38 protein-coding genes and 1 tRNA gene (2 of these 39 cut by a window edge) are annotated in these 57,671 nt (G+C 43.8%); 24 read left to right on the forward strand and 15 right to left on the reverse strand.

What is annotated here, in order from left to right:
* On the reverse strand, window positions 1-256 hold the 5' portion of the coding sequence (locus tag V144x_RS11430; protein WP_144985285.1) for a hypothetical protein. The gene continues 224 nt to the left of window position 1, outside the view; the window shows 256 of its 480 coding nt (coding positions 1-256); its start codon is at window positions 254-256; its stop codon lies beyond the left edge, outside the window.
* Window positions 257-487: 231 nt separating this feature from the next.
* Between V144x_RS11430 and V144x_RS11435 the strand changes: the two genes are divergently transcribed.
* On the forward strand, window positions 488-2,599 hold the full coding sequence (locus V144x_RS11435; RefSeq protein ID WP_144985286.1) for an FAD-dependent oxidoreductase: 2,112 nt from the start codon (window positions 488-490) through the stop codon (window positions 2,597-2,599).
* Between the two features lie 37 nt (window positions 2,600-2,636).
* Window positions 2,637-4,091 carry a pectate lyase gene (locus V144x_RS11440; RefSeq protein ID WP_144985287.1) on the forward strand — a complete coding sequence of 485 codons (1,455 nt, stop codon included), beginning with the start codon at window positions 2,637-2,639 and terminating at the stop codon, window positions 4,089-4,091.
* On the opposite strand, the gene V144x_RS11445 is transcribed toward V144x_RS11440, so the two are convergent.
* The 3 genes from V144x_RS11445 to rfbC are packed head-to-tail and all read right to left on the reverse strand — an operon-like array spanning window position 4,088 to window position 6,373.
* Window positions 4,088-4,756 carry a histidine phosphatase family protein gene (locus V144x_RS11445; RefSeq protein ID WP_144985288.1) on the reverse strand — a complete coding sequence of 223 codons (669 nt, stop codon included), beginning with the start codon at window positions 4,754-4,756 and terminating at the stop codon, window positions 4,088-4,090. The two genes, V144x_RS11440 and V144x_RS11445, sit on opposite strands and share 4 nt — an antisense overlap.
* Before the next feature lie 37 nt (window positions 4,757-4,793).
* Window positions 4,794-5,828 (reverse strand): 4-hydroxythreonine-4-phosphate dehydrogenase PdxA, encoded by a 1,035-nt coding sequence (pdxA, locus tag V144x_RS11450; protein ID WP_144985289.1) that lies wholly within the window; start codon window positions 5,826-5,828, stop codon window positions 4,794-4,796.
* The gene (gene rfbC / locus V144x_RS11455) at window positions 5,825-6,373 is read right to left on the reverse strand and encodes a dTDP-4-dehydrorhamnose 3,5-epimerase (protein WP_144985290.1); all 549 of its coding nucleotides are present in this window, start codon (window positions 6,371-6,373) and stop codon (window positions 5,825-5,827) included. Before rfbC ends, pdxA begins: the two co-directional genes overlap by 4 nt.
* A 299-nt stretch (window positions 6,374-6,672) precedes the next feature.
* Between rfbC and V144x_RS11460 the strand changes: the two genes are divergently transcribed.
* Window positions 6,673-7,752 carry a S1C family serine protease gene (locus V144x_RS11460; protein ID WP_144985291.1) on the forward strand — a complete coding sequence of 360 codons (1,080 nt, stop codon included), beginning with the start codon at window positions 6,673-6,675 and terminating at the stop codon, window positions 7,750-7,752.
* A gap of 82 nt (window positions 7,753-7,834) precedes the next feature.
* Complete coding sequence (locus V144x_RS11465) at window positions 7,835-8,926, forward strand: S1C family serine protease (protein ID WP_197998876.1); 1,092 nt, start codon at window positions 7,835-7,837, stop codon at window positions 8,924-8,926.
* On the opposite strand, the gene V144x_RS11470 is transcribed toward V144x_RS11465, so the two are convergent.
* Window positions 8,918-9,667, reverse strand: coding sequence for a (5-formylfuran-3-yl)methyl phosphate synthase (locus V144x_RS11470; protein WP_144985293.1), 750 nt, complete (start codon window positions 9,665-9,667; stop codon window positions 8,918-8,920). The two genes, V144x_RS11465 and V144x_RS11470, sit on opposite strands and share 9 nt — an antisense overlap.
* 21 nt (window positions 9,668-9,688) lie before the next feature.
* A complete protein-coding gene (locus V144x_RS11475) occupies window positions 9,689-11,299 on the reverse strand; it encodes an N-acyl-D-amino-acid deacylase family protein (RefSeq protein ID WP_144985294.1) in 1,611 nt (536 codons plus the stop codon).
* 286 nt (window positions 11,300-11,585) lie between these two features.
* Here V144x_RS11475 and typA point away from each other — a divergent pair, with 286 nt between their 5' ends.
* Complete coding sequence (typA, locus tag V144x_RS11480; protein ID WP_144985295.1) at window positions 11,586-13,409, forward strand: translational GTPase TypA; 1,824 nt, start codon at window positions 11,586-11,588, stop codon at window positions 13,407-13,409.
* A 17-nt stretch (window positions 13,410-13,426) separates the two neighbouring features.
* On the opposite strand, the gene V144x_RS11485 is transcribed toward typA, so the two are convergent.
* The 4 genes from V144x_RS11485 to V144x_RS11500 all read right to left on the reverse strand — a co-directional run bounded on the left by V144x_RS11485 (window position 13,427) and on the right by V144x_RS11500 (window position 22,587).
* Window positions 13,427-19,543: a hypothetical protein gene (locus V144x_RS11485; RefSeq protein WP_144985296.1), complete on the reverse strand. Its 6,117-nt coding sequence runs from the start codon at window positions 19,541-19,543 to the stop codon at window positions 13,427-13,429.
* A 339-nt stretch (window positions 19,544-19,882) separates the two neighbouring features.
* A complete protein-coding gene (locus V144x_RS11490) occupies window positions 19,883-20,695 on the reverse strand; it encodes a hypothetical protein (protein ID WP_144985297.1) in 813 nt (270 codons plus the stop codon).
* A gap of 159 nt (window positions 20,696-20,854) precedes the next feature.
* Window positions 20,855-22,318, reverse strand: coding sequence for a trigger factor (gene tig, locus V144x_RS11495; protein ID WP_144985298.1), 1,464 nt, complete (start codon window positions 22,316-22,318; stop codon window positions 20,855-20,857).
* A 197-nt stretch (window positions 22,319-22,515) separates the two neighbouring features.
* A tRNA-Gly gene (locus tag V144x_RS11500) sits at window positions 22,516-22,587 on the reverse strand.
* 590 nt (window positions 22,588-23,177) lie between these two features.
* On the opposite strand from V144x_RS11500, the gene V144x_RS11505 reads away from it, so the two are divergent.
* Complete coding sequence (locus tag V144x_RS11505; RefSeq protein WP_144985299.1) at window positions 23,178-23,456, forward strand: Flp family type IVb pilin; 279 nt, start codon at window positions 23,178-23,180, stop codon at window positions 23,454-23,456.
* Window positions 23,457-23,595: 139 nt separating this feature from the next.
* The gene (locus tag V144x_RS11510) at window positions 23,596-23,916 is read left to right on the forward strand and encodes a branched-chain amino acid aminotransferase (protein ID WP_144985300.1); all 321 of its coding nucleotides are present in this window, start codon (window positions 23,596-23,598) and stop codon (window positions 23,914-23,916) included.
* 125 nt (window positions 23,917-24,041) lie between these two features.
* On the opposite strand, the gene V144x_RS11515 is transcribed toward V144x_RS11510, so the two are convergent.
* On the reverse strand, window positions 24,042-25,067 hold the full coding sequence (locus V144x_RS11515) for a Gfo/Idh/MocA family protein (RefSeq protein ID WP_144985301.1): 1,026 nt from the start codon (window positions 25,065-25,067) through the stop codon (window positions 24,042-24,044).
* 329 nt (window positions 25,068-25,396) lie between these two features.
* On the opposite strand from V144x_RS11515, the gene V144x_RS11520 reads away from it, so the two are divergent.
* Complete coding sequence (locus V144x_RS11520; RefSeq protein WP_144985302.1) at window positions 25,397-26,257, forward strand: chromo domain-containing protein; 861 nt, start codon at window positions 25,397-25,399, stop codon at window positions 26,255-26,257.
* Between the two features lie 37 nt (window positions 26,258-26,294).
* On the opposite strand, the gene ettA is transcribed toward V144x_RS11520, so the two are convergent.
* Together ettA and V144x_RS11530 are read right to left on the reverse strand one after the other, a co-directional pair.
* Entirely contained in the window at window positions 26,295-27,968 is a 1,674-nt protein-coding gene (ettA, locus tag V144x_RS11525; protein WP_144985303.1) for an energy-dependent translational throttle protein EttA, read from the reverse strand.
* A gap of 267 nt (window positions 27,969-28,235) precedes the next feature.
* Window positions 28,236-30,335 carry a DUF2079 domain-containing protein gene (locus V144x_RS11530; protein WP_144985304.1) on the reverse strand — a complete coding sequence of 700 codons (2,100 nt, stop codon included), beginning with the start codon at window positions 30,333-30,335 and terminating at the stop codon, window positions 28,236-28,238.
* A 199-nt stretch (window positions 30,336-30,534) separates the two neighbouring features.
* Between V144x_RS11530 and V144x_RS11535 the strand changes: the two genes are divergently transcribed.
* From V144x_RS11535 to V144x_RS11560, 6 genes are all read left to right on the forward strand, one after another.
* On the forward strand, window positions 30,535-31,197 hold the full coding sequence (locus tag V144x_RS11535; protein WP_144985305.1) for a nucleoside 2-deoxyribosyltransferase: 663 nt from the start codon (window positions 30,535-30,537) through the stop codon (window positions 31,195-31,197).
* Window positions 31,198-31,232: 35 nt separating this feature from the next.
* Complete coding sequence (locus V144x_RS11540) at window positions 31,233-32,570, forward strand: HD domain-containing protein (RefSeq protein ID WP_144985306.1); 1,338 nt, start codon at window positions 31,233-31,235, stop codon at window positions 32,568-32,570.
* A gap of 102 nt (window positions 32,571-32,672) precedes the next feature.
* Window positions 32,673-33,893, forward strand: a complete 1,221-nt coding sequence (locus V144x_RS11545; RefSeq protein WP_144985307.1) for a formylglycine-generating enzyme family protein — start codon at window positions 32,673-32,675, stop codon at window positions 33,891-33,893.
* Window positions 33,894-34,132: 239 nt separating this feature from the next.
* A complete protein-coding gene (locus V144x_RS11550; RefSeq protein ID WP_144985308.1) occupies window positions 34,133-34,588 on the forward strand; it encodes a MarR family winged helix-turn-helix transcriptional regulator in 456 nt (151 codons plus the stop codon).
* Between the two features lie 60 nt (window positions 34,589-34,648).
* Complete coding sequence (locus V144x_RS11555) at window positions 34,649-35,944, forward strand: efflux RND transporter periplasmic adaptor subunit (protein ID WP_144985309.1); 1,296 nt, start codon at window positions 34,649-34,651, stop codon at window positions 35,942-35,944.
* Window positions 35,945-35,956: 12 nt separating this feature from the next.
* Window positions 35,957-39,517 (forward strand): efflux RND transporter permease subunit, encoded by a 3,561-nt coding sequence (locus tag V144x_RS11560; RefSeq protein ID WP_144985310.1) that lies wholly within the window; start codon window positions 35,957-35,959, stop codon window positions 39,515-39,517.
* 78 nt (window positions 39,518-39,595) lie between these two features.
* Here the strand turns inward: V144x_RS11560 and V144x_RS11565 are convergent, their stop codons facing one another.
* Window positions 39,596-40,288 carry a hypothetical protein gene (locus V144x_RS11565; RefSeq protein ID WP_144985311.1) on the reverse strand — a complete coding sequence of 231 codons (693 nt, stop codon included), beginning with the start codon at window positions 40,286-40,288 and terminating at the stop codon, window positions 39,596-39,598.
* A 602-nt stretch (window positions 40,289-40,890) separates the two neighbouring features.
* Here V144x_RS11565 and V144x_RS11570 point away from each other — a divergent pair.
* Entirely contained in the window at window positions 40,891-42,012 is a 1,122-nt protein-coding gene (locus V144x_RS11570; protein ID WP_197998877.1) for a DUF481 domain-containing protein, read from the forward strand.
* An 18-nt stretch (window positions 42,013-42,030) separates the two neighbouring features.
* Here V144x_RS11570 and V144x_RS11575 read toward each other — a convergent pair whose 3' ends face one another.
* The gene (locus tag V144x_RS11575) at window positions 42,031-44,103 is read right to left on the reverse strand and encodes a M20/M25/M40 family metallo-hydrolase (RefSeq protein ID WP_144985313.1); all 2,073 of its coding nucleotides are present in this window, start codon (window positions 44,101-44,103) and stop codon (window positions 42,031-42,033) included.
* Between the two features lie 310 nt (window positions 44,104-44,413).
* Between V144x_RS11575 and V144x_RS11580 the strand changes: the two genes are divergently transcribed.
* The 9 genes from V144x_RS11580 to V144x_RS11620 form a co-directional block, all read left to right on the forward strand.
* On the forward strand, window positions 44,414-46,462 hold the full coding sequence (locus V144x_RS11580) for an AMP-binding protein (protein ID WP_144985314.1): 2,049 nt from the start codon (window positions 44,414-44,416) through the stop codon (window positions 46,460-46,462).
* Window positions 46,459-47,661 carry an acetyl-CoA C-acetyltransferase gene (locus V144x_RS11585; RefSeq protein ID WP_144985315.1) on the forward strand — a complete coding sequence of 401 codons (1,203 nt, stop codon included), beginning with the start codon at window positions 46,459-46,461 and terminating at the stop codon, window positions 47,659-47,661. The genes V144x_RS11580 and V144x_RS11585 overlap by 4 nt, the downstream gene beginning before the upstream one ends.
* A 29-nt stretch (window positions 47,662-47,690) precedes the next feature.
* Window positions 47,691-48,623 carry a 3-hydroxyacyl-CoA dehydrogenase family protein gene (locus V144x_RS11590; RefSeq protein ID WP_144985316.1) on the forward strand — a complete coding sequence of 311 codons (933 nt, stop codon included), beginning with the start codon at window positions 47,691-47,693 and terminating at the stop codon, window positions 48,621-48,623.
* A 4-nt stretch (window positions 48,624-48,627) separates the two neighbouring features.
* A complete protein-coding gene (locus V144x_RS11595) occupies window positions 48,628-49,395 on the forward strand; it encodes a 3-hydroxybutyrate dehydrogenase (RefSeq protein ID WP_144985317.1) in 768 nt (255 codons plus the stop codon).
* Between the two features lie 164 nt (window positions 49,396-49,559).
* Window positions 49,560-52,811 (forward strand): DUF1549 domain-containing protein, encoded by a 3,252-nt coding sequence (locus V144x_RS11600; protein WP_197998878.1) that lies wholly within the window; start codon window positions 49,560-49,562, stop codon window positions 52,809-52,811.
* Window positions 52,812-52,860: 49 nt separating this feature from the next.
* Window positions 52,861-54,159, forward strand: coding sequence for a DUF1501 domain-containing protein (locus V144x_RS11605; RefSeq protein WP_144985319.1), 1,299 nt, complete (start codon window positions 52,861-52,863; stop codon window positions 54,157-54,159).
* Window positions 54,160-54,398: 239 nt separating this feature from the next.
* A complete protein-coding gene (locus tag V144x_RS11610; protein WP_232102793.1) occupies window positions 54,399-55,739 on the forward strand; it encodes a sulfatase in 1,341 nt (446 codons plus the stop codon).
* 33 nt (window positions 55,740-55,772) lie between these two features.
* Window positions 55,773-57,188, forward strand: coding sequence for a neutral/alkaline non-lysosomal ceramidase N-terminal domain-containing protein (locus tag V144x_RS11615; RefSeq protein WP_144985320.1), 1,416 nt, complete (start codon window positions 55,773-55,775; stop codon window positions 57,186-57,188).
* Between the two features lie 69 nt (window positions 57,189-57,257).
* Window positions 57,258-57,671, forward strand: the 5' portion of a protein-coding gene (locus tag V144x_RS11620) for a 3-keto-disaccharide hydrolase (RefSeq protein ID WP_144985321.1). Its footprint extends 360 nt past the window's final position; the window shows 414 of its 774 coding nt (coding positions 1-414); its start codon is at window positions 57,258-57,260; its stop codon lies off the right edge, out of view.

The raw sequence follows: 57,671 nt of genomic DNA on the forward strand, positions 1-57,671 counted from the left end.
CAACCATGGCAGGGTGAAACGGGTCTCCTGTATGAATCATTTCTGCAACAGGTCCTGCCAGCGCAACCAGAACGGCTTTTTCAAGATAGTTTTTTTGGTCAAATCGCCCCTCTGGCCAAGAGAGTTGTGCATCGCCAAAACGCTCAGGACCATCATCCCAGTCGGGATCGATCGTAACGGAATGAACGCGGGCACCGACATGAACTGCCATCAATACATGGCCTGCTTCGTGATAGGCCGTTAATTCTTCAGTCAATTTGAGTCCATTATGTTTTATAAAGAGTACATGATGAGAAATTGTGGAATTGTTAATATCGACAGCTTAAACGAACACGATTTGATTTGATCCATGAACATTCTTTAATAATTGGGATTCATCAATTCTGACTTTGTATTGAGTTTTCTCTTCTGTAGAATGAAAGGTCGATTTTGATAATGTGAAGTCATTGAGAAAGAGTTCGAAAATCATCTTGGAGAAATACAACACATGAATTTGATTCGTCAATTTATCACATTGTGTCTGTTCGCGACAGTCTCAACTCAAGCTGTGCAGGCAGAGGTATACGATGTGGTGATCTATGGAGGAACTTCAGCCGCGGTGACAGCTGCCGTTCAAGCAAAACGCATGGGCAAGTCAGTTGTCATTGTTTGCCCTGATCAACATCTTGGTGGATTGTCCAGTGGGGGGTTAGGTTGGACTGATACCGGCAATAAAGCAGTCATAGGTGGACTGGCACGCGAGTTTTATCATCGGATCTGGAAGTATTATCAGGCTCCAGAAACATGGAAGTGGCAAAAACGAGAATTGTATGGTGACAAAGGGCAGGGTACTCCTGCCATTGACGGGAAACAAAGGACAATGTGGATCTTTGAGCCACACGTCGCTGAACAGGTTTTCGAAGACTTTGTTCGAGAATACAAGATTCCCGTACATCGCAATGAATGGTTGGATCGTCAGCAGGGAGTGAATATGTTAGGTAAAAACATTACCTCCATTACGATGCTCAATGGTAATATTTATTCTGGCCTCATGTTTATTGATGCGACCTATGAAGGTGACCTCATGGCGGCAGCCGATGTTAGTTATCACGTTGGAAGAGAGTCCAATAGTGTATACGGTGAGAAATGGAATGGAGTACAAATTGGTGTATTACATCACAAGCACCATTTTGGTTCTCGAGCCGTCAAACAAAAGATAAGTCCCTATCGTATTCCCGGAGATCCTTCCAGTGGTTTGCTGCCTCGTATCAGCGGTGCGAATCCAGGGAAGTATGGTGCCGGTGATGACAAGATTCAGGCATACTGTTTCAGGATGTGCTTAACCAAACATGCCGAAAATCGTATCCCTTTTCCTAAGCCCGAAGGCTATGATCCGAGCCAGTACGAATTGTTATTGAGAATTTATCAGGCGGGTTGGAGAGAAACCTTCGCAAAATTTGATCCTATTCCCAATTATAAAACGGATACGAACAATCACGGTCCAATGAGTACTGATAACATTGGCTATAATTACGATTATCCCGAAGCTTCATACAAACGCAGAAAGGAGATCATCAAAGAGCACGAGACCTATCAAAAAGGCTGGCTCTATTTTATTGCCAATGATCCGCGCGTTCCAAGTGAAGTACAAAAAAAGATGCGGGAATGGGGGCTCGCCAAGGATGAGTTTACTGATAATGGAAACTGGCCACATCAACTTTACATTCGTGAAGCACGGCGGATGATCGGACAGTTTGTGATGACAGAGAATGAACTGTTGAAAAAACGCCCCACACCCAATTCAGTTGGTATGGGATCTTACACGATGGACTCTCATAACGTGCAGCGATATGTCACACCTGAAGGGTACGTTCAAAATGAGGGAGACATCGGTGTTTCAACCCATGGTCCCTATCAAATTGCCTATGGTAGTCTGGTTCCTAAAAAAGGAGAGTGTGGAAATCTGCTCGTACCTGTGTGTGTTTCCAGTTCACATATTGCCTTCGGTTCGATTCGAATGGAACCAGTTTTTATGATTTTAGGACATTCGGCGGCAACAGCAGCTGGCATTGCCATTGATCAAAAATTGGATGTGCAAGATGTACCCTATGCTGTTCTCAAAGAAAAACTAGTCAAAGAAGGACAAATTCTGGAAGCGCCTCCCGAAGCAAAATTTGGTCGAAATGGTGTGGATCCAGCGAAGTTGAAGGGCATTGTACTCGACGATTCACAGGCCGATCTAACAGGATCATGGGAATTCAGCAGATCATCTAAAAAATATATCGGTTCAGGTTATAGCCACGAATCAAACTCACAGGATGGAAAAGCAGTCGCCCGATTCGAAACGAAAGTGCCTAAAGCGGGACGCTATGAAGTACGCTATGCGTATACTCCTCATGGTAATCGTAGCTCGAAAGTCAAAGTGGCAGTCAAACATGCGAACGGTAAAGCACTTCGCACCATTAATCAGAAGAAGCTGCCGTCACTGGATGGTATTTTTGTTTCGTTAGGAGAATACGACTTTGTAATAGACCAGGCAGCGGTAGTCGAAGTTACAAACGAGGATTCAGACGGTTATGTGATCATTGATGCCGTTCAGTGGCTACCAGTTTCGAAGTAAAAAGGATTCAATTCAAGTCTAGAAAGAGGAGTCAGCGATGCCCAATAAGAAAGTTATTTTGACTTTGCTGTTATGTTACATTCTGATTTCGATTGAGGGACTTGCCGAATCTTCAGCACTCGCGGCTGAGCAAGTTACGAAACAAAATATTGTTCACACGATGCGTAAGGCGAGTGAGTATTACCGTGACAAACTTGCCGTACATGGAGGTTATGTTTATTACTATAGTCTCGATCTGCAACAACGCTGGGGAGAAGGTAAAGCAGGGCCGAACCAGATTTGGGTACAACCACCGGGAACTCCTACGGTTGGGTTAGCGTATCTGAGTGCCTGGCAGGCAACGGGAGATCAATTTTATCTCGACGCAGCGACCGATGCCGCACTCTCCCTCGTATACGGGCAGTTGAAATCCGGTGGCTGGACAAATTCGGTCGATTTTAATCCCAAGAGTAAATTGACCGCTGACTACCGTAATGGGAAAGGGAGAGGTAAAAATAATTCTACACTTGATGATGGGATTACACAGTCAGCAATTCAGTTATTAATCCACGTTGATAAAGCGCACCAGTTCCAGCATCAAAAGATTCATCAAGCAGCAATGATCGCTTTGAACGCGTTACTCGAAGCACAATTTCCGGTGGGCGCATTTCCGCAGGTATGGACAGGACCCGTTAAAAAGATTCCCGCAAAAGCAGCTAACTTTCCCAAGTATGATTGGCGCACGGAAGGACGCATCAAGAATTACTGGGATTACTATACACTAAATGATGGATTGGCAGGCTATGTGTCAACAGTCCTGATAGATGCCTATGAAATCTATCAGGATGAGCGTTATCAGCAGGCAGTATTGAAGCTGGGAGATTTTTTGATTGAAGCTCAGCTACCTGATCCGCAACCTGCCTGGGCTCAACAATACAATTATGAAATGCAGCCTATATGGGCTCGTAAATTTGAACCACCAGCTGTAACCGGCGGAGAATCGCAGGATGCCATCGAAACTTTGATGAAAATATATCGCTTCAGTGGAGACAAAAAATATTTGAAACCGATTCCGAAAGCACTTGCTTATCTGAGGAAATCCCAATTACCGAATGGACAATTAGCCCGATACTATGCGTTGCAGACGAATCGACCACTCTACATGAATAGGAATGGAAAGAAATACAGCCTGACCTATGATGACTCGAATTTACCACGGCATTATGGCTGGAAAATCGATTCACAATTGGCGGAACTCCAACGCGAATTCAATATAGTGAAATCTGGTAAACAGAAACAGGCTTCTCACTTAAACAGGCGTAAATTAATGCCACAGGTCAAAACAATTCTGAATACATTGGATGATCAGGCACGCTGGATTAGCATCAGTACTGGACAACGCCTTGTGGGACAACCAAAGTTTCCAGTCAACAGTCATTTTATTTCCAGTGAAGTCTTCAGTCAGAATTTGGAAACTTTAAGCGCTTATTTACTGACATTAAAATCAGATTAGTGTGGGATACCATTCAGGTGAAAAATGGCGTTCATCGTGACCACTTTGGTTTCATTTGGTTTATGCCTGATAATATTAATACCAGTATTGTTTTGTGTGATCTCTTTTGCTCTTTTGATTTCGAGCCCCATTAGCTTTGCCAGATAGACTCGATTCACAACATTATGAGCAATAACGGCAATGGTTTCACCCAAATGTTGCTCTAGCAGATTCTGCATTGCTGGTTCTGAGCGGTTTAGAACATCGCCGTACGACTCGCCTCCCTCGTACTGATTTTCCGCAGGGTTATCCATGAAAGCCCGATACGCTTTGGGAGATTCCTGCATAATAATATCCCAGGATTTTCCTTCCCATTGCCCGACATCACATTCATGGATTTCTGCAATCTCCCGAGGCTCCAGACCAAAAGGTTGGCAGACAGCCATCGCTGTTTCTTTGGCGCGTGTCATGGGGCTGCAATACACATGGTTAATCGCACTGTTCTTGGATAAGAACTCAGACAAAGCATCAACTTGTTTTTGACCCGATTCACTCAGGCTCGGATTGATTCCACAACCTTGCAGTATATAAGGGCGTTGTTCATTTGGTGGTGTGGCGCCATGCCTGATGAGAATCAGATTGGTGACATTGGGCTCAGGCCGGGGAATGAATTCTCTATTTGCCATTATTATAAAGTCCAGTGAGATAACTCTAGATAGATGACTAAGACTGCTTTTTATGTTGAGCCAGCTTCACAGCCGCTTTAATTGCTTCCATGATTCCGTTAGTGTCGGGAACTATCTCTGTCCAGGCAATATCAAAGGCAGTTCCATGGCTGGGACTGGTTCTTACGATAGGCAACCCCAGCGTAATATTGACTGCCTGATCAAATCCGAGAAGTTTAAATGGGATATGCCCCTGATCATGGTACATCGCAACAACAGCATCAAACTCGCCACTTACTGCTCTCCGGATGAGTGTATCCGCAGGGAAAGGCCCCGTGATATCTAGTCCCAATTGTGCAGCTTGTTCGACTGCCGGAGCGATGATACGCGCTTCTTCGTCGCCAAAGAGACCATGTTCTCCCGCATGAGGATTAAGTGCGCAGACAGCAACACGCGGGACAGCTGCGCCCATAATTTCCATTAAATTGCAAATCAGATGAATCTTCTCATAGATCTCTTGAGTCTTAAGTAAACCTGGTACACTGGCAATGGATGTATGTAACGTAGTATGCACAATGCCCAGTCCCGACGGTGGTTTAATGACATTATTATGGGGTAGATAAAGCATCATTCCAAACTCGTCGACCTGACAGCGGTCTGCCAGAATCTCGGTATGACCAGGATAATTGATGTTGGCGAGATGTAACGCTTCTTTATTCAGCGGCGCAGTAGTGATGGCGTCTACTTGTCCTGACAGACAATCATCTATTGCACTCACCAGATAATCGTAAGCACCCTGACCAGATCGAGCATCAATCTGACAGGGAGCCGCGTCAATAACATCGGCTTTTCCACGATCAATGCAGAAAGCCGTTTTTACTTTGAATTCAAGTTTGTCCGAAACACCGTCAATCGAAACGATTTGCAGTTCACTACCAGATTGCTGGGCAGCACGACTCAAGATGTGGGCATTACCATAAATGATCGGGTGACAGATTTCAAAGAGTTCAGATCGGCAGCAGAGCGCATCGAGAAGCTGAGGGCCAATGCCTGAAACGTCACCCATGGTTAATGCAATATATGGCAGTTTCATAGCGTTTCGAAATATTCGCATTCGTTTAGCGGAAGGCCGTTTCGATCTTTTTCAGAGAGAATCGGCTCGGAATTGATTGGCCAATCAATTTCTAAGGCCGGATCATTCCAGAGTAGTGTTTTTTCATTTTCCGGAAAATAATAATCGCTGCACTTGTACATAAAATCTGCATGTGGACTGAGAACATAAAATCCATGCGCAAACCCGGCTGGCACGAATAGCTGCTGGTGATTTTCTGCTGTTAATGTAATTGAGAATGATTTACCGAAAGTGGGCGAATTTTTTCTCAGATCAACACAGACATCAAAAATTTCACCTTGGACAACAAAAACAAGTTTTGCCTGAGGGCGTTTGATTTGAAAATGTAACCCTCGCAAAATGCCAGCCGAAGAGCGAGAGGAATTGTCTTGAACAAATGTTTCGTTGACTCCCACTTTTTGATAGCGTTCTTGCTGATATGTTTCTTTGAAAAACCCACGTTCATCTGCAAACACTCGAGGGGTAATGACTAATAAACCGGGAAAATCCGTTTGTTGTACGTCCATTATTCGATAGCTGTTTCGATTTCAGGTTAGATTGAAGCTGTCGTAAATCCGTTTTCTTCAATAAATCATAGCGGATTTTCTGTTGTATGAAAGCAACGTAAGAGTCTGATCTAGTAGAGTTGAGTATCTTTTTAAACGTTTTGATATGCCACAAGTCTAATTTTCAAAAGAATTTAGAATAACGAGTAACCACGTGGTTTTTTGTCTTTTTTCTTGAAAACGGTACCCTATATCGCGTATCCTATAGTCAACATTTCTTACCTAAGAAGTAGATCCTCTTTTTTCGTTGCAGATGATTTATGAAGTTGAGCCATTTATTGAATAAGAATGTAGCAGCTAATGCATTACTTAGACACGTTTTAAGTAGCGTGTTGGGATGCGCGCTCGTTCTCATGATTTCAGAAGTCACAGCTGAGGAAGTGAAAGTTAGGAAACCGGTTTCTCCGGTTGTCAAGACAAAGCTTTCTGAAGTCTTTTTTAAGACAGTGCCTGACTCACTGGAAGATCTGCAAGAGATTGAGAAACAAGTGACTTCTCTCACGAAATCCTCAATTCACAGTACTGTTTCAGTTCGTGTGGGAGACGCTCAGGGAAGTGGTGTTATTATCGACAATAAATCTGGATATATCCTCACAGCAGCTCATGTAATTGGGTTAGCACAAAAAAATGCGACCATCATTTTACATGATGGCCGAACTCTTAAAGGGAAAACGATGGGTTTAAATCGGGGAATGGATGCCGGATTGATCAAACTCGTTGATGAAGACAAGACAAAAATTAGTAAACTCCCTGTGGTAAAGATGGGAGATAATTCCAAAGTGGAGCCGGGAGACTGGGTGATTGCCACTGGACACCCCAATGGATATCAGGCAGGGCGTCCTCCTGTTGTACGCTTAGGTAGAATTGTTTCCCAAAAGAAGCATCTTATTCAAACGGATTGCACTCTAATCGGTGGAGATTCCGGCGGACCTCTCTTTAATATGAGCGGGGATGTGATAGGCATTCACAGTCGGATCGGACCTTCAACAAGTTGGAACTTTCACATTCCGGCTTCAGCGTTTCAGAACGATTGGGAAAAGCTTGTCTCCGGCGATATGTGGGGGGCAAAACCTTTAGGGCAAAATGCTGTTTTAGGAGTGAATGGAGTTAACACGGATCAAGGCTGCAAAGTCGTGGGCGTGACACGAGGCTTCCCAGCACAGATCGCAGGAATCAAAGAAAATGATGTCATTATTCAATTAAATAACCAGAGAATTACAGGAATTGAACAACTGGCTGAGGTCGTTCAGCGTTATAAGCCTGGGCAAACCATTCAGATTAAGTTGATTCGTGACAAGAAAACAATGACGTTCGAAGTGCAATTGGCAGCCAGAGACTAATGAAATGCCAGGACAGGCTGAGATGTTTGATTCTATTTTGAATTTAAGATCACAGTCCGAATTATGTATTAAGGAGAAACTCTTGAACCAGGATCAAAAAAATAAAGGTACCGAATCGAGTCGTCGATTTTTGGCGATGCTTTTGATCGTTCCGCTGTTCATGGGAAGTCTTACTTCATATGGCTATGCCTGGGATCAATTACAACCAAGTCAATTGACAGGGGGCTCTCAGATCCGAAAAGCTTTTCGTGCAGTGGTCTCCACACCTCGATCATGGACGGTGCGAGTACGCTCGAACGGAAAAGAAGCGTCTCTGGGCGCCATTGTTGGCTCAGACGGCTGGATTTTAACTAAGGCCAGCCAACTTCAAGGTAAGATCACCTGTGAGTTATCAACGGCCGAACGCTTTGAAGCAGAAATCATCGGAGTAGACGGAAAGCTGGATTTGGCTTTGATTAAGATTGATGCACATAATCTTCCTACAGTCAGGTGGCGTTCTGCCTCAGATCCCAAGGTTGGACAATGGCTGGCAACACCTGGTTTAAGTATGTCACCTGTGAGTGTAGGCGTACTCAGTGTTTCAAGACGTTCCGTCAAGCCCGCCCCTGGTGTTCTGGGAGTACAAATCGGTGATGCTGAAGGTGGGGCATTAGTGAAATCAGTGCTTCGGGAAAGTGGCGCGGAGCAGGCAGGGTTGAAAGCCGGTGATGTGATTTTAAACGTCGCCGGTGTCGAGATCGAAGATGCGAATGCGCTCTCAAGTTTTGTTCGCAAATTTTTGCCTGGCGACCGGGTTCTTTTGAAGGTTTTAAGAGAAAAGGAAGAACTCACAGCCGAAGTCATCCTCACTGACCCCCAAATGCTGATTTATGATCGTTTACGCGAAATGCAAAAGAAGATGGGAGGCGCCTTAAGCCGCCGTAAAACTGGCTTTACAGAAGTTTTTCAACATGATGCTGTACTACGACCAGAAGATTGTGGTGGAGTCATTGTGGACCTTAAAGGGCAGGCCGTAGGTTTGAATATTGCGCGTGCTGGTAGAACAAAGTCATTTGCAATCCCGGCTAACCATGTGATTCCAATGATTGAAAAGTTGAAACTGAAAAAGTATGCTCCCTACAATCCACTGAAGGATACTAAGGAACAGACGGTATCGACTGGGATGTCATCCTGATTCCATGAACGTATATTGGCGGTCAAGTTCTTTTCGAAATGTCTTCACTGCCAGTTTTTGGACTTGGTTCGTTCTTTGGCTTCCAACACAAGCGGCACCTCGAATCCCGATGATGTCGGGCGAAATATCCGACAGCAACTCGAGGTGATCAGACGTAATCGAGCCTGCTAAGGCGATCTTTAAATTATATTTTTGTGCTCGATCAATGAGTCGCTGAATCTCTTCAAGGCGCATACAGCTTAACAGGCTTTGACCTTGTTTGTCGTAGGTGTCAATTAATAGACCCGCACACCGACTTTTGATGGCTGCGGTAAGAACATCTTCTGGTGGAATGGAACGAGCCTGTTTCCAGTCTGCGTAAGCTACTGCGATCCACTGAAATGTCGCTTTATTAGTTACTTCAATTCGCTGTCTCCAGTTTAACCAATCTGAGTACCAGTTGTCTGATTGTTTCGTTTCTGATAGTCCCATTTTCAAGTAGGTAACTTCTGAAGGGATGGTCGGAGTAATGCGTTTTTCTTTCTGCTCTACCAGTTCTCCCAGTGCCAGACTTAAGGGGACATTTACCGGTTGCTTGAAAAAGTAGTCGCTTATTGAATGGAGTATTTCTTCATCGACCATTCCCAGAGCGCCGTTTAAAGGTTCTTTAAGGTCGAGAATGTCACAACCACCATTTAGCGCAGGTAGTACTTCGTCTCGGTTCCTGATACTGACGAGAAGCTGTACACGATGTGGATTCAATGCAGAACCTTCCTGGAGCCTCTAACGGCTGTTCTTTTCTGATGACTTTTCAGTCGGTTTGTGACGTAAGGCTTTGCCTGCCAAACTGCCGGTTGGAGATCCTGCAGTGATCGCTGGCTTTCCATTTACGAAGAGGTATCGAATGCCTTTTGAATACTGATGCGGATCATCAAATGTAGCCAGATCGATTAATGACTGTGGGTCAAACACAACAATATCTGCAAATGCTCCTTTACGAAGGTAACCCCTCTCTTTTAAACCAAGAATATCAGCAGGCAGCCCGGTTGCACTTCGAACTGCATGTTCTAATGGAATTACTTGTTCCCGGATGGCATAATATCCCAGCTTTCTGGGAAATGTACCGTATTGCCTCGGATGCGGACGATCTGAGCCTGGCAGGTAGGCACGTCCGTCTGAAGCAGTCGCAACCCAGTCGATTTTCATAATTTGTCGAACATCTTCTTCATTCATACTGAAATTCACAACTGAGGCACCTCCATGCCGAGTGATCTCCAACACAATTTCTAGCACACTTTTTTTTTCGTTATCTGCGATTTGTTCTAGATTTTTTCCTACCCATTCCGGCTTTTTTGAATAGCGGGCAATCCGTATTGCTTGACCTCCATCTCGCTTTTCAATGTTACTTTCAATCTTTTTGATGATTTTCGGAGCAGTTTCTGGAGACTCCAAACGTTTGATCAACTCTTTATTCCCCCCGGCTCTGGCCCAGGCAGGAATTAAAGTGGCTCCCAGTGATGTGCTCGATGCGATATAAGGATATTGATCTGCGGTTACAATTTGTCCCTGTTTACGTGCATCATCTATCATTTGAGCTGCTCTGATAACTAATCCCCAGGCATCCCGACCACTGGATTTGAAGTGTGAAATATGAACTGGTAATTTTGCCTGTTGGCCAATTTTGAGGGCTTCATTCACAGCTGAGAGTAGTTCTGTACTTTCATTGCGGATATGGCTGGCATAGATCCCCTTAAATTGTGATACGATTTTTGCCAGTTCAATGAGTTCATCTGTCTGGGCATAAGAACTGGGAACATAGATTAACCCGGTCGACATTCCCCAGGCACCATCCTGCATAGCTTTACGCGCCAGATGTTTCATCGTTTTGAGTTCTGTAGGTGTTGGCTTTCGTTGACCTGATCCCATGACTTGATTACGGAGAGAACCTTGCGGGATGAGGTGCATTACATTCGTCCCGCTTCCCGAAGTATCAATTTTTTGATAATAGGCCTTGGTATTAACAGGGCCACTGCCACAATTCCCCGTTACGATTGTAGTACATCCCTGGGTGACATAGTTCATATTCGCGCGAGTTAACGGGGAGACAATCTGTCGATCGCTATGGTTGTGTAAATCGATGAATCCGGGAGCGATTATCAGGCCGCGACATTCAATAGTTTGATCGGCCGGGGTGTTGATTTCTGGGGCGATTAATACTATACGCTCGTCCCTAATAGCGACGTCTCCTTGGAATCCTGGTTTTCCAGTGCCATCAATCAGCATGCCACCCTTCAGAAGCAGATCAAATGGTTCCGATTCTTGAGCGATTACTGAGAAAGCTGGTGTAAAGGTTGTCAGCAGAAACAGACAAAGTAAGAAGAGAAGCTGTTTCATGCGATGTAACTCCTTTGTAGGCTAGAGATTTAAGTTGCTATCTCGTAATTTATGAAGTTTTGACGTAGGAATAGTCAAAGTATCGCTAAAACCGGACAGAACTGCCAGTAAGAATATCTATTTCTGGGCTTTGCTTTGTTAATCTATTGTTGATATATTTCGCCCCTTATATAGTTGCCTGATGCGCTTTTAGGCGGTTTTAGATAAGACCCTCTGTTCCCTGTACGGAACGTTTAAATATCGAGATGGTCTGCTCCGGGATTCATAGTGGGAAGAGTTGAGAGTCATGAAACGAGAAGATGTGCGGAACATAGCAATCATTGCGCACGTAGATCATGGGAAGACGACACTGGTCGATGCATTACTGCATCAAAGTGGCCAATTTCGTGATTCTCAATTGAAAGGTGACTGTATTCTGGATTCGAACGATCTGGAACGGGAACGTGGTATCACTATTTTGGCCAAAAACATTGCATTGATGTATAAAGGGGTCAAAGTCAATATCATCGATACGCCGGGACACGCGGATTTTGGTGGTGAGGTGGAACGTGTATTACGAATGGCTGATGGCGTTTTAATCTTGGTCGATGCATTTGAAGGTCCCAGGCCACAAACACGTTTCGTCTTGAAAAAGGCACTGGAATGCCACTTAAAGCCTGTGGTGGTTATCAACAAAATTGACCGCCCTGATTGTCGTCCTGATCATGTACTGAGTGAGATGTTCGATTTATTTGTTGAGTTAGATGCAGATGATGAAACACTCGATTTCCCATATATCTATGCCAGTGCTCGTGAAGGTTTTGCGACGCACGATCTTGAAAACTTCGGCAATAGTATTCACCCGTTACTCGACATGGTATTGGAAAACGTACCCGCTCCCGATGTGAATCAGGATGCACCACTAACAATGATGGTAACAACCTTGGAGTGGTCCGAATATGTTGGTCGAGTAGCGACAGGTCGAATTAGTAGTGGAAGAGTCCGCCCGGGAGAAAAGGTAACGCTCATCAAAAGAAGTGGAGAGCATGTAAAGACCACAGTTGATTCGGTTGAGCTATTCAATAACCTTGGAAGAGCACCCGTTGATGAAGCATCTGCCGGCGATATTGTGGCATTAGTCGGACTGGATAGTCCGGAAATTGGTGATACGGTTGCCTGTGCTGAGAAGCCCGAAGCGCTCACACGAATTGATGTCGATGAACCCACATTGTCGATGCTGTTCACGATCAATAGTTCTCCGTTAGCAGGTCAGGATGGAAAGTATGTGACCAGTCGTAATCTGCGCGAACGGCTAATGCGTGAATTGGAATCAAATGTGGCATTACGTGTTACCGAACGAGAGGATAAGGATTCATTTTCCGTTTCCGGGCGGGGCATTTTACATTTGTCCGTTTTAATCGAGCAGATGCGCCGAGAAGGTTATGAGCTCTCCGTAGGAAAACCTGAAGTAATTCGTAAGAAAATTGATGGCAAATGGCACGAGCCTTTTGAGTCGATGGAAGTCGATGTTCCATCGGAAGTCGTTGGATCTGTAATGGAACTGGTCTGTGCCCGTCGTGGTCAAATGATTGATATGACGTCTGGTGAGACGGGAATGTCGCATCTGAAATTTTCGATACCTGCTCGTGGATTGATTGGTCTGAGGACGCGATTGTTGAATGCAACAAAAGGCGAAGCCATTATTAATCATCGTTTTGAAGCATACAAGCTGAGTGAAGGGGAAGTACCCCGACGTGCGAATGGTGTGTTAATTTCACAGGATAACGGTCAGGCTGTTGGGTATGCCTTGTGGAAACTGCGGGACCGTGCGGAATTCTTTATTGGACCAGGAGAAGATGTTTATGAAGGCATGATTGTCGGAGAAAATGCTCGGAACAATGACTTGGTCGTCAACCCGATTCGTGGCAAAAAATTGACCAATGTGCGTGCTTCCGGGTCAGATGAAAACATGGTTCTCAAACCACCTCGTGAAATGAGTCTCGAAGCGGCTTTAGAGTACATCGAGTATGATGAATATGTAGAGATCACGCCTAAGATCATTCGTTTGCGAAAAATCTATCTGACTGAGAATGAACGAAAACGGCAACATCGTACTTCGACTGGTGAGTAACTCGTTTCGAACTCCGACTAACGATCCCATGCTTTTAGTTTATCAACAAGCTCTAACATTTCGTTTCGTCGTTTCTCAAATGTACCAAACAGAATCAAGATACAGATTCCAAGGCCGATTCCAAATGCCCACCATGGCCAAATGTGACCAAGTGACTGTGATGCATGCCAGATCATACTGACGATCGAGAGTGCGAGAAACGAGGCTCCTACATAAAGAAAGGCGCGAACTCGAAGCAGCATGCCTGCAAACATGCCTGCAACTGAGAGGCAGCATAGAATGACTGGGAGCCATAAGTTGTCGGCAACACCAGCGATAAACATATCGCCCGTAGAGCTAACGTAGATCGTGATTGTCGAGAAGTAACGAATGGCTGCGATCTGTTTGGCACTTAATTTCTCTCGATTTAAGTGAGTGGCAATGAGTACTGAGAGGGCCGGAGGAATCAACCAGAGTTGAGGATGTTGAGTAAAGACCTGTCCTTGTTCTACCCAGAACGCCCAAAGTGCTCCATTACCGGCTAACGCAGCCAGAGTGGTATAGACAAAGGATTTTCTCCACAAGCTCATCACAACATATACGATACCAATCAACAGGAGGATCATCGAATAATCGCCCACTACAGGAGATTGTTGTGAAGAAGCATGAATCCAAAAACTAAGTGCAGGCAATAAAGGTAAAAAAGCTCCTGTTCTTTGTAGGGGTTCTGACAGCACGTTCAACCCAATACGCTGGAAGAACTCTCCTACACCGGCACCAGTAAACGCGATGGCAATCACAATGTACGGCCAGTAGGGAAGTAGGTAGCCACGGAAGAGTTCTGGCATTGTCAGGTAGATGTGCAGGAACAACAGAGCCAAAACAATTTCAGATGCATAGACATAAAACATGCGTTGTTTAAGGGAAAACTGGAATGGATCATATTGGGGAAGTGCCGCCATCAAAATTAACGCAGCCGAAAGTGCAACCAGAGTCGCGGAAACTACCGCAATCTGTGCTTTTGAAACCACTAGGGGAATTTCAGCAATCAAAAAACCGGTTTCTGAGATCAGAATAGACAACAGCGAAATCCCAGCTGCGATCAAATAAGTGCGTGAATTCTTTCGGAATGCTTCGGACCAATCCTCGTTCAGGGACGGCCATTTCACGAGAATGATAGTCGTCACCAGACTTAATACGGAGAGTACTTCTAACAATCGAATTAAATGGTCGAGCCAATAGAAGTTACCCTGAACGGGAAGCAATACCCAGCCAAAATAGATGAAACCCATTCCCGCTGCAAATAGCGCACGTTTCTTAAACTGCTGAGAGAGCTCACTATAATTACTAAAAGCGTATAAAGCAGGGCTTGTGATGGCTACTCCCACAACGGACCACCATCGCATTGTCTGATCTTCGAAGCGCAAAACGCTATGCAACAATGCGAGCACGACATAAACGGAAAGCCAGCTTACTGCCTGAGGCAGCCAGTTCAAGGTTTGCTTTTGAAGTAACTCGAGATTGGGTAGCTTTACTTTAGTTGCATTTGACAATATTGCACTACGCAGACTCCAGAACCCTCCGAGCAGGCAAGTGTAGCAGGCCATGGCCAAACCAGAATGTTGAACAAGTAGACGTAGTTTGGTTTCATTACTTAGGTACGTAACAACTCCACAGATTCCTAATGTGAACAGAGCTGGAAGACAATAGCGACTTTTCTGATCCCATAGCATCCCTAAAAGCAAAAGTGATACAGCGCTTAAAGTGATCCAACCGGCAAGGTCTTTAATGACTGGTACGTTTACCGAGATCAAAGACGAACGCGAGACAGTAATCAGCAGTGTGTAAAATAAGACAAGACAAGTGAGGACTCTGGCGAGTATCTGTTGAATCGCCGGTTTTTCGTTTGCGGTAATCCTGTTGCCGCGTACTTGTCGGTAAAGATCGACAATCAACCAGCAACCCGATAAAGTAGCCGCTGTAGTGACTAACCACTTCAGGAGATCCATCCAATCTTGAGCTTCTAGATAAACACCTGGGGTAGTCCATTGAGCGGTGACCAAAAAAGTGGTTCCCAGTAGAGCAGTGGCTAACGATGTATAAGCAAGGCGTTCTTTGCGAAGGCAAATTCCCAGAGTCAGATACATGGCTGTTAACGAAGTGGTTATCAATAGTGCTGGTAGAGGCCTGAGTGGATCAGACCAGCCTCCTCGGAAAGCGAATGCTAACAAAATCAGCGCAGTCGATTGGCACCAATAGTAATGTCGGTTACTGTTAGCTTGATGTAGGGGCTCATGATGTAATTGCTGCCACTCCAGTACGAATCGAAGTGTGTGGAACGCACCGATCAAGATCAGACCAATTTCCATAAACAGATTGATTTTCCAGGCATCCCATTCTGTGAATTGCCAGCTTGCGACTGTGACTAAGCCAATTAAAGCTAAACTTAAAAAAGAGAACCCATTCGTTTTGAAGCTGCTGGTGTATCTACGCGAAAAAAATGTGATACAGACAGCTGCCATGGCAAAAGTGATAACCACGGCAGGTAGCATCTTGGGAAAATGTGATAACCATTCGTGTTCAGGGTTGTTCAGATTCATTGTGAACGGGAGCAAGTAGGGGGCTGCCACCAGACAAAGCATCATCGTGAGGTGCACACGAATCAATGGCCAGGAAACGGGAGTGAGAGTTTGATGTTCTACATAGTCTGGATTGACTTTCTTTTCGATGGCCAGCCAAAAAAGGCCATAGAATGCAAACGAAAGACCGGTATAGATGGAAATTCGAATCAGGTCATCCAGCTGGAATAAGTTTAAAGGTTCTGAAATCGTGATGATCGTACCTGCGATCACCATCGATGCGAGAAAATGGGAGCCGATGAACATCCAACTGTTTGAACGGAAGTGAATCGAGTAAAAAACAGAGGCAACCATCAGTATCAAAATGGGAATGCAGAATGTGAGCAGGGAGACGATCAGATCGGAAAGCATTAAATGCTCCAGAGGTTGATCAATATTCAGCCAGTTACCATAGATTTGATAGATTGTCAAAACCAGTAATGGTAAACCGGCGCCTAGAATACTAAGGTTGCGCCACGTCGGTTTGTCTTCCAATAGTCGAGGCAAATAGCGTAATCGTATTTGTTTTGAACGCAGATATTGTATAAGAGATTTTGATTTCAAAACGAGAATCATTAGAGCCAACGCATAAATCCCCAACCCCCACCGCAGGGCATCTGCAACACGGTGTTGTTCGATAAAATAACCCGCACACAGGAAAGGAATGAGGTAGACAATGAAGTGCATCCCCTGTGATGTGATTTGTTGAAATCGACTGTTGAGATAAGGCAAGCAGGCAACTGACAATAATATCAAGCATCCCCAACTCCAGACACTGAAGGCTTCCTTTGAATCGGGGGGCATGAATCCAATCGTACTTAGGGAAAGATTAAAATATGGTATGCTGACCATGCCTCCCGAGATTACTACAGCGAGTAGTACAGCTAAATGCGTCGAAACATCATCCTTTTTTGATTTAATCATATTGAAACCAACCAGACAGGTTAGATAAGCAAAGAGCATGATTAGTGGAAGTGTCGTGAAATGCTGGACCTGATCCATTTTAAACGCTGCATCAAAATCAACAGCGATAGCGGGTATGATTGACAAAAAGAGAACAAATCCTGTTGAGACGATGGACACAGCTAAGAGTGCAGGCTGTAAATTCCATCGAGAATTTCGAGATAACGCACCGAGTTGATTTTGGGAATATTTTTTAGAATGAAGAGCGGACCCCAATAAGATCCAGATTGCCACTGCGAAGATATGGATTAACCAGAACTTGGGATTCATCCAACCAGGGTTGTCCCAAAGTGCATATGATTCACCGATGGCTGTCGCGGCATAGAGACTGCCTGCCGTACCAGCAAGTTGTGAAAGCATGAACCAGATATCAGATTTTTTGATCAGAGCACTGCTGATCCAGATTAACATGATCCAAAATAAGTATGAAGTATGTAATTCCGGTGAGATTTTGCCAAAGAGTGCATAGGGGATAAGCACAGAAGACGTCAGTAATGAACCATTTACGATGGGCAGTGTAAAAGGATTTGATTTTAAGGGAATGATTGACCAGTGTTCGCCCATACGAAGATGTGATTGAGACCAGTGCTGTAGAGTGATCAAAAAACATATTCCACCAGTAGCATGGACAAGGCTGGCCCAAACAAAGGGAACGTCCGGCAGAAGATCTATTTGAGAAAGCCACGACCGAATTGTGGGATTGATTCCAATAGCGTGTTGTAGAGTCAAAAACCACAGGCCAGAGGCGATGGCTGATATCAATTGCTTTCGAATGTGCCAGTTTGCAATCAGACAAATGATGGCGTTTATGAGTAAAGACAGAGTGGCCCACATGCCATCTGTTTTTGTGATAAAGCCTGCGTAAATGGCAATCAGACTTGAAAGAACTGAGAAGCATCCCGCGGTATAAAAATAATAGCGCGCATCTTCACTTTTTTGGGCACGTTTTAAAAGAACGCCGACGATTGAAGCAAAGATTGCAAAGGTAATCAAAACCGCTGCACTACGTCCCAGTAAAAGGGATTCAATCAAGGTATTCTGTGAAGTTCCCAGTAATTCAATGGTATTTGTAAAGACATGAAAGCCCAGTAAACCGGCAATCGCTCCAGAAACCAGGGCTGGGATATGACAGAGGGCAAAACGTGCTTTGGTAGCCAGCAATGTCAAACTAATACAATTGACGATTCCCAACACAATCATGATTTCAACACGCGGCCAGGCTATGACGAAATTCACAAGCATCATTAATGCAGAAAAGATCGCGATTGATGAGCCGGCCAATGACCAGTGCGGAGAGTGATCGTTTTCTTTTCTATGATGCAGTACCAGCCCCATTCCCATCAGGATGATTTCCATGATAGAGAGTAGCGGAGTGAGATAGGCGAATGTTTCAAGGCGAATGGTCGAGCTCCAGATCAACAGCCAGCAGGGAGCGAGAACTGCAAAGACTGAAAGTCCACCGATGGTCACTAACTCGCGAGATTGCGAATCCGAGAACTCATTCCAACGAAACGTATATTGGAGAATACTTGACATTGCCACAATAAAGCAGCCGATCGGAAGCAACGCCAGAAGAATGGTTTGTAGAAAAGACGGATCGTCCAAACTCATTCGGGAGATCATAATTTGACCAGCCGATGAACCTAGTACAGTGGTTAATAATTGCCAGCGTCCGAAACTAACAAGGATACGGCTGGCGGAATACACCATCCATCCAAACGCTGCAAAGCCAATACTAAGAGCGAGGATGAAAAGAGGGTCGGTGATCGGCCGATGGTCGGAAAGTCGAATCGCAGCCAAAAAGTTAAGTGGAACTAACAAAACGGTAATCAATAACAGTCCACGGCTCGTTGATTCCAATTTCCAGCGTTTAAATGTATAGATACCTGAACCGTGAATGGCTGCTGTTGCCAGTAAAAACAGCAGGGCGGGGAAATAGGGGATCTGATTTTTCAGTGTAGACCAGAGACTGATAACCAGACCGATTGCGCTACCAACAATGAGCAGGCCGCTAATCAATTCACCCCAACGAATATTTTTGTCTTCCATGAAGGCATTCAGAATAGCCCCGAAGGGGGTTTTCTCTTTGGGCGCCTCATCGAACTCAGAGAGCATTGTTGCCTTTGATGAATTAGAAGCGATAGAGACAGGACTTTTCTGAATCGTTGGTTCTTCAAGAAAATCGTCGTCATCGAGAAAGTCAGCGATTTCTGATGCAAATGCCGTTTCTTTGTATTTGGTTTTTTTTTGAGAAGGTTGAACCTCTTGGATTGGTTTTTCAGTTTTTAGTACATCTTTTATAGAAGGTGACTCAGTGGCTTCTTCAGTCAATTTGATGAGTTTCAGGAATTCCTGCTCAGGAAGTTTACCTTCATAATATAACCGCCTGATGAACCGTTGTGTGATCAACCGGTCTTCATCTTTTTTGTGGTTCTCCTGAGGAGAGGCTAATTCAGGAGACTCATGTCGAAATAGTAAAGAGAATAAAAATGAAACCAGTAACCAGAGGCCGTGACCCATTACTGTGATTATCGCTAATCCGACCAGAATTCCGAAGATCACTTCAATGTCCATCTTGTATGTTCCTGATGTAGGGTTTCATTGATGCAAAAGTGTCAGATGACCTTCTGAATTAAAGGCGTCTTTTTTTCAATTTGATCACTCCGAATTTTAAAAAATGTCTAAATTAGCGACGATAAAAATGTTGTATGTCTCTATTTATGCTGAGATTATGACATTTTAGCTCAAATTTGGACGTAATGAAACTTTCATAACAGATGTCGAAAAAATAGATCGACCTGTTAGATCGCACAAAGTGGAATATGTACAACGTCCAATGTTTGAGTTCCCAGAAGTACCTAAAGTTTTACTGTATGCTTGATATATCTGAGGTGAGATACTAAATGAGCAAACTTAAAATACAGAAATGCGAGTTCCATCATCTAAAATTTGCGTTGGTTGCGGCGAATGATAGGTTTTGCCCCATTGTCGTTTGAGTGCTGGTTGCAAGTAGTAGAACGAATAGAGGAAATCAAACCAGCGATTTTGAATTGAGTGGTTCGAGATAAAAGGAAAATCCCAATGCGAGAGGATCCTTTTCCAGAGTGTAGCTCTTTGCGAATATCGATAATGGATAGGGTCGAATCCATACCAGTCAGAGGGTATTTTTACAACGGCAATTTGATCTTGTTGACCGAGTTCAGAGAGTCGACGATTTAGTAAATGCACTCTTTGTTTGAGATCAGTCAGAGAAGTTTTGTTTTTGGGAAAGAATAGCCGTCGAGTCAATTCAAAGCGAATCGTTGAGAGTTGTGAAATACTTTCTTCAGGGAGAAGCGTAATAATGATGCGTGCATCAATTTTCTGTAATTGATTTACACAAGACTCAATCCATCCAAAGATAGTATCAACTGATTGACCATAAATCAGATCATTACCGATGTCAGTTAAGAGGGCGAATGGTTTTCGATTCTCTGAATTGTTTTCGGGAATTTCATCCCATATTTTACATTTTGAGATTCCCGGAAGTGCACGATAGAGTAAATGGCTCCAGTTGCCAAAAGAACGCCCATGTCCCATTGCTGTATAAATTTCGAATTGTGATTCAATTGATGCTTGCAGAAGTCGTATGATCAGGGGAAAATCTCGAGTCAGATTGCTGGCCCCTAATAGTATCACTGGTTGATAGAGTTGCTCTTGGCAGTTAAGCGATCCGGTGGAACTCATAAATAAAGAATACCGACTGAAATGTTTTGCGAAGCGTTCTTACTATATCTCTTGAGCAGAATGAGTAAAGTGTGGTCTGAAAATAACTGAAAAAGCGATACTGTGATGACAGTATCGCTTTGTGACAGATCGCAAATAGCTAAAGAAACCATGCAATGATTATGCTTCACCTGCTTCTTCTTCACCGGTTGTCGCTGAGAAGGTAGAACAGACAGACCTTGCGATGGCAGAAATTTGATTTTCCTGTGGTGGATCCATATCTACTTCTTTGTATTCTGCTTTATCTAGAATGACATCAACGGCTTTGCGTTCACGGAGTTGAGCTTCGAGATTTTCAATCATACCCGATTTCACCAGACGAGCTCGAACCCTGCGAGGACTCTCCCCTTGCTGCATCGCCATATAGTAAATCTCCATGTCAACTTCATTAGGCTGCACTTCTAGCTCTTCGGTAGATGCAATTTTATCGAGCACAAAATGCTCTTTAAGTGCCTGACGAGTCGAGGAAATTGCTTGTTGACGAATTTCGTTTTCTCGTGCCTGGATATCCTGCCTCGAAAATCCAGCTTGCTGCATTTCCAGGATTTCACGTCTTAAAGCGTTTTCTACTTGTTTTGAGACCAATGATTCTGGAAGGTCCCAATCTGCAGATTCTGTGATTTTGCCCAGAACTTGTGAACGTGTTGATTGTCGTTGTTCATAGGTAACTTGACGTTCGAGAATATTTTTTACTTCTTCTCGTAGTTCTTCTTCCGATTTCGCTCCTACTTTTTCCAGGAGTTCTTCGTTGATTTCTGGAATTTGAATAAATTTAACACTTTTGATGGTGAAGATGGCATGTGCCTTTTCTCCTCGCATCTCAATTTGCTCAGCTTCTTCGGAGATTTCAATTTCAGCCTCTCGAGTCTCGCCAGCCTTGACACCATCCATTAATTTATCGAAATCTTTAAGTTCTGCATCTTGGAGACGAAATACAGGACGCAGGGGAACGACGATTTCATTGATCTCGCTGAGGGTTTTACCATCATGTTCAAATTTTATAGAGAGCTCCAGTAAGTCTTCTTTTTCAGCTGCTCCCTTTCGTTCTTCCATTTCACCATATTGACCGAGGAAGCGATTTAAGTATTGGTCCACATCTTGATCTTCGATTGTCCGAACCGGACGCTCCAGCTTTAAGCCTTTATATTCAGGGAGTTTGAAGTCGGGGCGAACCTCTACTTCAAATTCGAATTTGAATTCTCCCTCTTCAGGAATCTGCAGAGTCTCAACATCAATGGTCGGCTCGTTGATTGGATCAAGGTCATTATCCTCAGCGACTAGCTCAAGACTTTCCATCAAAATCCGTTGTTTGACCTGATCGGAAAGTTCTTGCCGAAACCGTTTTTCAACAAGCTTGCGCGGGACATGACCAACACGAAATCCAGGCACCGTCGCCTGACCACCTAATTCTGAAACTGATTCGGAATAGAAATGATCAATATCTGCCCGGGGCACAGTCACAGTAACATGTTTTTTACAGGGACCAACTTCATCAATCTGGGCGGTTACGGACATCTTGTACTCGCCATCCGCAGATACGGCTTCTCCCTCTGTTGTATCAGTTGTTGCGAGTTCGTCGGACACGGTCCAATCCTTTTCTTTAATGATGTGTGAGAAATAGCTTAGGGGGCATTGATCAAATCTTGCACTGTATCTAAGGGTGTCAGTTGCAAACTATGACGTTGCTTCTATTGTGATACTATTTACAGTATTAAACTGCCCCTTAAATCTAATTAGAAGGGGCCTGCGTTTCTATCCCTTAAGATCATGCCAGCAAAAAAAGCGGGTGAAGGGATTTGAACCCTCGACAGCCACGTTGGCAACGTGGTGCTCTACCACTGAGCTACACCCGCAAGCTAGCTCGTACCTAGTCACTTGTTAATTGACTATCATTCGTAAATGCACGAGATACCTTTGCTTGAGATTATGTCTTGTAATTCTCTGAGGTCAAGAGTATGAGACGAAGTAAATCATGGATATCAGTGACTTTTTTCATTTTTTGATCGAAATCCAGCTATGGTCTGCTGGTTTTAATTGAACTTCCTCAGCTTGAATCTTGTACTAAAGTGTGACTGGTCTAATTGGACCTCCTAAAGAATGCATGTTGATTTTTCGCGTCATGTTGTTTTAAGGCCACATAGTGGTAACTGATTTTCTATAAATGGTTTACGTGTTTAAACCCTCTTTCACCGTTCAAAGCGTTGTGAATTCGCCTCATTCTGTTTTGGTCTCGGTTTGTCATGTGCCGAAAAAAATGTCCGCAATGTGTTTTTTCTATCTGATGACCTGTTAACGACTTACAGTTCTGTTTTTGAACAGATTGTAAAAAGTTTTTAGCGCGGAGCCCCTTTTGGTATTCAGCTTGCTTTACATCCCTGTATCAACTTTAAAACACAAAACTCGATGCAAAGCATTCATATTTAACACCAGGGAGACCAACACCATGAAAAACATCTTTACTCAACTGATGAACGACGAAGCCGGATTTATTGTTTCTGCCGAGCTTGTTTTGATTTCCAGTATCGCCGTTCTGGCAATGATCGTCGGACTGTCTGAAGTTGCTTTAAACGTCAACAATGAACTCGAAGATGTGGGCAGTGCCTTCTCCTGCATCGATCAGTCTTTCAAACTCAAACATGCACATGGTCACAAAGCCTGCACCGAATCAAGCAGCTTTTACGATTCGTCTGACTTCTGTGCTGGTCAGTGGGACGTTGAATAATTGTTCCCTGAAAAACCGAATGACAACCTCCAAAACGTCCTTTCTTTCCTGAAGACTGTCTGCAGGGCTTCACCAACCCTGCAGATTTTAAAACCCGAAACAAACCCAATACCCACTTTATGAACTGGAGACTATCACCATGAAAACCGTGTTGATTCAACTGATGAACGACGAGGCCGGATTTATTATCTCTTCCGAGCTAGTGCTCGTTTCAACAATTGCCGTATTGGCCATGATTGTAGGGCTGAGCGAAGTCGCTCACAACATTAACCAGGAACTGGAAGATGTTGGTAGTGCATTTGGTCGGGTCAACCAGAGCTTCTATGTTTCCGGTGCCTCAGGCCACAAGGGCTATACGTTTGGAAGTGATTTCAATGATCGGGTTGATTTCTGTGACAGTCAAAACGACATCGTTTGTGACCGTGGCCCTGTTCGTGAAGGACGAGGTTACAACAACTAAGCGATTGATTATGACTGCGAAATAGACGACGTTTCCCGCATAGGAAGCAGGCTTGCATCGAGGCGGAGGTCTCCACCTCAGACACCTTCATCATTTAACATGATGAGGGTGTTTTTTTCTGGAGATTATTGAGGGAAGAAATCAGCCAGATTTACGACTTGTTCTGTACGAGCAGAGTAATCAATCGCATTAAGAACCCTTTGTGTATTAATTCCCAGATCTGACCATTGCTGTTCCAATCGACCCGAGCGAATAATATCACAAAAATGATTGATCATACACGTTTCTTGGAGTGGATCTTCAGTTTCGTACTTAATGGAATTCCCTTGAGCATCATTGATAAAAAACTTAGGCCTGCCATTATCCCAGGGGCGTGTGAAGTCATTGCAAACTAAGGATGCTTTGGTGCCGGCAATTTCAAACCACTTACGCATGCAGACATCAAAACCGCAATCAAAAGAAGCAATTCGATCTTTACTGAACCACATGGTACCTGAAAAATTGTAATCGACATCGTTATCTTCATATGAGCGCGATGTACCAAAAACTTTTTGCGGTAGTTCGTTAAAAGCCCATAGTGTAGCGCCAATACAATACCAGCCAAGATCTCCCAGAGAACCACCACCCAAGTCTCGCTGGAGGCGTAAATCATTTTCAGGAATGTTGTCCCAGCAGATAGTAAATGCAGAAGTAAAACGGCGGTGTTCGCCAAGTGCATCACTACGAATTTTTTGGAGGATTTCACGTGCTCGTGGATGATGGTACCACATGACACCATCCATCAGTTGAACTTGATTCTCTAAACAAACTCGGCGCATTTCTCGTGCCTGATTGACATTTAATGCCAATGGTTTCTCACAAAGGACATGTTTACCGGCCCTTGCTGCTCGGACAGTCCATTCACCATGTAAAGAGGGAGGCAGAGGAATATAAACTGCATCAATTTCTGAATCAGCCAAAAGCGCTTCATAACTGCCTACGCTACGTTTGACATGATGTTTTTGTGCCCAATCAGCGGCTCTTTGAGAGTCACGACTCGCAATGCATGTGAGCTCAGCATTCTCAGCTTGATGAATCGCGATACTAATTTTTTCTGCAATACGAGCAGTGCCTAAGATTCCCCAGCGCACAGTTCGATTTGAGTCTTTCATTAGATGAGTTCCAATAATTTATGAAAAGAATTTGAATTCTTCAAAGCAAGTTGTTATTGTAAAGATAGAGCAGCATGTCTTTATTCAATTCTTTAAAATATCTAATAATCCTGCTCAATATCACAGACTTTTCGAGTTCTGTAAAGTGATCGTCGTTCAGTTTCCCTTTTTAGATTTGAAGTCGCGCTTCAACGGTATTTCTTTTTTGACATCAATATGAACGCACACGTTTCTTGTGTGCATCTCTTGAACATATGATTTCTGAGTACTCGCTTATTGAACAGTAATCGCAAATCACTATGTGCGGATCTGGTAAACAGGAGTTGAAAATGGTCAAACGAATACAGCTACTCATGACATTGGGGATCTTCTTTTCCGTAGTCTGGGTTGGGAGTAATCCTGCTGAGGGCACACCTCGTAATCGTATGATTACAACATTGACATTGAAACCCGATGTGCCACAAGTCAAATTATTTGAGGGGATTGAAAGTCAGAAATTGAGTGTCAGAGTGGCACCTGTCAGTGCTTACAAGTCATCCGTTTTTATTAAGAATCTGACACAACAGCCGATCACAGTAAAAATTCCCGATGCTGTCTCATCTGTCCATGTTCTCAAGCAGGTGGACCCCAATAATGGTTTTTTACAGGCGCTTCAGAATAACCCTCAACAACAAACAGGGAATAGTCAATCAGTGGGAGGAAATCTCACTCCTGTAGGAAATAACCAGAACTTTGATTTTCAAGGCCTGTTCACGATCCCGCCAGAAAAGACAGTACGATTACGTTTGCAGTCAGTGTGTTTGGAGCATGGGAAGCCAAGTCCCTCCAGCCTCAAGACGTACGAGCTGCGACCTATTGAAACCCAGGTTCAAGACAAGGCGCTGATCTTATTACTCAAAAAGTTTAACCCTCGCTACGACGACTGGGAAATGATGCAGGCTATCGCATGGCATTTATCGAGCCATATGGACTGGCAGGAACTTGCTAAACAAAGAAAACACCGTACTGTTGCCGGTGGTGTTCCCCTTTTCTCAACAGCTCAATTATTGACTGCAAAAAAAATCGTCGAAATGGCAAAAGTGGAAGTGACCAGGAAAAAAACAGCAAAAGAAAATCCGATCTATACGAACTTAAAAACCGATTATGATCCGGCTTCAACATTTAGTAGAACCAGCAATAGAAGAAAGTAATTATGCGGTTCTATATTATTATAGAAAGAATTGACTCCTAGCGTGAAAGTGGTTTGAACTGAAGTCGGTGAGGAGAGTCCGCATCTTTACCAAGTTCCTCATGACGTTTGGCTTCGTACATTTTGTAGTTTCCTTCAAACCATCGAACTGTGCTATCTCCTTCAAAAGCGATAATGTGTGTCGCTAAACGATCCAGGAACCAACGGTCGTGGCTCACTACGAGTGCGCATCCACTATAGTGTTCCAGACCTTCTTCTAATGAACGAAGTGTGTCTACATCGAGGTCGTTAGTCGGTTCGTCAAGAAGAAGGAGATTGCCGCCTGAACGAAGCAATTTTGCCATGTGGACGCGATTACGTTCACCACCAGAAAGTTCTCCTACCAACTTTTGTTGATCAGGGCCTTTGAAATTGAAGCGACCTACATAGGTTCTGGCATGGATGCTGGACTTGCCAACTACCAAATGTTCATGACCTTGTGATATTTCTTCATAGACAGTTTTCTTTGGATTCAAAGCATCTCGACTTTGATCCACGTACGATAATTGGACAGTCTCTCCCAGTTCTAAAGTTCCACTATCAGGTTTCTCCAAGCCCATAATCATTTTGAACAAAGTCGTTTTTCCTGCACCATTGGGGCCGATCACGCCGACAATCCCACCTCGTGGTAATTCAAAAGTAAAGTTTTCGAAGAGGAGTTTGTCACCAAAGGACTTTGAGAGATTTTCTGCAATGAGTACTCTACTTCCTAGAGGTTTGGAAATTGGGATTTGAATATCGGAAGCATCGTCTTGTTTTTCGTAATCTTCTGCGGCAAGTTCTTCATAACGCTGGATGCGTGCTTTATTTTTAGAAGCCTGTGCTTTAGGAGACATGCGAACCCATTCCAGTTCTCTCTTGAGAAACTTCTGACGTTTGGATTCCTGTTTTTCCTCTACTTTCAATCGGGCCTGTTTCTGTTCCAGCCAAGATGAATAATTGCCTTCAAACGGAATACCTCTGCCTCGTTCCAATTCCAGTATCCAGCCAGCGACATTGTCGAGGAAGTAGCGATCATGGGTGATGGCCACAACTGTACCTTGGAAACTATGTAGGAAACGTTCCAACCAGGCAACCGATTCTGCGTCAAGGTGGTTAGTCGGTTCATCTAAGAGTAATAGGTCAGGGTTTTGTAATAATATTTTGCAGAGGGCGACACGACGTTGTTCACCACCAGACAGATTTCCGATTATTGATTCACCGGGGGCAACCCGCATGGCATCCATCGCAATTTCCAACGTTCGATCAAGTTCCCATAGATTAGCTGCGTCAATTTGATCTTGAAGTCTTGCCTGTTCTTCAATCAGTTTTTCCATTTCTTCGGGAGAGGGATCTTCTCCGAATTTTAGATTGACCTCATTATATCGATCTAAAATTGCCTGTGATTCAGAGACTGCTTCTGCGATACATTCATCGACCGTCTGATTGGGATCTAAATCTGGTTCCTGTTTAAAGTAACCTATTTTAATTCCTTTCGCGGGGCGGGCATCGCCAGAGAAATTGGTATCTTCTCCTGCCATGATTTTCAGGAGCGTACTTTTACCTGCGCCATTGGTACCTAAAACACCAATTTTTGCACCGGGGAAAAACGAAAGCCAAATATCTTTCAGAACTTCTTTCTGTTCATAGACTTTGGTGACGTCTTCCAATTGCATAATATATTGTTGTGCCATATTTCAATCTCATGTCCAGATGGACGACTATATTTGTGTTACAAAAACCTTGAGTCAAATCGCGTTTGACAAAGGGTTGGCTGATAATGCCCGGCTAATAAAGCCTGAAACGGTCTTCATTCTTGCGGAATAACATAGCTGGACATTCACCACAAGTCACTCGAAACGGGGGAGCTACTCCATGAATTATTCAAAAAATTGTTGAAAATGAAGCTCGTTTTTCAAAATTTTAGAGCGATTGTCCCTTCGCATTTTAACATCTGGTTCTCAATTCGTTTCTGATTTACGTTTGAGAATTATAAAATGTCCATCTGTCTGATCTGGGATCAGCTCCCATTGATTAGGCGCATTTTTATATTCCGGGATCTGATCGGGGGACTTGATTTGGCTATAGGGGTGTTGTGTATCGATAATGATATAATCAGTGTCAGCGGGCACACCTGATCGGTAATCATTTACTTTTCGACGATAGTCACTGTAGTCATAAGATCGAGCATGATGTGTAAAACGGGGATGAACAAAGTCAGTGGAGGCAACTCGACTTTCCCGTGGGATGAGTGGAATCACTTTTGTGAATTGTTTCGCGCGCTCTCCGGGAAGATAAAGTTTTTTCCAGTACCAGTTAGATCCGGAATCCCAGAAAACCAACCCCGTAGGACCCAAGCTGAAAAAAAGTCCCGTTGCGATGGCAGAGCACCATGTGAAGTGAGTCGCGAATGTCTGTGCGGCAGTAACCTTGGTTTTTAATGAGCATCGTTCTATAAAAAGAGGGATATTTCCTAATCCAATTGCCGCCGCCCAACACAGTATGGGGACTATGGGAGCATGGAAGTGGTGGCGAGGGTCATGTGCTAATTCATTCAAGCAAAGTAAACCAAAGAGTGGTGCCGCTACAAGTAACCGACTAGGAGAAAACAAAGGAAGAAAACCTAACGGTACGATCAGAGCCAATCCGTAGATAAAAGTGTCGGGCCGAACTAATTCACCGAACAATAAGGATGGATTGAATAGTATATTCTGTACTACTTCACCGAGAGAACTTCCAAATTTACTGAAGTACCCCACATAGTGAACTTGTTCACCACTACGGAACCAGGGAATGAGAATTTTCACGACGAATGACAGATAAATAACCGCAAAAAGGGAGAGACTGATTCCGGGGGTAAGAACTTTGAAAAGACCTGGTTTTGTTGTGGTGTTGTCCTGTTTACTTTCTTGCCATTGTTGATATGCAATCCAGAGTCCTAACGGTCCGAGAATGATGGCATAATCTTCTTTGGCAGTTAATGTAAGTGCCAGCAAAAGAATAGCAGATTTCCAGCGTTTTTGTTCAATCGCATCCAGCGCAAAGAGCAGGGCGGGAACTCCTAATGAAATGGGGCGAAATGTTTTTAAGTCGATCGCAATATCAAGAAACTGTAAAGGAAAATAGCATAAGTATGCAGCCACCATTGCTTTGCCAATCATGGTTGAATGACTGTGACGTACAGCCATCCGGTAGAGTGGGATAGCGCCGATTGCTAATGCCAGTGACTCACACAGTTCCAATAGTAGGTGAGAAGGCCAAAGCTGATAGAGAGGAAGTAAAAGCAGGTGGATGAACTGAATGTGTTCTCCCCAGAATAATCCCTGGTCCAGGTAACTGCGAAACCCTTTTCCATGTGTGATGTTCCAGAGATGTTCTTCATACATGGCAGAGTCACCATGCGGGATCAGCAAACCTTCATACAGTCTCCAGTTCATAAATGTGAATAGAGAGACAAACAACCCTATCATGAGCCATGCTCCGAAAGGGATCTTGATTGTTTGTGTCCGTTTTGCTTCCAGTGATTCTGGAGTGAGTTCAAAATAAGAAACGGGAAAGATTAGAGAGGCAAACGTAGCCATCCAACCTGCGATAGTGAGAGAAAACCAGAATTGTGATGTCGCCAATAAGAGGCTTTCCAAGCTGGTCCAGCCCATAACGAAAGCTGTGATGCGGAGCAGTTCCCAGGCTGCTGGCAGCAACCACCAGCGGAAGCCTTTCCAGCCCCAGTTTGTAAACGCCATGCTTAGAGAGGAGCCACACACTTTGGAAATGAGAAATGATCCAATACCCCATGTTGTAATGGATATGATTAATAGATAACCCATCAAAGGGAAAAACGGGATCAGAGCTGATTGAGTGGTTGGTTCGATTGTACCAGACCAATTTCGAACGAGGTCCTGCCAGAGCGTCGCACTAACGTATAACGTAGCAATGTTTAAATTGCTGAGTATAGACTGAATTGATAATGTGACAGCACCACTTCCCAGCAGGACACAAAGCAGCGCATAAGTAAATCGTCGGCTATCAAATTGCGAAGGTGGGGTGGTTGTTTGGTTCATCAATTTCTATCTGAAATCAGGTTCGCGCGTGCTTCTTGTGACAAGATAGGCGATTCACTTCACAAATTTTAGAGAAGAAATCTGAAAAGAATGCGGTTTAGGTGAAAAAATACTGAGTGTTGCTACAATTGGAAAAGGATCCTGTCTGTTAATATTCTAAATGGTTTTCTTTCAGCAAGGAAGCAACATAGGTTTGACCATGAAACATTCTAATGAGCAGATTCGTGTTTATTGCGCTGGTCCTTTATTTAATCGATCTGAACGTCAAGAGATGACGTCTATTGCCGACCTATTGTCTGATTCTGGTTACTCAGTATATCTGCCTCATCGTGATGGAATGGAGTTTCGCCTAGTCTTAGATGTTTTAGTCGAACGAAACTGGGATGCTCCTATGGCAGCTCAATTCTTACATGAAGCCATTTTTGCCTTGGATGTTTATCAATTAGTCATTGAGTGCGAGGCAATGGTTTGGAATTTAAATGGACGTACACCCGATGAAGGTGCCGTTTCAGAAGCGGCTATGGCCTGGATGTTGGGAAAACCATTGATTGCCTATCAAGATGATGTTCGTTCATTGATTCAGGGACGTGTCAATCCACTTTTGGTGGGTATGATAGATTTTGAATCGATTGATCAGATCGAACAGATTCCCAGTGCATTGTCTGTTGCTATTATGCAGCAAGATCTCCGACCCGAGTTACAAGTCTCTTTATTACCCTCAAAAGTTCAGGCGGCAGTCAAATCTGGACGAGTCTTATGGGAAGCACTGTGCGCAGAAGGTGCACAGGAAGATAATGAAATGATTGCCTCAGTTGTCGAAGACCTGTTTGCTCCCAATGATCGATCGACACTACTGGCCTGAATCAGAAATGAAAAAGAAGAATTGATCATCCACATATGAATCATCCTTATGTTGCGATTCCGGAAATTTCGAACTTACAGTCTGGTAGTGGCTTAGTTCGCATTCCTTATCAGCAGGATGTTCCATTTACGGACCGTGTTCGTGCACTCGTCGATACAACTGAGTTTCGTAGATTATCTCATATAACCCAGTTGGGGTTTACTGCCCTGGTTTATCCGGGAGCGACGCACACACGTTTCGAGCATGCATTAGGGGTCTATCAAAATTCATTACAGTACCTTTGGCAGTTAGGGAAAGACGCTCGCTTCTCTGCTACAATCGATGTACATACCGCTGAGGTTTTAATTGTCGCAGCTTTACTACACGATTTGGGACATTGGCCATTTTGTCATTTAATTGAAGATATGTCCTTGGAAGGAATTCCCCGACATGAAATGTTCGCTAGAGAATTTCTGTCTGATCAACACGAATTAGCAGGAATTTTGAGAACAGAGTGGGGGATCGAACCCGAAGAGGTTTTAGATATTTTGGTCCCTCGATCAGATACCACAGAGATGCGACTGGTTCGATCTATTTTATCGGGTCCCATTGATATTGATAAGATGGATTATCTGGACCGCGACAGTTTGCATGCCGGGGTGCCCTATGGTCGTAACTTTGATAAGAATCGCTTGGTTCATTCATTGATGGTTAATGAAGCCGGCGATGGTTTGGCCATTGGTTCCAAAGGAAAAACTGCAGCGGAGTTAATGGTATTTGCCCGGTATGTTATGTTTAGCGAAGTCTATTGGCACCATGCGGTTCGCTCCGCTAGCACAATGTTTGCCCGCGCTTTTTATCATCTCTATCAGAAGCTTGATTTGTCTGAGTATTTTAAGTTAACAGAAGCGGATTCTATTTCTGTATTACGAGAACAGGCCAAAGGCACATTATGTGAAAGACTGGTTGAAGGTATTTTCAGTACGAAACGCATATTGTATAAACGAATTGCTGAATATAGCTATTATGAATCATCCGATGTTTTTGAGTTGATCGCGCATCAACCAGTTTCTTCGTTGGTAATATGGAGCGAAAACTTATCGAAACGGCTTTCTCAGCGCTTAAATCAGCCCGTTTCTTCAACCGATATTTTAATTGACGCACCACCCACACATCGTGAAGTCGAATTTAATGTTGAGATTTATTCGTCACGTGAAGCGAAATACCAACCTCTGCATATAGTGTCTCCCGTCGTTGATACATTGGCTCAGAAGCAATTTGATGATTTTGTGAAGCGCGTTCGTGTATTTGTTCATCCTCAAATTGCAGAGTATTGTGCGGACATGAGCGATTTCGAAGACCTATTACTGAAATCTGTTCAAGAAACAAATTGATCACGCTTGCGGGATTTGGCTATGATTCGCTTACAGACATGTTAAAATTATGGGTAATGATGTTCATTTTAAGTCATTTACCAGTAGTGATTGGTTACTTCCATGATGCGAATTCGAAAAATTTGTTGTGGGGCATTCCATTTATTCGTTGGGGGAATGTTGCTAACAACTGTTGGTTGTGGTGGTGGAAGCGAACAACAAGTACAACGATCTCCTGTGAAACAAAAATCTTCTTCGGTTCAAGATCCTAAACTGAAATCTATAAGTTCCAAGCTCAAAAAAAGATTTCAGAAGAAATCGAAAAAGCCAGAAATGGAAGGCAATCCGGAAGATATGTTTGAAGTTGTGGATTATGTTCATAACTTTGAAATTCAAAAACCCGAATCAACTAGTCGCTCTGATGACTTAATCTCAGTTGTGTTACCTGCACAAGGGGATGTCGATTCTTCTACTTTTTTGATTACCGCAAGTGGAAAGCGGGAAGAGCAAGGCGAACCTGATTCTTCGTTTAAGCTACCCGAAGGATTTTCTGCTATCGCAGAAGCTGGTTATTCATTACAAGGGCTGCCCCATCGAATTCGTTGTGCGCGGGATTATAGCGAAATGGTGTTGGTCCCTGCTGGAGTTTCGATTCAAGGAATAAATGATGGTGAAAAAAATGCAGAGCCTCAATTCACGATTTACCAGAATGCGTTTTACATTGATGTATATGAAGTGACTCTGGAACAATATCGGCGATGGCGTTCAGAGATGATTGCGCAAAAAGGAAAAATTCCTAGCCCCGCCGGCAATGATCTTCAACCAGCTCAGTTTCCTGCCTTAGGGATCTCCTATACCGATGCTCTCAACTATGCACGTACTATGGGCAAGCAGTTACCTCTTGAAACTCAGTGGGAAAAAGCGGCTCGCGGAGAATCCGGTTTCCAATATCCCTGGGGAAATGGGCGTCCGCTCTGGCAGAGAGTACGTAAGCTAGGACAAATTGATGCAGTGGGAACATTTCCTGGTGATCAAAGTCCCTATGGTGTTTTTGATTTGGCCGGTAATGCGCGAGAATGGTGTGAAGATTGGTATTCTAACAATCCTTATCAGGCTGCGATTACATTAGCTGATGCGGGAGTCGTCAGAGATTGGACGGGTCCTAAAAGATCTGTGATACCCAGCATGCGGGCAGTAAGAGGTGATCAACAAGCCTGGAACGTTTGGAAACGATCGGGAGAAAATATGAGGAAGCCTCCTGCTGATGTTGGGTTTCGTTGTGTTTTGAATCTTCCTGAAGTATCAGCCGATTCCGAAGCTCCAAAAACTTCTGGCTCATTTTGATTCTCGTTTTCCGAGTGTCTACTTTATTTAGCTGATTAGGGAAGCTTTCTGCTGCTTCCATTCAAGTTTCGGTTCGCTTTGCAAGTCTTCTGAGATTGCCGCTTTCCGCCTGATGACCTCGTAAATTCAGACTCCTACGCAAATTGTGTATTGCGGTCGCTCTTGTCATAATATACAACAAGGCTAATAATTAGCCTGGCTAATGAATGAGGGTTTCTAATCTACCGGAGGAGAAACTGATGCTGCAATACGACTTTGAGGAAAGTATCGGGTATTGGATTACAATTACTTCGCATTTTTATCAAGAGGCATTAAATCAGGAATTGATACCTTATGGAATTACATTCCGTCAGTTTCAGGTGATTGGTTGGCTCGTTTATGAAGGCTCGCTTTCCCAAGTCGAATTGGCCGAACGCATGATGATCGAGCCACCAACGCTGGTTAGAATCCTGGATCGTATGGAGCGGGATTGCTGGATCAAACGTGAAAATGATCCCGATGATCGCCGCCGTAAAGTGGTGAAAGTTCTTCCTGAGGCAAAACCCGTTTGGTCGCAGATGGTGGCCTGTTTAAAGCGGCTCAGAAAAAAGGCGACTCAAGGTATGACACCGGAACAGGTTGAAATCTTGAAGTCGCTATTAATGCAGGTGCAGGAAAATCTCGGAGTGACGACTTCCGAGTATGAGACTGCATAAATAAGAAGAAATCAAATTTATAAACGATAGATAATACTTAATATAATATTGAGGGGATTTATGAGATTAGCAACCAGCCTCGTTGCCTTTTTTTTGTTATGTTTTTTATTTTCTGAACAACTGCTAGCCCAACGTGGTCCCGCATCTGTGGCCGTTGCTAAAATTGTGGAACAGAAAATTGCATCAGGACAAACCTTTGTTGGAACCGTGCAGCCGATTAAGAGAAGTCTCATCGGAAGTGCCGTCGGTGGACGTGTCGCCGAGTTTCCTGTGAATGAGGGAGACTATGTGCGCGCCAAACAACCTTTGGCTCAACTCTTGATTAACACTATCAGTTTAGAAGTAGATGCTGAAAAAGCGGAATTGGAACTTCGCAAACATGAACTGACTGAGTTAGAAAATGGTTCCCGACCAGATGAAATAAAAAGAGCCAAAGCGCTCATGATGGCTGCCAAGGCTGGTAGCGAGTATCAGCAGAAACGACGTAAACGTCTGGAATCTCTTTATTCTAGAAAAGCAGTGAATGATGATGATATTCAACAGGTTGTCTCAGAGTCAATTCGTGCTGAGCAATTATATCAGGAAGCGACGGCAGCTTATGAACTCGCAGTGAAAGGGCCTCGAAAAGAGAAAATTGCTCAGGCGCGATCTCGAGTTGCCATACAACAGGCCTTGGTTGATAAACTTGAAAGCCAGGTCGTAAAGCATACGATTATTTCTCCGTTTAATGGATACGTTGTTGCCGAACATACGGAAGTCGGTCAATGGGTTAACTCGGGTGAGCTTGTTGCCGAAGTGATTGCATTAGATGAAGTGGATGTCAGTGTTCAAGTACTGGAGAACCATGTGCCGCATGTTCGATTGGGAATGGATGTCCGTGTAGAAGTTCCCGCTATTCCAGAAGAAGTGTTTATTGGTAAGGTAGCCATGGTCATCCCGCAGGCAGATGTCCGATCTCGTACGTTTCCAGTTAAGGTTCGGATCAAAAATACAATTACTAAGAATGGGCCGATCCTCAAATCGGGAATGTTAGCCCGCGCTGTGCTGCCTACAGGGGCGGCTCAAACTGCCTTACTGGTTTCCAAGGATGCTTTGGTTTTAGGAGGTCCTCGTCCCATGATTTTTGTCGTCGAGCCTAATAAAGAAAATCAAAAACTGGGTAAAGCACGTGCTGTTCCCGTCCAAGTTGGTGTAGCTCAAGGTCGATTAATTCAAGTGAAGGGTGACTTGAAACGTGGGGCGTTTGTTGTCATACGTGGTAATGAACGCTTAAGACCAGAGCAGAATGTAGTAATCGCTGAAGTCTTATCGCCCGATGCGGAACCAAAAGCAAAAGCCATGAAATCGGATGGTTAAAGAGGATCTTCAATGAACTTGATTCACGCCATAGTACACAATCCGGTAAAGGTGACTGTAGGGGTTTTGATGACCGTTTTGTTCGGTCTTGTTGCATTGATTCGAATGCCAATGCAATTGACTCCTGAAGTACAAAGACCCACGATTACTGTCGAAACACGTTGGCCGGGTGCCAGCCCTCAGGAAGTCGAGCGTGAGATTGTTCTGGAACAGGAAGAGCAACTCAAAAGTGTTGAGGGGATTACAAAACTAAGTTCAGAGAGTGCGGACTCTAAAGGATCTATAACGCTTGAGTTTCTGGTCGGCACGAACATGGATGAGGCATTACTAAAAGTAAACTCCCGTTTGCAGCAGGTACCAGAATATCCTGAAGATGCAGACCAACCCATTATCAGCACTTCGAACGCTGCAGATCGTCCGATTGCCTGGTTTATTCTCAGTAGTCGTTTACCGTCAGTTGAAAAATTAGCTGAGTTTGAGACTTCACATCCTGAGATTAAGGAAGAACTGGAAGTCATTCGTACGACTCCTAATCCAGGCTTAGCTATGTTGCGATTGAGACTATTAGCCGAAGAACATCCTGAAGTCAGAGGGGGACTATTGCCCTCTCAAGATCTGGAAGTCACAAAATTACGTCGCTTTGCAGAAGATGAAATCGAAGCTCGATTTGAACGTGTCTCGGGAGTTTCTCAGTCTAATGTATTAGGTGGTCTGGAAGATGAACTTCAAGTAGTAGTGGATTCAGAACAACTGGCAGCACGGCAATTAACGATAGCAGATATTCGTGCTGTGTTACGAGGACAAAATGCAGATACATCAGCTGGAGATTTTTGGGAGGGAAAACGACGGTGGGTTGTTCGGACGATTGGCCAGTTTCGTGATGTAGAAGAAGTTGAAAATCAGTTATTGGCGATTCGCAATGGTGCTCCCGTTTATGTCAGAGATGTTGCAGCAGTTCGCTTGGGATATAAAAAACCCGCTGGTCTTGTGCGGCGTTTTGGTGAATCCAGTATCGCAATTAACTGCGTCCGCGAAACCGGAGCCAATGTTCTGGATATCATGGATGGTTTGCGAGCAGCTACGAAAGACCTCGATGAAAACATTCTAAAGCCACGCGGATTACAGCTCGTTCAAGTTTATGATGAAACGGATTATATTTATTCCTCTATCGATTTGGTACAGAATAACATTTTCATCGGCGGGGCGTTAACTATGATTGTGTTGATGTCTTTTTTGCATTTGGGTGTCCGGACTCTACTCTTCGTGCCATTTATTCTTCTCACAGCTGTCGCTGCGATGTTCATCTCTCCCTGGTTCTTTGTGATCAGTTTAGCATTGATTGTGGGAGCGGGGTTCTGGTTTGCCCGTGGGGCTTTGGTGGTTGGGTTGGCAATTCCAACAAGTATCATTGGCACATTTCTGATTCTGGGGGCATTGGGACGTTCTTTGAACGTCATCAGTCTAGCTGGGTTGGCATTTGCTGTTGGGATGTTGGTTGATAATGCCGTGGTAGTTTTGGAAAATATTTTCCGCAGATATTCTTTGGGAGAATCCCCATTCCGGGCTGCTATTAAAGGGACTCAAGAAGTTTGGGGCGCAGTTCTTGCATCAACACTCACAACCATTGCAGTTTTTCTTCCAGTTGTCTTCATACAAGAGGAAGCAGGCCAATTATTTAGAGATATTGCGCTCGCAATCAGTGCTGCCGTCGGTCTTTCATTATTAGTTTCAATGACGTTGATTTCCACTGCGTCCGCTCGCTTGCTCAAGAAGAGGGAAGGCCAAGAAATTGAAGACGAACACATTTCGCATCGGGATGAGATACCGTCTGAAAAACCGAATCCAAAAGGTAAATTACATAGAGTCCTGATTGGACCAATTGAAGCCGGAGGAGCTGCGTTTGTAAGAATGATTGTGGGAGTGAATCACTGGATTCAGCGTGGTTTTATTCGTCGGTTACTTGTTGTTGGCTTACTTGTTGGTGCTGCAGTAGGTATCAGTTGGCAGTTGTGGCCTAAAGTTGAGTATCTGCCAACAGGGAATCGAAATTTAATTTTCGCCATTTTGCTGCCACCTCCCGGATATAACCTCAACCAACTGATGGAGCTGGGAGAGACCGTTGAAAACGATTTGCGACCTTACTGGGATATCGATCCTACCAGCGAGGAAGCCAAAAAACTGGATTATCCTGTGATTGGGGATTTCTTTTTTGTTGCACGAGGGCGTCAGGTCTTTATGGGGATTCGTGCTTATGATTCACAGCGCGTGGGAGAGTTGATTCCTCTAGTCCAAAAGGCAGGTATGAAATTGCCGGGGACATTCGCAGTCGCGAAACAATCCAGTCTGTTTGAAAGAGGACTCACGGGAGGTCGTACTATTGAAGTTGAGATTATTGGCCCTGATTTAAAAAAACTGGTGGGTATGGGGGGGCAGATTCTGGGACAAGTAAAACATATCATGCCGGCTGCTCAAGTACGTCCTATTCCCAGCCTTGATCTTTCGAGTCCAGAAATTCATATCCAACCCAAACTGGTTCAAGCAGCCGAAATGGGAGTCAGTAGTGCTGATTTGGGATATACGGCGAATGCCTTGATTGATGGTGCTTTTGCTGGAGATTATTACCTCGGAGGAGATAAAATTGATCTGACGATTGTGGGTAGATCGAAACACGTCCAGAATACGCAAGATGTCAAAGCCTTATCGGTGGCGACTCCCATGGGATCACTCGTGCCATTAGAAGCCTTAGCAAGCGTGGAAATTACAAGTGGTCCGGAACAAATCAATCACCGAGAGCGTCAGCGTGCGATTACCATTGAAGTGTCACCACCAGAAGAGATGGCACTCGAAGATGCCATGGGGCAGATTCAGTCGAAAATTGTACAGCCATTGCGAGAGAACGGACAATTGGTAGGGGGGTATCGCATTATCTTGTCAGGAACCGCTGACAAATTACGGGATACATGGGCTGCACTGGAGTTCAATGTGATGCTTGCTTTATTGATTACTTACCTTTTGATGGCAGCGTTGTTTGAATCATGGCTCTATCCATTAGTGATTATTTTCAGTGTCCCACTAGGTGCTGTCGGTGGAATCGTAGGACTGAGTATTCTTAATTTGTTTACACTCCAGACTCTGGATGTACTCACAATGTTGGGCTTTGTGATTTTAATTGGAACCGTGGTAAATAACCCGATATTAATTATTCACCAATCTTTAAATCACATCAAAGAAGACGACATGTCACCCCGTGAAGCAATTCTGGAAAGTATTCGTACCCGAATCAGGCCTATTTTTATGACGACAACAACAACCGTATTGGGGTTGTTACCACTGGTTTTATTTCCTGGTTCAGGAAGTGAATTGTATCGTGGTTTGGGAAGTGTTGTTTTGGGAGGGCTGATTGTTTCGTCGCTATTTACACTAGTACTCGTTCCGACGTTGTTTAGCTTGACAATGGATGCTAAGAAGTGGGGCGTGAATCTCTTGCGGCCAAGTTTAGTGAAACAGACGAAATCAAATCATTCTCTGTCAGAAGAAGTGGAATTATCTACTCAGGAAAATGCGACGATTTAATAGATCTTGTTGATTAATATCTTTGTTGATTGAAGGCAGGTCCACTTCAAGCACGGAAATCTCTGATTGATTTTTCGATTAAGAATATTCGGTATCAATCCCAAGGCGATATTTTAGTTGATCCAACTCTTCAATCGATTCATCACTGGATGAATGAACGTGTTCTGCTTCAGTGATAAATTTCAAATCTGAGATGTGGGGGATACCATACTCATCCAAGATATTTTCGAATTGCTCGATTCCCTGCCCGTACATAATAAGAAGTTTATGCTCATCAAATTGAACTTCGAGTGGAATGAGTGGGTTTAGAACTGCAATACCAGCACAGCCATCATTCAACAGCAAATCTTCATAATCGTAGAGTGTGCTTTTGAGAACAGGTAAATCCATGTGTTCGCGATACAGGTCCTGGTGTTGATTGCTTGAACCCTCGTGACTCGTTTCCAGCACGACATCAACCTCGGTACCAAGTGGGTCGAGCAGGTCAATAAACAGGTCAAATAAGATTTCTTTTGAAGCGGACGCCATCAGAACAGGAATCTTGATGCCAGTTTCTTTGTCCGTATAAACATCATGTCGGTAACCAGCTTGAGGCACGACTTCTAGATCATAAGAAGGGCGAATGGCTTCTGTCAGTAAGAAGTTGCCATACTTTGCGATATTCAAGTGCGTTTCTAATTGATCTTCTGAAAGACTTTCAAAACTACTGCGCGCTTTTCCTGCAGAGTTATCCCGATAGGTCGTCTTTAAGAATTTTTTTAAGAATCCCATAATAAATCTTCCCCCCCTCACGACAGACAAAAATCATGTTGCCACTTGGGCTTGTAACACCGTATTTACTTAACTTTTTGGATTGGTATTTAGAATTGGCAGTTTGTTCTTAGTTGTTGTGACTGGAACGAACTGGAATCAAAAAACTCTAGCACGCAAAATGAGGAGAGGTCTCAAGTAGTCTCGATGTTGCGTTCTTTTTTGGCGAGTTTGAGCCAAAAGAGCCGGAAGGATGAGATGAGGTAAGAGTTCCAGACAGATAAAAGGTCCGGTTGTACGGTCTAGGTAATCTTGAAACCGTAATCTATGGGGTAATAACAAATAGAATCGTTGTTTTCTATGCCATTGTTTAGACCGGGAGGGTAAATTGAGATTTCGGAACTAATTAATGTGTTTATTTATATAAACATTTATTTTTTAACAGTTTAGGAGACACTATCAGAGAGCGGTGCAACCAAAGCTTGTATTTATTTATAGCTGCTATCTAACAAATAGACACATTGCAGTAAACTATTATCATCACTAGAATTACTGCCTTGTACCAGTATTCAATCGTTCTAGATCATCTCTTTCTGATGTTATATCCAACCCCGGATGGTTTAATGGGCAGTACTAGCTTCCTTTATCAAACCAATTATCTGAAACACTTCTTTCTGATTCATCTTGTATATATCCTGAGCAGTCCTGGAGTTGCTTTCAGTGATCATGCTACAGGGATAGAGACACTCTATCTTAAAGATGGGCAACAATTTTCAGGTGAAAGTATCGGTTTTGAAGACGGAAATATTCTATTCAGATTGCCCGATGGCGAGGTTTATCCGGTCTTATTGGGATTAGTAGATCGTCTTGAATTTGGCTCTGGAAACTTGGACTCTAAATCGCCTGTTCAAGAGGAAAAACTCCTGGTCAATAACGAAAGTGGCGAGTTTCCTCTGTTGCCGCCACCGCTAATCACTGCAGAACCGGAACCATTAGGTATTCCTCCCGCACCAGATTCAGAACTAATTGAAGAGACGCCCTTCGATACGATCGAAGAATATGTTGATACAGGATGGGAATATGTAGAGGTCTGGACCAAGCGTTTGGAACTGGGAGGAACATTTCTTGCGGGAAATACAGACCGTGATTATGTCACAACAGGTCTTTATCTAGAAAAATCTGACAACGACAACTTATTTGAATTTGAAATCGGCGGACGTTGGGGGCAGTCTAATGGAGTTCGGGACGCCAATCGTTGGTATGGTAACGCTACAATGGATGTCGCCCGTACCACCAACTGGATTGTGTTTGTCTCAAACAGAAATACTTATGATGAATTTGAAAATCTTGATTGGCGAGGAACACTCTCGACAGGTTTGGGGTATCGATTCGTTAACGAAGGGGACAAACGGTTAATTCTACGTATTGGTCCTGGTGGAACACACGAAATTTATACTGATCCCAAGTTAAGCAGAACCACATTCGACATGTTTGTGGAAGTTGAATTCCACTGGCCGCTTTCAGATCATGCAAAACTGGAACACAAACAAACCTGGACTCCCAGTATGGATACTGCTCAGATACTGCGTGTGACGACAGAATCAGGGTTGCTTTTCAAGTTGGATAATAAAGATCGCTGGAACCTGAAACTAGGACTTTTACAGACATATAACTCTTTTCCTAGTGCAGGTCGTAAGAAAAGTGATTACACAGGTAGCGTTTCACTTGTCTACACTCGCAAATAGGAACCTATTTGTAATTTGTTATTTAGGCTTAGCCAGTTTGACAGTCAACTTGACCCGTTTCCCGTCACGCATCACAGTGACTTCGACCTGATCGCCGGGGGAAAACATTCTCAAGGCTAGATCGAAATCATCGAGACCTCCAATTTTTGTCTTTCCCATCTTGATGATGGCATCACCAGCTTTGAGTCCTGCTTTGTCGGCAGGACTGCCGGGAGAAGCGCCGGAAATGTGATAACCAGGACCCTCGCCCCCGAAGTCAGGGATACTGCCAAAGTAAGGCCGATTTCCAGAACGCATGTTGGTAGCAGGCCGTTCAATTTTGACATATTTGGGACGATCAGGGTTCTCAGCAGTCGCAACAGTGATTTCCTCCAAAAATCCGACGATGCGTTGCATACCAGGAATATTAATTTTGTTCCAATCATCAGAAGGACGGTGATAATCGCTGTGTGTTCCTGTGAAGAGGTGTAATACGGGGATTTGTTTCCCGTAAAAGGAACTATGATCGCTGGGGCCAAATCCCTCTGGTTTCAGCGAAAGTTTTAAATCATATTCTTTCGCGGTTTCTTCGACCAATTTTTTCCAGCGAGGTGCTGTTCCTGTTCCAAATACGGTGAGCTTGTCATTTGTCAGTCGTCCTACCATATCCATATTGAGCATAGCGACTGTGTTTTTAATATCAAATGTCGGATTCTTTACATAGTGGGCAGATCCAATTAGCCCCCGTTCCTCTCCGGTAAATGCAATAAATACGACGCGGCGTGGCAAAGGTGTTTTTCGAGCGGCCAGTCTTCGAGCCAGCTCAATGAGTGCGACCGTTCCGGATGCGTTGTCATCGGCACCATTATGTACGTCAGTCGAACCGGGAGCCAATGAACCTTCGCCTCCATAACCTACATGATCATAGTGTGCTCCAATCACGACCGTTTCATCTGCAAAAGGTCCTTTTCCGTCCAGGACACCAATTACGTTTTTGACTTCCGTACGAATCTGTTTAACTTGAATTTCTCCTTTTGCTTTCCATTGAGGCAAGGCAAAGCTTTCGGGCTTAAGATTGGCGTCGATCTTGGCTTCCAATTCTTGAAGTGTTGGTTTACCAGCGTCCTTAAAAAGTTGATTACATGTTTCGATAGTGATATGTGCAATCGGAATTGAACGACCATCTCCACTGCCAGCATATCCAAATTTCATTAGCACATCGAATGCTCCGTTTTTCAATCGCTTGCGTGCTTGTTGAACTTCATGCAGTGCTTTTTTTAGTTCACGGTCGGCTTCCATTCTTTTGTCTTTGTTTGATTGTTCCCAGTTTTCTGTGGCAGTGATAAGTTCCTCGATAGCATCTTCTTCAAGTTCCTGTGCTTCTTTTTTGTTTTCCTCAGTTGAATAGGAATCATTCACGAATAAAATTGCTTTGGCGCCTTTCCCAAAGGCCGTACTCACTTTATATCGCAGGGCCGCATAGCGTGAAATTCCATGTGCGCCGGCAAAGGGACTTTTTTTATCTCCTTGTTGTGGTGTCCGTCTCAGGATGATGGCAACTTTATCTTTGACATCAATGCCTGCGTAGTCGCTATATTTGACATCTTTCGCATCAATGCCATATCCACAAAAGACAAGCTCTGCATCAAATTTCCCAGAGCCTCCGAATGAGCAGGAGCGAAAATCTTTATCATATTTCAGTGGGATTGTTTTTCCATCAGGACCTACCAGTGCAAGTTGATTTAAAGTTCCCAATTTGCTGCCAGTGTTGATCGTGAATTTCTGAAACGCGCTATCATTGACTGATTGTACATTCAGTCCGGCTGCCTTGAATTCTTTCTCAATATAATCTGCAGCTAAGTTGATTCCCCGAGTCTTAACACCACGACCTTCCAATTCATCAGATGCCAGATATTTAATTGCATCCAGCATTCGCTGGTTGCTCTCTGTATTCAGGTTTGATCTCACATTTGACTTGGTCGTTTTCGCTGGTGTTTCTCCCAGCACCAGTGCAGGACTTTGCAAAAAAACTACGTAAAAGACCATTAGTCCCAAGAAATAGATTTCTGCAATTAGTTTTTTTAATACGCGTTTTGTGTTCAGAACAGACATAAAGGCTCTTTCTCTATTATTTGTCTGCTAAAGATTGGTTCATTATCACTACGAAAAGTAACAAAAACGTGTTGGAATTCTCATTCACTCCAAATTTACACTTCATATGAGTATTGTCTGTATTTTCGCATTTGAGATGCTGAATGGAAGTCACGTTTTCAAGATTAATTGAAAATCGAGACGGTTCGCAACTCTATTTTAAGTTTGGTTTTACGTAGAACAGGCTTGAACTGGCGAATTGATATCGAAGAAGGTAGAGTTTTAGATTTAGCCAAATATCGAGTTCCCCAAATTGACAATGGGACAAACAATGGATCTCCCCGTCGATATATTAAATGTATTTATTGAGCTTGGACTGACTTCTGCCGAAGCACAGAGTCTGGTAAATACACTCAAAAACATTTCTATTAAAGAAGATACTGAGATCTGGCAGCAACTGACAATACAAGTTCTTACACCAGAGATCCCATTTTCAATACATCGTTACTTATATCAACTAGTCTTTCAGAAGCGAATTGAACAAGGGCTTCCCGCTCCGGCTTGGTTTCCCGGGGATTCTGAATTGTCTCATTCACATCTGGCCCTATGGTTGCGTGATTTAGATTTGTGCAGCATGGAAGAGTTACACGAATGGTCAATTCAGAATCGAGAGGCATTTACCCGGAAACTAATTGAATCGCTTCGCATTCAATTCATTCAACAGCCAGACCAAATCATAAATCTATGTGCTGGTGTCGAAAATGTAGATTGGCTGACTGAAGCAAAGTTGAATATTGTCGAAAGTTGTTTTAGAGACAAATCAGAGCAGGCAGCAATTATTTTTCAGAAACAGAATCGGGAAATACAACATCTCAGCTACCAGGAATTGAAAAACCTGACTGCTCGGGTAGCCAATGGACTGAAGGAGGTCGGAGTCCATCCTGGAAAACGAGTGGCGGTGATGATGCCGATGACGCCTGAATCGGTTGCGATATTTTTGGGAATCATCGCGGCTGGTTGTGTTGTCGTGACGATTGCCGACAGCTTTTCAGCCGAGGAAATGGAAGTGCGGCTCAAGATGACTGAGCCCTGTCTCATCTTTATACAAGATGTGATATCTCGTAACGGTAAACAGCTCCCACTTTATTCTAAGTTAGGACTCAATAGAAAATTATCGGCAGTTGTACTGCCGGAGGGGGAGTCTCTACAGATTTCACTGAGATCCATTGATCGACAATGGATTAATTTTTTGTCCAATAACACAGAGTTATCGTACGTTGCTCGAAATCCAAATGATGATACAACGATTCTATTTTCCTCAGGAACAACGGGTAGTCCTAAAGGGATTCCCTGGGATCAAACTACGCCGATCAAGTCAGCAGGAGATGGATTTCTGCATCATGATATTCATACCGGTGATGTCGTTTGCTGGCCGACGAATTTGGGTTGGATGATGGGGCCCTGGCTAGTCTATGCTTCATTAATTAATGACGCGGCAATTGCTCTGACTGATGCAGTTCCAACGAGTCGCGAGTTTTGTGAATTTGTACAGAATGCGAACGTGACCATGTTAGGATTGGTTCCCAGCATTGTTTCTGTCTGGCGTAATCAGGATTGTGTATCAGGCCTTGATTGGTCTCAGATAAAGGTTTTCAGTTCGACGGGAGAATGTTCCAACCCCGATGATATGTTATGGCTGATGTCCCGCGCCGGTTATCGTCCGGTGATTGAATATTGTGGTGGTACAGAAACAGGAGGGGGCTATATAACCGGCACGGTTTTAAAACCTGGAGTTCCTGGATTCTTCTCTTGTCCTGCTGTTGGTTTTTCCTGGTTGTTGTTAGACGAATCTGGGAATAAAACGACAAACGGAGAAGTTTTCTTTGAACCTCCTGTCATTGGATTATCTACACGTCTGATCAATCGCAATCATCATGAAGTCTACTTTGCCGATATCACGCCTGGACCAGAGCAGCAAGTTCTTCGAAGGCACGGTGATCAGATCGAAGCGCTACCATGTGGTTATTATCGGGCACAGGGACGCATTGACGATGCGATGAATTTAGGGGGTATCAAAGTCAGCTCCGTGCAAATTGAAGAACTTCTAAGTCAAATAAAAGAAGTTGTCGAGGTTGCGGCTATCGCTGTTCCACCGAAGGGCGGTGGTCCAAGCCAGTTAGTCATATTTGTAGTGATCAATGCAGGAACGGAATTGGTTGTAGATCAGTTACTGAAAGAAATGCAGCAGTTAATTCGCATGCAACTTAACCCGCTATTTAAAATTCATGCGGTACGTGAGATTGCACAATTGCCGCGAACCGCATCCAATAAAGTGATGCGTCGGAAGTTAAGAGATTTATATCAGGGTGCAGATACATGAGTCAGCCAGGACAAAATAGAGTTGCCGTTTTAAGTGCAGTTAGAACGCCCATTGGTACATTTAACGGTGCATTCAAAGATCTATCTGCAGTACAACTAGGTACGGTAGCCGCCAAAGAAGTGCTCAATCGGACTGGCCTGTCTGGAGATCAAATTGATGAAGTTTTTCTGGGGCAAGTCTTTACTGCTGGATGTGGAATGAATCCGGCGCGTCAGGTGGCCATTCATGCCGGACTACCATATAACGTCCCGGCAACGACTGTAAATATGGTATGTGGTTCGGGTTTAAAATCAGTGGCGCTGGGAATGCAAGCGATTTTGTGTGGTAAATCCCGAGTCGTGATGGCAGGAGGCATGGAGAGTATGAGCAATACACCCTATCTTCTTCGAGGTGCACGTACCGGGTTCAAAATGGGAAATCAGCAATTAGTTGATTCTATGATCCAAGATGCTTTGTGGGATGCATTTTATGATTGTCATATGGGGATCACGGCTGAGAATTTAGCTGAGGAATATGAAATAGCGCGTGAGAAACAGGATCGCTATGCCGTTCAAAGTCAGCAACGATACCAGGCCGCGTTAGTTGATGGAAAATTTGAGGATGAGATTGTGGGCGTTTCTGTTCCTAAAAGGAAAGCAGGGCCAGAAATGATTACAGTTGATGAACATCCACGTAAAGAAACAAATTATGAAACGATTTCGGGTTTACGTCCTTCATTTAAATCAGAGGGAACGGTGACCGCCGCGAATGCCTCTGGTGTGAATGATGGCGCGGCCGTATTACTGATTGCGGATGAAAGTTTCGTGAAAGAACGAAGCTTGAAACCGCTGGCTTGGATTCGTGCATTTTCAAATGTAGGCCTTGATCCTCAATTTATGGGTATGGGACCTGTGTATGCGATACAGCAATTGTTGAAAGAGGAAAAACTCAATTTATCTGAAATTGACTTGCTGGAGATCAACGAAGCGTTTGCTGCACAAACTCTCGCTGTAGGAAAAACGCTTGATTGGAATGGTGATCGTGTGAATGTGAATGGCGGGGCGATTGCATTAGGGCATCCGCTGGGGGCCAGTGGGGCTCGGATCGCGGTGACCTTGCTTCATGAAATGCATAAACGGAAATCGCAGCGCGGTATCGCTTCTCTTTGTATTGGAGGTGGGATGGGTATTGCGATGTTATTTGAGTCGGCAGGAACTTAGTCAGCGAAATTTAATAGAGAGCAAATCTCATGCACGAAATTGGAATTCTGGGTGCAGGATTAATTGGCGCGAGTTGGGCCTCTTTTTTTGCCGCGAAAGGTCTCAAGGTCCGTATCTACGACGTAAATTCGGAAGTGAAAGAAAATGCACTTCAAATTGCCAATGATAATCTGCAACGTCTTGTCAATCTGAAGATGTTGACGTCGAAAGCGGCAAAAACAGGTCAACAAAATCTGCAAACAGTAGCTTCAGTGAAAGCATTGTTGACTGATGTGGACTACGTTCAGGAATCCGTGATTGAAGATTATGCGATTAAGGCCGATGTCTACCGTGAATTCGAACAATATGCTCCAGAAACTTCAATCCTGGCCAGTAGCTCTTCAGGCCTTTTAATGACACGTATGCAGTCGGTGATGAAGCACCCTGCTCGTGCGTTAATTGCACACCCCTTTAACCCTCCGCATCTGATTCCACTTGTCGAGTTGGTCCCCGGTGAACAGACCGCGAATTCTATTGTTGATTCAGTCAAAACATTTTTTGTTCAATTGGGTAAACATCCGGTTGTTTTGAACAAAGAAGTTCCGGGACACATTGCCAATCGTTTGGCGGCGGCTATCTGGAGGGAGTCTCTAGCATTACTGGATGAGGGGGTTGCAAGTGCCGAAGACATCGATGCGGCATTGTGTCAGGGACCAGGCCTGAGATGGGCAATGATGGGGCAGCATCTAATCTATGAACTCGGTGGTGGTGAAGGTGGCTATCAGAAATTTTTCGATACAATTGGTGCTTCATTCGAAGAGTACTGGAAAGATATGCAAGACTGGACAACGATTCCCGAAGCAGTGAAACAAAAAGCAGTCGCAGGAACGCAAGCATATCTCGAACAGAAAAACCGTAGCGAATGGACGGCCTGGAGAGACCAGAAGCTGGCCAAAATTCAACAAGTGTTAAGTGAGGAGTAAGCCGATGTCACTACCAAAAACAGCCTTGATCACGGGAGCTGCCAGTGGCATCGGTGCTGAAATTGCGAAGACGCTTTATAATGATGGCTGTCATTTAGTGATTGCTGATTTGAATGAACCCAAATTTCTAGCAGAACTTTCTAATTCCATTCAAAAAGTTTCATATATTCCTACCGACTTGTCTGACCAGGCAGATTGTCAGGCATTAGTAGATCGAGCAATACAAAAATTTGGGGCCGTGGATATACTAGTCAATAATGCTGGCTTTCAACATATCTCGTCCGTAGAAGATTTCCCAGAGAGTGTCTGGGAAAAAATGATGCAAGTCATGTTAACGGCTCCTTTCCTACTCACTAAATATGTTTTTCCCGGCATGAAACGAAAACAATGGGGACGCATTATTAATATGGGTTCCATTCATTCGCATGTGGCTTCGCTCAATAAAGCCGGTTACACTGCTGCAAAACATGGAATAGTCGGCTTGACGAAATCCACTGCTCTGGAAGGTGGGCCATACCAGATTACAGCAAACGTGGTTTGTCCCGCGTATGTTCGTACGCCTCTCGTTGAGAAACAGATTGAATCACAGGCGGAAGCACTAGGGATTAGTAGCGAAGAGGTCGAAAGCCAAGTCTTTCTGAAAGCATCGGCAACAGGCAAGATGATTGAACCTGTTGAAGTTGTAGAAATAGTCAGATATCTCTGCTCGGATTTAGCAAAATCTGTTACAGGTGCCTGTTGGACAATTGATGGCGGTTGGACGGCACAATAAAAAGACCTAAGTGTCTATTTTATGATCGGTTCTGGTATGGAACTTTTTAAATTTCTCAGAACCGTTTTTTTTAACATTGCTTATATATAGTAGACATATTAGAGTGTGTTTATGTAATGACCTACCAAAATGCATATTTGAAATCATTCCACATGAGGTTATCGATGCATTTACCGCGACATTCAACCACTGTAGTAATTCTTTTCTTGGTCCTTTGCTTTCACCAAACTTATGCAGTTGAGGTTGATGAGCCAATCACTGCAAAGACACCCGAGCAGATCGCAGTTGAAGGGCTACGTGGTTTTTATACAAATCTACAGAAGAATAAAGACGGCGCTGTACGACTTGTACGTTTGAGTAAACCACATGTAAAACTTGAAGTGTTGGAGCATCTCGAGCAATTTCGAAAGCTAGATTATCTTGCTATTATCTGTCCCCACATTGGCGATGAAGGGCTGTCACACATTCAGCATCTGACCAATCTCGACACCCTGATGCTTTCCGAATCTGCAGTTGGTGATCATGGACTCTCATACCTAAAGCAACTCAACAAATTGGAACGGCTTGATCTCAATAATACAAAAATTTCTGATGAGGGATTGGTTCACCTTTCACAACTTGATCAACTCAAAGTACTTTCTTTGAAAAATACGAATATTACCGATGCAGGTTTGAAACACCTCACCGGTTTAAAGAATCTTGAAGTACTCTTGCTTTCCGGGACGAAAGTGAGTGATGCAGGTTTCGGAATTTTAGCAAAACTGAAAAAACTGAAAACATTGTATCTCGCTCGCACGCGAGTCAAAGGAAAGCAGCTTGCTAAGCTTACTGACTTACCACAACTTGAATATTTGGTTCTGAATCGAAACGTGCTAGACAAGCAGTGTGTGCAAACACTTGTCAAAATGCCTAAGTTGAAAGGCTTGGAGTTGAAACACACAGGAATCCCTGGTGATTCGATCAATCAACTCACGAGAAGCTTAGCAAAGACCAATGTCTTTTCTGATGTCTCTACTGCAATAAAAGATGAAACTTCTTCCCTTGTGTTCATGAAATCGGAATCTCTGAATCTGAAACCGATATTGAGCCCGATTCAGGATCGGATTCGCGCGAATGAAACACTGCAGCTTGGTTTTCAAAGGCATGTCATTCCACTGTTAGGCAGATTGGGTTGCAATAGCCGCAATTGTCATGGCTCATTTCAAGGGCGTGGTGGATTTCAACTATCGATGTTTGGATATGACTTTAAATTGGATCACGATAATTTGCTAAAACGTATTGATAAAAAAGTACCAGACCAAAGTTTGATCCTGAATAAACCAACCTCTGAAGATGAACACGAAGGAGGACTTCGTTTACCACCTGGTGGCTGGGAACAAAAACTGTTGCGTGAGTGGATTGCCAGTGGTGCGAAATCTGTAGTCGAAAATGCTCCCCAGTTTGTACGCTTGGATGTAACGCCCAAACAAGTTGTGTTTTCGAAAAAAGGGGAGATGACTTCGATTAAGGCGATTGCAGTCTGGTCAGATGGTACGCGGGAAGATGTGACTTGTTTGACACGATTCGAGTCAAAAGATGATAGCGTCGCCGAGGTAACAGCTGAAGGGAAAATCCATGCCAAAGGGACCGGCGATACCTATGTGATTTCCTATTATGACAATGGGATATTTTCGACTCAGGTCATATTACCTGTTGAGAAAAAGCAAAAAAATGATTACCCCGTTGTTCCGACGCCAACTGAGATTGATCGACATGTAGTCAACAAACTGAAAAAACTGGGCATCCAACCATCAGGCTTGTGCACTGATGATGAATTTTTGCGACGAGTCAGTCTTGATATCACAGCCACCTTGCCTTCACCAGATGAGATTCGAGAGTTTCTTAACGATAAGACACCTGACAAACGCAGTCAAAAGATTGAGGAATTGCTCAAGCAACCTGCTTACGTTGCCTGGTGGAGTATGAAACTCTGTGACCTAACAGGGAGTAATGCGGGCTATCTGGGTGGGACTGAAATGGCTCAGCCTGTGGTCAGTCAATGGAATGCCTGGATCAAGCGTCGTGTTGAAGACAATATTGGATGGGATCAAATCGTTTCGGGTATCATTTTAGGCACAAGTCGTTTACCGGGGGAAACCTATGATGAATTCATGGTTAGGCAGAGTGAATTCACGAGTGTCAAAGATCGAAAGGACTTCACGGCACTTGATAACAGTATGCCTCATTACTGGGCGCGGAGTAATATGTCAGTTCCCTCAGATAAGGCATTAGCTTTCGGTTACACCTTCCTGGGAATGCGCCTTGATTGTGCTCAATGTCACAAACATCCGTTTGATGAATGGTCGAAACAAGACTTTCAACTTTTTACCGAGTTTTTTACACGGATTAAATTTGGTACTCCTGCCGATGCAAAAGTCTTGCATGAACAGACACGTAATATGTTGGGGGTTCCTGTCAAATTGAATACCGCTGCATTACGGAGGCAGAGTTATTTACGGATCGCAGCAGAAGGACGTCCCATTCCCTGGAGAGAAGTCTACATCGAAGCAGCCAAGGGTGATCAGCAAATTGCGAAATTGCTTGGAGGCCAGAAGATTGATATCAGCAAAAATTCTGATCCGCGTCTATTATTGATGCATTGGATGTTGAATGAACCAAACCGTTATTTTGCGAAAGCGTTTGTAAATCGCATTTGGGCTCATTATTTCAATGTGGGCATTATTAATCCTCCTGATGATTTGAATCAAGCGAATCCACCTAGCAATAAGGCATTGCTGGATTATCTGGTCAAGGGATTTGTAGATAGTGGGTATGATATGAAATGGCTGCATCGTACGATTACTAATAGTCGAACTTATCAATTGAGCTGGCGCCCTAATGATACGAATCGCAAAGACACTCGTAATTTCAGTCATGCCGTTTTGAGGCGTTTGCCCGCGGAAGTTGCCATTGATGCGATTCTAAAAGCGACAGCAGATCAAAAGATGGCAAGCCAGTTTTCCAGTAAAATGGATCAACGAAAAATTTCACAACACCCAAGGTCTTATCAGGCCAGGGCCATTGACTTTTCACTGTTAGTTTTCGGAAAACCGTTACGAACAACGAACTGTGACTGTGAACGACAGAATGAACCAACACTGTTGCAGTCATTGTATGTGCGTAACGATGAAGAAATGTTGAGTCATTTAACTCGATCCAATGGTTGGCTGAGTGAATTGAAAAAACGAAGTTCTGAGCAGGCTGACTTAGATGCTCTCGTTTCAGAAGCCTATTTAAGAACGCTTTCTCGACTTCCTGATGAGATAGAAATGAAAGAAAGCCAACTTCACTTAAAGTCGACAAAGACGCTGCATGAGGGTATGCATGATTTAATGTGGGCGCTATTGAATACACAGGAATTTATTACTAATCATTAAATTAGCGGTTGGGTGAATTTTTAAAACTATTTTCACTGAGGAAGATCAAATGAACCACTGCGACAAAATCACGAGACGGAATGTGTTACAAGCGGGGTTTCTGGGTGGCCTTGGGCTTTCACTTTCTAATTTCCTCAATCTGTCAGCATTGAATGCGGAAATGACTGGAAAGAAATCCTCGAAAGCGGATTCAGTCTTATTTTTGAATCTTGCAGGGGGAGTTTCTCACCTCGATACACTTGATAGAAAACCGGAAGCTCCCGTCGAAACACAAGGTGAGTTTAAGTCGATTCAAACTTGTATTCCCGGGCACAGCGTATGTGAATATATGCCAAAGTATGCAGCAATGGCTGATCAATTTACGTTGATTCGTGGGATTTCACATTCCGCGGGAGCCCATCCACAAGGCCAATCCTGGATTTCGACTGGTAATCGTCCCGTACCTGCTTTGATTTATCCCTCTTTGGGATCTGTAGTCAGTAAAGAGATTTCGAGTAAACCTGATTTACCAGGATATGTAGCAATACCCAAAACAGAGTGGAATGCCGGTTATATGGGGGATGCGTATGCTCCGTTCAAAACGAATACCGTTCCCCGTCCGGGACAACCATTTCAAGTAAGAGGTATTTCTTTGCCCGACGGTTTAACAATTGAGAAAGTAAATCAGCGACAGCAGTTGCTCAGCAAGTTAGACCGTCGATTTAAAGAGGACTCTACTGAGAGTCAATTATTGGAAGCGTTAGATAAATTTGGGTCTCAAGCCTATAATATGATAACATCAAAACGAGCGCGTGCAGCCTTTGATGTTGAGCGGGAATCATCAAAGATCCGTGGGTTATTTGGTACTGATGAGTTCAGTCAATCCGTATTTCTTGGCTGTCGTTTGATTGAATATGGTGTTCCCTTTGTAACGGCAACGTACCAAGGCTGGGACACACACACCGAAAATTTTACTGGTCATCGAAGATTGTTGCCGCCCCTCGATGTGGGGATCACAGCCGGTTTGGAAATGTTAAAGCAAAAGGGATTATTGGAGAGGACGCTGGTTGTCATTATGGGGGAATTTGGTCGTACTCCCAAAATTAATGTGAACGCGGGGCGTGATCATTATCCTCGCGCGAATTGGTGTTTAATGACAGGCGGAGGGATTAAGCCTGGACAATTTATTGGTGGCACGAATAAAGCCGGTGATGCGCCTGATGATAAAACAAATATTAAACCAGATGATATCGCCGCAACCGTTTATCACGCTTTGGGTATCGATCCGCTTATGGAATACTATACCAATACCGGACGTCCAACGATGCTGGTTCCACATGGCCGCATCATGCGTGAACTGTTTGCCTAAAGCTCCAGCGGAACGGCGCGATAAATCTTTTCATCCGATCAGTCTGGATTCAAGTGAATGACTGAGACTGGACTATCTGCAAATAATTCCTCCTTAACGTTCTTCGCTTTTCCAAGCATGATTGCTTTGTGTCATTGACTGTAGTCTAATGAGCATATAGTAAGGCTGAAATGTCTTCTTCGCTTAAGATGAATCATTTTATTCCAGTAGGCATACTGTATTATAAAGGCACATTTATTATGAAATATCTCGTGGCTATTATGCTCTGCTTTTTCTTCTTTCCACTTCTGACAAAAGCAGAGGAGAGAGCAGTTAAACCGAATATTGTGCTCATTATGGCAGACGATTTGGGGTATGGAGATTTAAGTTGTTACGGCAGTGTCAATTGTCAAACTCCTAATATTGATCGTCTGGCAGCCGAAGGTATGCGATTTACAGATTTTCATTCGAGTGGAACTGTTTGCAGTCCTACGCGTGCTGGTCTCTTAACGGGCCGTTATCAGCAACGGGCTGGTATTGATGGAGTGGTGTATGCGGATCCTAATAAAAATCGACATCATGGACTGCAAAAAAATGAAGTCACTTTGGGGCAATGTTTACAGGCGGCTGGCTATCGAACGGGCATGTTTGGTAAATGGCACTTAGGTTATCAGAGGCAGTATAATCCTACTTTCCGTGGCTTCGAAAAATTTGTGGGTTATGTGAGCGGAAATGTAGATTACTTTGCGCATCTGGATGGAACGGGTGTCTTTGACTGGTGGCACAATGCGAAATTGAATCGATCTGAGCAGGGATATGTGACCCACTTGATTACAGATCATGCGGTTGATTTTATCCGTCAACAAAAGGACGAACCATTTTTTATTTATATTGCCCATGAAGCAGTACATTATCCCTATCAGGGACCAAATGATAAGCCCATACGAAAAGAAGGAGTTGGAGATATCAAATCAGCCAAACGAAAAGACATTACCAATGCCTACCGAGAAATGAACACAGAAATGGACAGAGGAATTGGTAAGGTAATGTCAGTGCTGGAAGAATTGGATTTGACGGATAATACTTTTGTATTCTTTCTGTCTGATAATGGTGCAAATAACAAAGGATCTAATGGAAAATTACGCGGGTTCAAAGGTAGTGTGTGGGAAGGGGGGCATCGTGTTCCCGGGATTGCTTTTTGGCCTGACCATATCCCAGCGGGAAGTGTTTGTGACGAAACTGTGATTAGTATTGATCTGATGCCTACAATATTAGAGTTGGCACAAACGACTGTCCCCGCTTCTCATCAATTAGACGGTGTAAGTCTGGTAAATTTATTGACCAAACAGCAACGATTAGAGCCACGAAAAATATTTTGGGACTACCGTGAACGTTATGCAGTCAGACAAGGGGAATGGAAGCTTGTGTTGAATCAGAACCGTCAAACACCTGTCGAATTGTTCGACCTTCAAACAGATCTCTCTGAAACAAAAAATCTGGCGAAACAGTATCCTGAGCGAGTACAACAAATGAAGAAGGCACTTAATCTCTGGAAAAAAGAGATGGATCAAACGGCTACATCACAACCTGAAAAAATATAAAATGCGAAGAGTTCACAATTAGGAGACTGCTTAATGTTTCGACTAATGATACTGCTGATTTTCTTATTACCTTTGAACTTGAATGCAGCAGAGAATACTGGGAATTCACTTCGGGCAGGATCTGCAAAAGTAAATATTAATCCTCGGAACTTTCCGGTTTCTATGACTGGAAGTTTTCAAGATCGCCAGGCAAAATCGGCTCATGATCCCCTGCATGCACGTGCTCTGGTGTTGAGAAATAGGCAAACCAGTATTGCGTTTGTAGTGTGTGATATTTGTTTGATTTCACGTGATATTTTCGATGCTGCCAAAAAAGAAGCATCGTTGAAAACAGGTATTCCGACCAGTCACATGCTGACATCTGCAACACATACACATACTGCGCCCACTTCAGTACCACTAGCACAATGTAATCCAAATCCGGAATATGTACAATTTCTAACCGAAAGTATTGCTCGAGCAATTATCGACGCCCATGCGCGACTTGCACCTGCTAAAATCGCTTGGACTTCGGCTCAAGAACCTGGAGAAGTGAATAACCGTCGTTGGTATGTGAGAGCGGAGGGACTTCAACCTAATCCGTTTGGAAAAAAAACTGACAAGGTGCGGACGAACCCTCCCAGGGGAAGTGACCTGTTGATTAAACCAGCAGGCCCAATCGATCCTGAGATTGCAATCCTCTCGGTACAACATGCAGATGGGCGTCCACTGGCACTTTTAGCCAATTATTCATTACATTATGTAGGCGGTATTCCTCCTAATCAACTTTCGGCAGATTACTTTGGTGAGTTTGCAAGACAGATAAAAAAACGACTCGGTGGAGATGATACGTTTATTGGAATTATGTCCAATGGGACCAGTGGTGATATCAATAACTATAATTTTAAAGAACCACAGCCTCGAGTGCCTGCATTTGAGCGGGTAATTGCGGTTGCATCGATCATTGCCGACCGTGCATATCAGGCTGTCAAAGGTCTCACGTATCGCAGCGATGTTTCATTACAGATGCAGGAGCGAACAATTGACCTGGCAATCCGAAAACCGACTCGAGAGGAAGTGACATATGCCAGCAAACTTCTATCTAAAGCGGAAGATCCCCAAAGGCTAACTACAAATGAAGTCTATGCCCAGGAGACAATTCGTATAGATCGAGGTCCTGATAATGTGAATATCAAACTTCAGGTTTTGCGAATTGGTGAGGTGGGGATTGTGGCAATTCCCTGCGAAGTATTTGTAGAAATTGGTCTGGAGATCAAACAGAAGAGTTCGCTTAAGCCAACCTTTATTATTGGTCTGGCCAATGGTTATAACGGATATTTGCCTACACCAGAGCAGCATGTTTTACAGGGTTATGAAACCTGGCGTTCTGGCTGGAGTTATCTGGAAACAGATGCTTCGAAAAAAATTGAGAAACAGACTATGATGATGCTTAACCAAATCACTGATTAAAGCTACATCATATTTTAAGCGTTGACGCATCATTAATTATCGATAAGACGACTTTAAGGAAATATAAAAATGAGAATACCTTTAATGGTTGCCTGGTTCGTAAGTTTTTGTTTCTGTCAAATTGGTTGCGCTGCTAATCCCAATCAATTGACAAAACAGGAGCAACAGCAAGGTTTTAAGTTGATATTTGATGGAATGAATTTGAATGGGTGGAAGCACAGCGGTAATTGGAAAGTGGAAGAAGGAGTGATTACTCGCGCTGGAAAAGGAGGGAGCCTTGTCTATCAAGCTATGCCAGTACCTGATGATTTTGAATTGAAGTTTGAGTGGAAAGTGGCTGATGGTAGTAATAGCGGTGTCTATTATCGTCCCGGGCAATATGAGTATCAGATCCTTGATAATGCGAAGCATCCAGATGGTAAAAATCCACGTACTAGTGCCGCCTCTATTTATTTTTGTATGCCGCCTTCCCATGACGCCACA

Source organism: Gimesia aquarii (genome assembly GCF_007748195.1).
In the GTDB taxonomy this organism is placed as follows: domain Bacteria; phylum Planctomycetota; class Planctomycetia; order Planctomycetales; family Planctomycetaceae; genus Gimesia; species Gimesia aquarii.

Excerpts from the sequence above, each read along its gene's own strand:
- V144x_RS11435 (WP_144985286.1), top strand. The coding sequence starts at position 488 with ATGAATTTGATTCGTCAATTTATCACATTGTGTCTGTTCGCGACAGTC.
- V144x_RS11440 (WP_144985287.1), top strand. The coding sequence starts at position 2,637 with ATGCCCAATAAGAAAGTTATTTTGACTTTGCTGTTATGTTACATTCTG.
- V144x_RS11445 (WP_144985288.1), bottom strand. The coding sequence starts at position 4,756 with ATGGCAAATAGAGAATTCATTCCCCGGCCTGAGCCCAATGTCACCAAT.
- pdxA (WP_144985289.1), bottom strand. The coding sequence starts at position 5,828 with ATGAAACTGCCATATATTGCATTAACCATGGGTGACGTTTCAGGCATT.
- rfbC (WP_144985290.1), bottom strand. The coding sequence starts at position 6,373 with ATGGACGTACAACAAACGGATTTTCCCGGTTTATTAGTCATTACCCCT.
- V144x_RS11460 (WP_144985291.1), top strand. The coding sequence starts at position 6,673 with ATGAAGTTGAGCCATTTATTGAATAAGAATGTAGCAGCTAATGCATTA.
- V144x_RS11475 (WP_144985294.1), bottom strand. The coding sequence starts at position 11,299 with ATGAAACAGCTTCTCTTCTTACTTTGTCTGTTTCTGCTGACAACCTTT.
- typA (WP_144985295.1), top strand. The coding sequence starts at position 11,586 with ATGAAACGAGAAGATGTGCGGAACATAGCAATCATTGCGCACGTAGAT.
- V144x_RS11485 (WP_144985296.1), bottom strand. The coding sequence starts at position 19,543 with ATGGACATTGAAGTGATCTTCGGAATTCTGGTCGGATTAGCGATAATC.
- V144x_RS11490 (WP_144985297.1), bottom strand. The coding sequence starts at position 20,695 with ATGAGTTCCACCGGATCGCTTAACTGCCAAGAGCAACTCTATCAACCA.
- V144x_RS11505 (WP_144985299.1), top strand. The coding sequence starts at position 23,178 with ATGAAAAACATCTTTACTCAACTGATGAACGACGAAGCCGGATTTATT.
- V144x_RS11510 (WP_144985300.1), top strand. The coding sequence starts at position 23,596 with ATGAAAACCGTGTTGATTCAACTGATGAACGACGAGGCCGGATTTATT.
- V144x_RS11515 (WP_144985301.1), bottom strand. The coding sequence starts at position 25,067 with ATGAAAGACTCAAATCGAACTGTGCGCTGGGGAATCTTAGGCACTGCT.
- V144x_RS11520 (WP_144985302.1), top strand. The coding sequence starts at position 25,397 with ATGGTCAAACGAATACAGCTACTCATGACATTGGGGATCTTCTTTTCC.
- ettA (WP_144985303.1), bottom strand. The coding sequence starts at position 27,968 with ATGGCACAACAATATATTATGCAATTGGAAGACGTCACCAAAGTCTAT.
- V144x_RS11530 (WP_144985304.1), bottom strand. The coding sequence starts at position 30,335 with ATGAACCAAACAACCACCCCACCTTCGCAATTTGATAGCCGACGATTT.
- V144x_RS11535 (WP_144985305.1), top strand. The coding sequence starts at position 30,535 with ATGAAACATTCTAATGAGCAGATTCGTGTTTATTGCGCTGGTCCTTTA.
- V144x_RS11540 (WP_144985306.1), top strand. The coding sequence starts at position 31,233 with ATGAATCATCCTTATGTTGCGATTCCGGAAATTTCGAACTTACAGTCT.
- V144x_RS11545 (WP_144985307.1), top strand. The coding sequence starts at position 32,673 with ATGATGCGAATTCGAAAAATTTGTTGTGGGGCATTCCATTTATTCGTT.
- V144x_RS11550 (WP_144985308.1), top strand. The coding sequence starts at position 34,133 with ATGCTGCAATACGACTTTGAGGAAAGTATCGGGTATTGGATTACAATT.
- V144x_RS11555 (WP_144985309.1), top strand. The coding sequence starts at position 34,649 with ATGAGATTAGCAACCAGCCTCGTTGCCTTTTTTTTGTTATGTTTTTTA.
- V144x_RS11560 (WP_144985310.1), top strand. The coding sequence starts at position 35,957 with ATGAACTTGATTCACGCCATAGTACACAATCCGGTAAAGGTGACTGTA.
- V144x_RS11565 (WP_144985311.1), bottom strand. The coding sequence starts at position 40,288 with ATGGGATTCTTAAAAAAATTCTTAAAGACGACCTATCGGGATAACTCT.
- V144x_RS11570 (WP_197998877.1), top strand. The coding sequence starts at position 40,891 with ATGGGCAGTACTAGCTTCCTTTATCAAACCAATTATCTGAAACACTTC.
- V144x_RS11575 (WP_144985313.1), bottom strand. The coding sequence starts at position 44,103 with ATGTCTGTTCTGAACACAAAACGCGTATTAAAAAAACTAATTGCAGAA.
- V144x_RS11580 (WP_144985314.1), top strand. The coding sequence starts at position 44,414 with ATGGATCTCCCCGTCGATATATTAAATGTATTTATTGAGCTTGGACTG.
- V144x_RS11585 (WP_144985315.1), top strand. The coding sequence starts at position 46,459 with ATGAGTCAGCCAGGACAAAATAGAGTTGCCGTTTTAAGTGCAGTTAGA.
- V144x_RS11590 (WP_144985316.1), top strand. The coding sequence starts at position 47,691 with ATGCACGAAATTGGAATTCTGGGTGCAGGATTAATTGGCGCGAGTTGG.
- V144x_RS11595 (WP_144985317.1), top strand. The coding sequence starts at position 48,628 with ATGTCACTACCAAAAACAGCCTTGATCACGGGAGCTGCCAGTGGCATC.
- V144x_RS11600 (WP_197998878.1), top strand. The coding sequence starts at position 49,560 with ATGCATTTACCGCGACATTCAACCACTGTAGTAATTCTTTTCTTGGTC.
- V144x_RS11605 (WP_144985319.1), top strand. The coding sequence starts at position 52,861 with ATGAACCACTGCGACAAAATCACGAGACGGAATGTGTTACAAGCGGGG.
- V144x_RS11610 (WP_232102793.1), top strand. The coding sequence starts at position 54,399 with ATGAAATATCTCGTGGCTATTATGCTCTGCTTTTTCTTCTTTCCACTT.
- V144x_RS11615 (WP_144985320.1), top strand. The coding sequence starts at position 55,773 with ATGTTTCGACTAATGATACTGCTGATTTTCTTATTACCTTTGAACTTG.